Here is a 56,545-nt window from a genome sequence, read left to right as displayed (position 1 = left end):
TTAGCTGGCCTCCTGCCGGACGTCCGGACCCGTCTCCACCCGCGGGCGGAGGCGTTTCACGTGTCCATGAACGGTCTCACCGCCCCGGCCGTTCGGAGCCGGCACGGCAAGGGCAACCACGAAGCTGGCACCTTCCGGATCCACGGACCTGATGGTCAGGCTGCGTGTCCCTTCCGGAATGGAAGGCGCAAAGAACTGAAGCTGCCGGGAACCCACCGTGGCAACCTCGTCCAGCTTGTACTCCGTACCGAAATGGTCATGGACGACGATGTCCGGTGTTTTCGGCTTGGTCCCTTTCTTCGATGCAAGATGCAGATGCAGGTTTACCACGATGCCCGTGTTCCAGATTTCCACGGCCAGTACCGTGAATGCCGTTCCCTGGCTCTGATGCTTTCCAAAGGTCAGGGGCAGCAGGACCCGTTCAAGGTGGCCGCCAGACAGATGCTCGACCATCAGTGGTTCCTCCCTACTCGACCCGATAAGTGGTAACCGGGATTCAATTTTAGTAAGCCAACTGATGGTTGTCACGGGAAATCGTGCAACAAATTAAGCATCATTATCGGACTGCTCCGGCGTGGTGGCGCCCAGGGGTCGCAGCCGGTACCTAGCCTAGAAACACGCGAGGCCTGGAAGCGCGGCGGGACGGTTCCGGCAAGTGCCGGGACACCCTCCGGCAACCAGTGACCGCGCAGGCAAGCAACCACTCGATGGGGACGACGAGCAGTGCAAACACCGCCAGGCAAGAAGCAGCCAAGCAAGCAGCAACCGGGCAAAAAGCCAGCCGGCAACGTCAAGCCAAGCGGCGCCAGGCCCGGCGCGGCGCGCAAGCCGAGCGCCGCAGTCTATCGCCGCCGTCGGCTGTTCGCCGGCGGGGCACTCCTGCTCGTCGTGGCGCTTACGGCAGGCGGTGTTGCCACGGTCTCGGGTGCGATGAACGCGAAGAGCGAGCAAGCCTCCTCAACCCCGCCAGAAGGCGCCGGAGCGACCGGGGGCCAGGCGGCTCCCTCGGCTACTCCCGCCGCAACGCCGTCGGTATCACCAAGCTGCGACCAGAAGCTCGTGACCGTCACCGCTGCTACCAACAAGACCGCTTATGGCGCGGGCGAGAAGCCTCTGCTCACCTTGAAGGTGGCCAACGGCGGGAAGCTGCCGTGCAAGGTGAACCTCGGGACGTCGCAGATGGAGTTCCTCGTCACCAGCGGGTCTGACCGCGTTTTCTCGTCCAAGGACTGCCAGGCCGAGAGCGAGGACCTCATCAAAACCATCGCGCCGGGCAAAAGCGAGACTGCGAATTTCCCCTGGCCCCGCAACCGCTCAGTGCAGGGCTGCGAGGAGATTGCGGATGATGTTGGTGCCGGCTACTACGTCTTCATTGCCAAGCTCGGTCCCAAAGTGAGCCCGCCGGCGGTTTTCCAGCTGGGCTGACGCCCATGAGTCACGACGGGATTTAGAGGAAGCGGTCCAGGAGGCTGGCCTCGGCCATCCGGCTGAGCCCTTCGCGGACGGTCCGGGCGCGCTGATCGCCGATGCCGTCTACGGTCATGAGGTCATCGATAGTAGCTGCCATCAGGTGCTGCAGGCCGCCGAAGTGGTCCACGAGCCGGTCGGCCACAGCCTTGGGAACGGCCTTAAGTCCGGACAGCAGGCGGTAGCCCCTGGGCTGCACCACGGCGTCGAGGGTTTCCACGCCGCCGGCGAAGCCGATGATGCCCGCAATCTTGCTCAGGTCGATCAGCTCGGTGGGCCCGAGGCTCAGGAGGGCGTTCACGGCGCCCTCGATGTCCTCCGGCGAGGCGTTGGGGCCCGCGTAGTCGCGGATGATGATGTCGCTGCCCGGACCGCGGCCCACGGTGAGTTCGTCCAGCTGGAGGGACAGCAGGCGGCCGTCCTCGCCGAGCTCGAGCACATACTGGGAAATCTCCTCGGAGATACGCCGTACCATCTCCTGGCGCTGCAGCGTTACGGCAACGTCCCGGACCGTGACCATGGCCTCGATCTCGAGCGCGGACAGGGAGCTGGTCACCTGGTCCAGCCGTGACCGGTAGCGTTCCAGCGTTGCGAGAGCCTGGTTGGCGCGTGCAAGGACCTTTTCGGAGCCCTCCAGCACGTGGCGCAGCCCATTCACGTAGAGGGCGATGATCTGCATGGACTGGCTCACCGAGATGACGGGAACGCCGGTCTGGATGGCTACGCGCTCGGCGGTCCGGTGGCGCGTGCCGGATTCCTGAGTTTCGATGCTGGGGTCAGGAACCAACTGCACAGCGGCGCGGAGGATGTTGCCGGCATCTTTGTCGCAGATAATGGCACCGTCCATCTTGGCCAGTTCGCGCAGCCTTGTGGGGGAGAAATCGATGCCGATGTCAAAGCCGCCGGAGCAGATCGAGTCGATGGTCCGGTCCGAACCCAGGACGATCAGTGCGCCGGTGCGGCCTCGGAGAATGCGTTCCAGCCCGTCCCGCAGCGGTGTTCCCGGGGCCACCCTCCCCAGAGTCGCCTTCAGCGATTCTTCCGGGCTCCGAGCCATGGACTTTCCCTTCAAAGTGCAGGCGGGGCCCGCAGGTATGCCGGTTTCCATCGTCCGCCGGCAGGATTAAAAAGTGCAGGGTTTCCCGCACGCTCCATCCTAGACGTAGATTACCCCAACAACCGCACGGGCAAGCCTCAAAGTGCCCCATCAGGAGCCTCCGGAAAGGCCCTCCTGAGTACGTCTGACGGCGGTCCTTGCGGAGGCGTTTTGGCCCCGCTTTCCGCGGGGCTTCCGGCCCTGCGATAAACTTAAACCCTTGGCTTGCGCGCCCTGCAGCCGTCCGCAGTCCCGATTCCAGAACTGTTTCCAGGAATGCGGTTCACGAAAAATTCCTTTTCCACCTTCAGGATCCTCCGCAGATCCGAGCGAAAGTAGCACCGTGTCCCAAGAAGTCCTCAGCCCCGCCCGGGTCCAAGAGATCCACAAGCAGGCGTCCCGGCGCCGGACCTTCGCTGTCATCTCGCACCCCGATGCCGGCAAGTCCACGCTGACCGAGGCCCTGGCCCTGCACGCCAAGGTCATCGGCACGGCCGGTGCCTCCAGTGGCAAGTCCAACCGCAAAGAGACGGTGTCGGACTGGATGCAGATGGAAAAGGACCGCGGCATTTCCATCAGCTCCGCGGCGCTGCAGTTTTCCTACCGCGACACCGTCATCAACCTGCTGGATACCCCCGGCCACGCGGACTTCTCCGAGGACACCTACCGTGTGCTCGCCGCCGTCGACTGCGCCGTCATGCTCGTGGACGCCGCCAAGGGCCTTGAAACGCAGACCATGAAACTGTTCGAGGTCTGCAAGCAGCGCAACCTGCCCATCATCACGGTCATCAACAAGTGGGACCGGCCGGGCCTGGACGCGCTGGCCCTCATGGACGAAATTACCGAGCGCACCGGGCTGCTGCCCATGCCCCTGACCTGGGCCGTGGGCATCTCCGGCGACTTCCGCGGAGTTTGGGACCTGCGCAACGACAGGTTCGCGCGTTTCCAGCGGAACAACGCCGGCGCCAGCATCGCCCTTACCGAGTACTTCACGCCCGAAGAGGCCGCCGAAAGCCAGGGCGACAACTGGACGGACGCCGTCGACGAAGCCGGTCTGGTCATCGAATCCAACCTTGCCTTCGACGTGGAGAGCTTCCACGCCGGTAAAGCCACTCCCATCCTGTTCAGCTCCGCTGCACTGAACTTCGGCGTGAAGGAACTCCTTGACGCCCTCGTGGACTTCGCCCCGCCCGCCGCGCCCCGGCCCGACATCGCTGGCAGCCCGAGGCCCGTCGAGTCGCCCTTTTCCGGTTTCGTCTTCAAGGTCCAGGCGGGAATGAACAAGGCGCATCGGGACCACGTCGCCTTTATCAGGGTCTGCTCCGGTGTGTTTGAGCGCGGCATGGTGGTCACCCAGACGCGCACCGGCAAATCCTTCGCCACCAAATACGCCCAGCAGGTGTTTGGCCGTGAGCGGGAAGTGATTGACGAGGCCTTCCCGGGCGACGTCGTGGGCCTCGTGAACGCCTCATCACTGCGGGTGGGGGACAGCCTCTTCCTCGATGAACCGGTGGAATTCCCGGCCATCCCGCTGTTCGCGCCCGAGCATTTCCAAGTGGCCCGTTCGAAGGACCCCAGCCGGTTCAAGCAGTTCCGCCGCGGCATCGAGCAGCTCGAACACGAGGGCGTCATCCAGGTGCTGCGCTCCGACCTGCGCGGAGACCAGGCGCCGGTGCTTGCCGCCGTCGGCCCCATGCAGTTCGAAGTGGTCGAGGACCGCATGGCGCATGACTTCAGCGCACCTATGCGGCTGGAACGACTGCCGTACTCCATGGCACGGATTACGACGGCGGACGCCATGCCGGCACTGGCAAACGTGGTTGGCGCTGAAGTGCTGCTGCGGTCGGACGGCGAGTACCTTGCCCTGTTCAACGACGTCTGGGCGCTGCGCCGCATCGAGAAGAACCACCCTGATCTCACCCTGGTGCCGATCGGAACGCACAACCCCGCCAAATAGCGGCGCAATCCAGGTGCCGTCCTGTTTCGAATAACCGCTGACCGAAATTCCCTCACCCCAGTGTCACTGGGGCTTGAGTCCACTTCCAGGAAACAAAGGTGTGCCATGTCTGCTGTATCCCGCCGCGCGGTCGTAACCGGAGCGGGCACACTGAACCCGCTCGGGTCCACTGTTGCCGAGACGTGGGCGGCCATGCTCGCCGGCACCTCAGGCATCGCCGCGCTCGAAGAAGACTGGGCGCAACTGCTTCCGGTACGGATCGCAGGGCGGGTCACGGCCGACCTGTCGAAACTGCTCACCACCCGTGAGTTCAAGCGGATGGACCGCTGCGGGCAGCTGGCCCTCGTCGCCGCGCGGGAAGCCTGGACCCAGGCCGGAACCCCCGGCGTCGACCCCGAACGGCTCGCCGTCGTCATCGGCTCCGGTTACGGCGGCGTGGACACCATGCTCGCCCAGACCCGGGAACTGGACACAGGCGGCCCGCGGAAGGTCTCGCCGCATACTCTCACCCGGCTCATGGTCAATGGACCGTCCGCCTGGGTCTCGATCGACCTGGGTGCCCGCGGCGGGGCACGCACCCCAGTCAGCGCCTGCGCGTCAGGCGCAGAAGCGATTGCCCAGGGCGCCGAAATGATCCGCTCCGGTGCGGCCGACGTCGTGATTGCCGGAGGCGTTGACGCCTGTGTCAATGACCTGTTCATCAGCGGCTTCGCCCAGATCCGCGCCCTTTCCACACGCAATGACGATCCGCAGGGCGCGTCGCGTCCCTTCGACCGGGAGCGCGACGGCTTCGTCCTCGCCGAAGGCGCCGCCATTGTGGTGCTGGAGAGCGAGGAGCACGCGCGCTCCCGCGGTGCGGAAATCCTCGGCGCGGTGGCAGGCGCGGCCGTCACCTCGGACGCGAACGACATCGTGGCCGCTGATCCGGACATGCAGCGCCGCGTTATGGAAAAAGCCCTTGCCTCGGCCGGCCTCAGCGGCGCCGACATCGGATTCGTGCACGCGCACGCCACCTCCACGCCCGTGGGTGACCGGCTCGAGGCGCAGGCCATCAAAGCTGTGGCCGCGGAAGGCGTGCCGGTGACCTCGACCAAGTCCCTGACCGGCCACCTGCTCGGCGGCGCAGGCGCCCTCGGCGCCATCGCTACCCTGCAGGCCCTGCAGACCGGCGATCTGCCCGGCACCTGCAACACCAGTGACGTCGACCCCGAGGTGGACCTCAATGTTCTTACCGGGACGCAGCACGGCAGCACGGCGACGGCCGGACTCGTCAATGCGTTCGGCTTCGGCGGCCACAGCGCGGCGCTGGTGATCACCCGCGACTGAGGCTGCCCGCCGCTGCCGGGGAGCTCCCGCGGGCTGCCTGGAGGCTCCCGCCGGATTGTTTCGTGCTCCGGCGGGTACGGCTAGTTGATCAGCAGGCTAAGCGCCTCGGCCAGGTGGCCGACCTCCCGCACTGAGAACCCGGGGGGAACGGGGCCCGGGCCGTTGTGGCTGGACGGCACGACGGCATGGGTAAAGCCCAGCCGGTGGGCTTCCTGAATGCGCTGGTTGATGCCGGGCACCGGGCGCACCTCGCCGGCCAGGCCCACCTCGCCAAACGCTATGAGGCGCTGCGGCAGGGGCTTCTTGGCCTTCGCTGAGGCAACAGCGAGGGCAACAGCGAGGTCCGTGGCCGGCTCGCTGAGCTTCACGCCGCCGACCGTGGCCACGTAGGAATCGTCCTTGTGCAGCAGGCAGCCGGCCCGCTGTTGGAGAACGGCCAGCAGCATGGCAACGCGGGAGCTGTCCAGGCCGCTCGTGGCCCGCCGGGGCTGTGAGTTGGGGCTTTCGGCCAGCAGCGACTGGACCTCGGCCAGCAGCGGGCGCCGGCCTTCCATGGTCACGGTGATGCACGTGCCTGAGACCGGATCCTTGGTCCGGGTAACGAACAGCCCGCTGGGATCGGCGAGTCCGACGATGCCGTCTTCGTTCAGGTCGAAGCAGCCGACGTCGTCCGTGGGCCCGTAGCGGTTCTTCACCGCCCGCAGCAGCCGCAGCCGCGAGTGGCGTTCGCCCTCGAACTGGCAGACGACGTCGACGAGGTGTTCGAGCAGCCGGGGGCCGGCGATGGAGCCGTCCTTGGTTACGTGCCCCACCAGCAGGGTTGTCATGTTGCGGCGCTTAGCGGCGGCGATGATGGAAGCCGCAACTTCCCGCACCTGGGAGACGCCGCCGGAGCTGCCTTCGACGTCTGCACTGCTCAGGGTCTGGACCGAGTCCACGATGAGGAGTTTGGGCTCCACCTTTTCCACCTGGCCCAGGGCCTGGCCAAGGTCGGTCTCGGCGGACAGGTAAAGGGTGTCCGCGATCGCGTCAATGCGCTCTGCCCGCAGCTTCACCTGGGCGGCAGATTCCTCTCCGCTGACGTACAGGACGCTCTGGCCCGTGCGGGCAAATTTGGCGGCTACGTCCAGTAGCAGGGTGGACTTGCCTACGCCCGGCTCCCCGGCCAGCAGGATGACGGCGCCGGGCACCACACCGCCGCCAAGGACGCGGTCCAGCTCGGCCACGCCGGTGGGCAGGAAGGCGGCCGTGGTGGCGTCCACCTCAGCGATGGGGCGGGCAGCCTCCAAGACTGTGGTTGCCGCCGTCGTGCGTGCCACTGCCGTGCCCGTTTCCTCAACAGTGCCCCACGCCTGGCACTCCCCGCAACGGCCCACCCATTTGACTGTGGTCCAGCCGCATTCCGCGCACTTATAGCCCGGAGCTTTGGCGGTCCGGGATGTCTTTGTAGCCATTGCTCCACACTATCCGGCGGGTACGACATTCCTGCCGCGCGTGTCAGCCGGCCGACGCTACAGCGGGGGCAGGATGTCACGTGCCTCGCGGGAATCGACGCCGGTGGCCTCGAGCAGGTCCACCATCAGCGGCCGGAACAGCATGACCACGGTCTCGCCCTCCAACCGCTCCACTTTCAGCATCCGCGGATGCAGCCGGCCCGCAATGGCGCTCAGCTCAACCCTTGCGGTGCGCAGATGCGTGCGCCGGACGCCGTCGTGCACTTCGGCCAGCCCGAGCGAGAGCTCATCGATGGCGGCAGCGGTCTCCTGCAGCACCTCAGCAATGTTCTCTACTGCTTCATCCGAGAGGGCGGCGTGATTGATGGCGCTGGTCAGCCGGCGCGCAAAGACCCGGCTGTTGCGAAGCGCCAGGTCGATGAAGTCCAGCGATTGCTCCAGCCGGTCGAGCTCGTCGCGGTGCCTGCGGTACGCCGGCGCAAGCGTGGCCACTTCCCCCGATGCCCTCAGCGACTGCCGCATCCTGTCCACGAGCGACTGGCAGTTCCGGCCGCGGACCAGGGCGTGCCAGGCCTCGGTGGAATCACTGTTTGTCAGGGCAGAGGAGCATTCACGCAGCACCTCCGCCAGTTCGTGAAGCAGCTTCCTGACGTCCTTGCGCGGCTCCTGCCGCGGATCCTTGGGCATCAGGATGGTCACGAGCAGGGCAAACAGGCCGCCCACAACCGCATCGATGCTGCGCGTGAATGGCCCGCCGGGCGGCGCCGGCAGCAGCACCACGAGCAGGGACTGCAGGCCCAGCTGCGTGGTGAAGATGGTGCCGCTGTCCAGGAACCGTGCCAGCAGGATGGAAAAGAAAAGAACGACGGCGGCCTGCCAGATCCCGGCCCCCAGCCAATGCAGCAGGAGGTCACCCACCGCGATCCCGATGGTGCAGCCCAGGCCTACCTCCATGACCCTGCGCAGCCGCGGGTCCCGGGAAAACCCGAGGGCGATCAGGGACGACGTGGCCGCGAACAGCGGCCCCGAATGTCCCAGGACGTACTCCGCGAACGCGTAGGCCCCCACGGCGCAGACCGTCATTTGAATGGCAGGCACAAGCGAGTTGCGGCTGCGGACTATTCCCGATCGGATCCGTCCCCGCAGGAAGCGCTTGCTTGCGGAAAGTCCAGTCTGGGCCATGGCTTCAGTCTATTGCCGGTGCTCCGGCCCATGCGCGAACGGACACTTGGGGCCCTACCTAAAGCGCGAGCGGACACTTGGGGCCCAACCTCCGAGGGCCCCAAGTGTCCGTTCGCGCAGTCTTGCTGTGATGTAGTGCCGGGCGCTGCCTACTTGTAAACGCGCACCCAGTCGACGTCCATATGAGAGGGTGTTGTGGCGCCGCCGTTGGGGAACCAGTCCAGCTGGATCGTCTGGTGCATGGAGACGTTGGCGATGTTCGCCGGGGTCGTGTCCTCGTACCACTTCACGCCGTCGATATAGCCGGTGATCTTCGTCGGAGACCACTCCACGGCGTAGTTGTGCCACTGCCGGGTGTCGATCGCCTTCTTGGCGTAGGTTTGGACCTTGCCGTTGCCAGGGCAGGCGATGTGGTTGAAGAAACTCATCCGGCCCGGGCCGTTGTTGCCCTCGGCGTAGTCAATTTCCCAGCATTTGCCGTTGTAGGCGTCAGCGGAGTTGTCCGGCCAAAGGATAAGCACCGGATGGTACTGCGGGTCGTTGTGGGCGACCCTCATGCGGGTCTCCCACTTGCCGTACTTCTGCCGCGCGAACTTGGCCGACATGCCGCCGGTCTTGCCCGCCGCGTCGCCCTTGATGGTCAGCGCGCCGCCGCCAACGGTGACGGCATCGCGGGAACGCAGGCCCTTGCCGGCATGGCCTTTGCCGTTGTAGACACTCCACTTGGCGCGGTCCGGCACACCCGTGTTGGAGAACTCGTCACCCGCAACGACGGGGCCCCATCCCAGCATGGTCGCGGCCTGGTTTCCGCTGCCGCTCGCAGCTGCGGGGGCAACATTGGCAGCAGGAACGGCCTTGGCCTGTTGTGCGACTGAGGTCTTCGCCGCGGCGGGTTTGGGTGCTGGGGCCGGCTTCGGTGCGGTTACGGGCAGAACGGCCGGGGCAGGCGCCGGGGCCGCAGCCGGCGCGGCCGGCTTCGCCACAGGTGCGGCAGCGGCCTTGTCAGTGGCCTTAACCGCGGACTTTGTTGCGGCTGCTTTCGGTGCCGGCGCGGCAGCCTTCGGGGCTGCTGCCGCCTTAGTGGGCGCCGCAGGGGCGGTTGCGGCCGAAAGTCCCGCTGCCGCCGCCTCCGGGCCGGCTCCGCCGCCCGTCGGGGCGAGGCTGCATCCCGTGAGGGAGAGCGCGCCGAGGGTAAGTACTGTGGCGAGTTTCTTATTGAGCAAAGGACCCCTCCGGGCATAGACAGGCGCATGCGTCACCACACGGGTGGTGCTGCATGCCTGAAGCTTTCAGTCCCTTCCGAGGGACCCGAGCAGCCTTGTGCCGCTCGTTGCATCCGGACCCAGTGACAGGCATCCGGGGCCCGGTTTCGGGCCTGACCCTCAGGGCCAGGCAGCAACGTTACTAATTCGTAATATGGGCTGCAAGCCGGAAGGGCTCTCGGAGATGGAGCTGAAGAGGGGCGGATATCCGCGCTTTTTCGCTGTCCCACCTGCGTAAACGTTCCTGCCGGCAGCGTGCGGAAAAGCTGCGCCGATGTGATCAAGGTCTCACTGGCGGGAAGGGCTGCAGGCCGGGTGGCCGGCCGGGTGCAGAAACCTGCCCGTACGGGAAGAGCCGCCGTCGCGTAATGCGACGGCGGCTCTTGAGTTCGGGTGGCAGCTCAGCCGTTGATGACCTGCGGGACGCCCAGGGCCTTCAGGCCTTCAACGCCGAATTCCAGGCCGTAGCCGGACTGCTTGGCTCCACCGAAGGGGATGCGGGGGTCCACGGCGCCGTGTCTGTTGATCCAGACCGTGCCGGCTTCGATCCTGGCGGCGACCTCGCGTGCGGTAGAGAGGTTGGAGGACCAGACCGACGCGCCGAGCCCTACCTCGAGGGCGTTGGCCATTTCCACTGCCTCGTCGATGGTGCTGTAGCGGATGATCGGCAGCGCCGGGCCGAACTGCTCCTCGGCCACCAGCGGGTTGTCGTTGTCGATGTCCGCGACGAGCGTGGTGGGGTAGAAGAAGCCGGGCTGGTCGGCGTCGGGGTTGCCGCCGAGCAGGATGCGTGCGCCGCCGGCGCGGGCGGCGTCCACGAGGTTGGCCACGACGTCGAACTGGGCTTTGTTCTGCAGCGGGCCGAGGACGTTGTTTTCGTCGAGCCCGTTGCCCATCGGCATCGCCGCGGCAACGGCCGTGAGTTCTTCGCAGACTGCGTCGTAGATGTCGTCGTGGACGTAGAGGCGTTTCAGGGCCGCGCAGGTCTGGCCGGTGTTGAGGAATGCGCCCCAGAAGATGTCTTGGGCGATGGCCTTGGGGTCGGCGTCGGGCAGGACGATGCCGGCATCGTTGCCGCCCAGCTCCAGAGTGAGGCGCTTGACAGTGTCCGCGGAGGACTTGATGATGGCCCGGCCCGCGGCGGTGGAGCCGGTGAACATGATCTTGCCGATCGCGGGGTGCTCGGTCAGCCGGGAACCGACCTCTCGGCCGCAGGACACAGCGGCGAGGATGCCTTCGGGCAGCTCCTCGTTCAGGACCTTGACCAGGGCAAGGACGGACAGCGGGGTGTTTCCGGAGGGCTTGACCACGACGGCGTTGCCCATTCGCAGTGCCGGGGCGATCTGCCAGACGGCGATCATCATGGGCCAGTTCCATGGACCGATGGCGCCCACAACACCGATGGGCCTGTAGTGCAGCTCGGCGCGGGTCTCGCCGTCGTCCACCAGGGTCTCCGGTTCCAAGGGTAGTGTGGCGGTCGCACGGAGCCACGCAACACACGCGCCGACCTCAAAGCGGGCGTTGGGACCGTTCAACGGCTTGCCCTGCTCGCGGGAGAGCAGCTGGGCGAGCTCTTTCGCAGAGCGTTCGACGGCGTCGGCCGCCTTGAGCAGCGCAGCGGACCGGGCGCCGTGGCCCAGGGCTGCCCACGCCGGCTGGGCAGCTACGGCAGCGGCGACGGCCTCCTCCAGGTATTCAAGATTGTGGACGGGCGCTTCTCCCACCGCTTGCCCGGTTGCCGGATCAAGGATGGTCCGGGTGGGGCCGGACGCGGGGGTGATGGACGCAAGCAGCGCATCGTAGGTTTCCAAGAGTTACTCCACTTCGAGTAGGCAAGGGCGCCAGCCGGATGGCTGAGCGGGTTGCTTCCCAGTGTGGAGTACTGACGCCGCCGTCTCTTGTCATTTTGCGCAGGGCCCTTGACGCTGGGAGAACAGCACTTGGAAGGGTGGGGTCAACCTGCATCAAGGCGGAGGGCACTCCGGGCACCCAGGGCACTCCGGGCACTCCGGGGATGGTGATGCGATGTCATGGCGGCTCTTCGTCTTGGTACGGGAAGATGCCGCTGAGGAACCAGTAACCGGATGCAACCATCAGGAGGAAGCCGATGACTCCGATGAGGGTGAGCTTTGTGATGATGCCGGCGACGACTACCGCAAACCCGGCTAAAGCGCCCATGACGCCGTAGATGATGCGGGCTCTGGACCTGCTGCTGGTGAATCCTGACTGCAGTTTCCGGGCCAGATCAGGGTGTTCTGCCGCCAGTTCTTTTTCCAGCCTTTCAAGGCGGCGGCGTTCTTCATCGGACAGCGCCATGGGAACCTTCATGCGCGGGGAAATGCATCGGGGGGTGAGCGCCCGGAACGCTCCAAACCTGCCACGATGGCGAACGCACCCTGTCTCCTGCACCATGTTCTGGCTGTCGATACCGAACATCATCTGATACGGAACATTATCGATCTTCGGGTCGCTGAGGTGGTAGAAGCGGATTGCCTTCATGGCCCGTAGCTTGGTGGCCTGCTCAGCACCGGGATGTATCACCGGTCCATGGGTGGCGTGTGCGGGCGTTCAGCGTTAAATTCAATCTAGTAGTCCCTGTGCCAGTCCCCGTGCGCCAGCTCAATGCACCAAGGGACGGCGGCACCAAGGGACCGCGGGATTTTGGCGACAGCCGGGAGGGCACCATGGCGTTCAAAAGTAGCTGACGTCGTGGGAATTATCCGCTGGGAACCCTGAAGGGCTGTCGGGCACCTGTAGCTCAGCTGGCAGAGCAGTGGACTTTTAATCCTCGGGTCGTGGGTTCGAATCCCACCGGGTGCACAGTATGTGGACAACGTCATGTCCTCAAAATATAGGGATGGACAGGACTGGGCGACCGCCCTAAGTCCTGAAAGGGGGTGTGCAGTGAATGATGAGGCCCGGCCCGTTGCCTACACGGCCGTGGAGAGGGGGACGCCGGTTACCTCCCAGTCCGGACAAACGTTTGGAACCCTGGAACGCGTCCTGGATGACGGCAAAGGGAATATTCTGCACGGCATCGTTGTCAAGACCCGCCGGGGCCTGAGGTTCGTGGCCAGGGACTCCATCGAGCTGATGACAACCAGGCAAATCCGATGCCTGCTGACCGACGAACAGGCCGGTGAACTGCCGCCGGCCTCAGCCGCCCGCCGGATGAGGACCAGGCAGTGGTTACGGCGGCGGGCGTAGCACCGCCGTCCCTGTTTTGTGCAGATGGAGCTACACGCCGGGGGACTGCGTTCTGTTGGCCTGAATCCATGGGCTGATGGTTTCTTGGAGCCAGCCGGGTGACTGGCCGAGCCTGTAGTCAGGAGTGGGCAGCTTCCCTCTGTTCAGCCAGACGCGGATAAGGCCGACGTCATGGCCGGTCTCCCGGGCCAGATCGGCGTAGCCCAGGAGCGGGATTGTTGGTTTTTCTTCTGTCATTACCGTGCTCCTTCCCGCGCCGGCGGACGCCCGGGGTTTAGTTAATCGGAAGTGACAGTATCGGAAAACGACATCTCCGGGGCAGCCTCATCATCGGCCTGTACCCAGGCAGTGAAATCCGAATACGACATGAACGAGTAGAAGTCACAGAACCTCAAACGCAGTTTCTCGTGCTTGCACACGCCCTGAACAGCTCCTCCTTATCTTTCCTCATAAGTTGACACCTCCATTGTAATGCCGCGTTACAGGCTCTGCAATGGCGCATAACAGGGGGGAGCGCGGATTCCCTTAGTGCCTTCCTTGGCCTGGCTTCTTCCCGGCTAGGTGGTGCCCGGAAGGCATGGGGGTGTTGCGCCGTTCATCGTTGATCGGCGCGAACCTCTTGTCATTCGATGGTCCAGGTGCTAATAGACCTGTATCAACCGATACAGATCTGACCACTTGATGATCAAGGAGGGTATGAACTGATTGCTGCGGAACGACCGCGCGGCGTGTTTAGCCGCCAGCTGATCCGAGCTGATCCTGGGCGACACGCTCGATACGGACAACGTCAGAGCCGTTTACGAGGCCGGCGTCCTGACGCTGCGCATCCCGGTCGCGGAGAAAGCGCGGCCGCGAAAGATCGAGATCAGCTCCGGGGCTGGCGCGCAGCAACAGATCAACGCCTAGCAGACAGGGGCGGATGCCAAACCAGGTCCTGCCTTCGCACAGGCGGGACCTGGGCAGAGGCAGCCTTCCTCCGGGATAGGAGAGAAAGGAGATACGGTCCATGACGATCCAATACATGGACGAAGTCTTCGCCTCCCATGTGGACCGTGGACTCGAAGCTGCAAGGATGCGCCTCGAACCCAGCAGCCTGGGTCGGGACCAGGGCGAGACAGAGAAGCATTCCCGAGCCATGGTGGAACATATTCTCTCTGGAGCCAGAACGTGTCACTGCCGTTACGGCCGAACTGTTCGCCGAGGCGCTTGCCGTCGCGAATGCCGTCCGGCGAGCCCAAGGGCGGGGACCGGTTACCTCCATTCGAGCCCGGGACTTCCGGGAAATCCTGAAGGACATGGTCGACTGCGTCGTGGAGCAGTGATAACCGCCAGCGTGCTTGTTGTGACGGGCAGTTGGAGGATGCGCTGCACAACGTTTGGCTGCCTGAACCGGGAAGTGTAAAGGTGGTGTGTGATGGGCCGTGACCTGGGTCCGTTGTTTGTTGGTGTCGGGGTGCTGGTAGTCCTGGTGGGAGTGCTGGCATGGAACGGCTGGCTGTCGTGGTTCGGCCATCTGCCAGGAGATGTCCGAATCGATCGCGGAAACCTCCGGGTTTACTTCCCTTGGGTGTCCATGATCGTGGTTTCGGTGGTCGTCAGCATCGTCATTTCCCTGTTCCGCCGTTGACGTTGCGTAGCGGGTACGGGCTAAGAGGCGGGATCGTCGTTTCGTTTCGTCGGGCGGTAGCCGGCGACTGCGGCGCGGAGGTCGCCCTCCTCGTGCCCGCTCTTCCCCTTGCCGAACGGCAACACTTTGAGCAGCGGATGTACGACAGCCATGACGCCGATGCCCCACGCGAGTCCGATGACGGCCGAGCACAAGGTGTTGACGAGCCAGGCCAGGAAGCCGCCCACGGCCGGGAGCCCGATGAATGGCTTCTCAAGGACATGGACCAGGTCATACGGGGCATGCCAGCCGAGGTCATATGCTCCCTGGAGCATGATGTGACCACCAACCCAAAGCATGGCGATCGTCCCGATGAAGGTTATCGCGGCCAGCACGGCGGGCATTCCCTTGACAAGCAACTCGCCGACGCGCTTGGAACCCGCGGAGTTCTTAGCGGCCAGATGCAGGCCGATGTCGTCCATTTTGACGATCAGTGCGACGGCGCCGTACACGAGCACCGTGATCGCGAGCGCCACGACGACCAGGATAACGGCTCTGGACAACAAGGAACCTTCGGCCACCTCGTTCATCGAGATGACCATAATCTCGCAGGACAAAATGAAGTCAGTGGTGATGGCGCCTTTAATGACCTTGGCCTCCGCCTTCGGGCCACGCTCGACCGCCGGCGTTTTTTTCGGCCTCGTGATGGCCGCGGAGCTTGTGCCATACCTTCTCTGCACCCTCGTAGCAGAGGTAGGTGCCCCCCAGCATGAGGATGAAGGGGATGGCTCCTGGGATGAAGGCGCTGACGAGCAGCAGTGCCGGCAGGATGATCAACAGCTTATTCCGGAGTGAGCCCCAGAAGATCTTCTTGATCATTGGCAGCTCGCGGGACGGGTCGGCCCCGGATACGTACTGCGGGGTAACGGCGGCGTCGTCAATCACCACGCCGGCGGCCTTGGCCCCCGCTTTGGCGGCCCCGGCGGCGACATCGTCTACCGAGGCGGCCGCTATCCGGGCCAAGGCTGCGACGTCGTCCAGCAGGGCGACGAGACCGCCGCTCACAGATCGCTCCCGTACTGCTCCGAGGCGGACGGCTGGGCGAGGGTGCTTCGGTCGAGGCGCGTAATTGGCATATTCGGAGTATATGGTGCCCGGCAGCCGGTAGGGGGAAATGGCGAGCTAGCCGGCGTAGGGGTCGGCGATGCCGATGTATTGGGTGGTGGTGTATTCGGCGATGCCTTCGGTGCCGCCTTCGCGGCCGAGTCCTGATTGTTTGACGCCGCCGAAGGGTGCGGCGGCGTTGGAGATGACGCCGGCGTTGAAACCGACCATGCCGAATTCGATCTGTTCGGCGACGCGCAGCAGGCGGTTGAAGTCGCGGCTGTAGAGGTAGGAGGCCAAGCCGTATTCGGTGGCGTTGGCTAGGCGGACCGCATCTGCTTCGGTGCTGAAGGTGGTGACCGGGGCGACGGGGCCGAAGATTTCCTGGCGGAGGATTTCTGCGTCGTTGCGGACGCCGGCCAGGACGGTGGGCTGGTAGAAGTACCCGGCGCCCTCCACCGGTGCCCCGCCGGTGAGGGCCACTGCTCCGGCGTCGACGGCGGCCGTGACGAGGGCGTGGACGTCGTCGCGGGCGCCGGCGTCGATCAGGGGGCCGACCTGGGTGGCGGGGTCGGTGCCGCGGCCGGTGTTCAGGGCGCCCATGGCGGCGGCGAACTTGGCGGTGAACTCCTGGGCGACGGACTCGTGGACGAGGAAGCGGTTAGCGGCGGTGCAGGCCTCACCCATGTTCCGCATCTTCGCGGCCATGGCACCTTCGACGGCGGCATCGAGGTCTGCGTCTTCGAAGACAATGAAGGGTGCGTTGCCGCCGAGCTCCATCGAGGTGCGCAGGACGTTCTGAGCGGCGTCGGCGATGAGGTGCTTGCCGACGGGGGTGGAGCCGGTGAAGGAGACCTTCCGCAGCCGGGAATCCTTCAGCAGGGGACCGGAGATCCCGGACGCTGAGGAGGAGGGCACCACGTTCAGGACCCCGGCGGGCAGGCCGGCGTCGAGCATGGTCTGCGCGAAGTACTGGGCGGTGAGCGGGGTGAGTTTGGCGGGTTTCAGGACCATGGTGCATCCGGCGGCGACGGCGGGGGCGACTTTGCGGGTGGCCATGGCCAGCGGGAAGTTCCAAGGGGTGATGAGCAGGCACGGGCCGACGGGTTTGTGTTGGACGAGGATCTTGTTTTTGCCCTCGGGGGTGGTGAGGTAGCGGCCGTAGTCGCGGACGGTTTCTTCGGAGAACCAGCGCAGGAACTCCGCGCCGTACGTGACTTCGCCGCGGGCTTCGGCCAGGGGCTTGCCCATTTCCAGGGTCATCAGCAGCGCGAAGTCCTCGGCGCGTTCGGTGACCAGGTCGAAGGCGCGGCGCAGGATCTCGGCCCGCACCCTTGGGGCGGTGCGGGCCCAGGAGGCTTGAGCGGCGTCGGCCGCATCCAAAGCGGCTAGGGCGTCTTTGCTGGTGGCCGAGGCCAGGGTGGCGAGTACGTCCCCGGTGGCGGGGTCGTGGACGTCGAACGTGCCGCCGTCGGAAGCGTCCCGCCACTGCCCGCCAATCAGCAGGCCCGTAGGCACGGACGCGAGAAGCTCAGCCTCGCGGGCGGGGGAAATGGCAGGGGAGATTACGGGCGAAGCAGTCATGCGGGAGTCTCCTTGGGAGTAAAAGGTCTGAGGGGACTAGTAAGAGGTTGGCGTGCCGCCGTCGGGTGGCTGGACGTACTGGGCGGCGAGTGCCTCCGAGCCGCGGGCGAGGAGGGCGACGTCGGCGCCCACCAGGATGAAGGCGGCACCGGTGTCGAGATAGGCACGTGCCGTGGCGGGGGCGAAGGCGTTGACGCCGGCAGGCTTGCCGGCTGCTTTGGCGGCGGCGAGGCAGTGTTCGACGGCGGCGCGCACCTCTGGGTGTTCCTGCTGGCCCAGCAGCCCCATCGAGGCGGCGAGGTCGGAGGGGCCCACGAAGATGGCGTCCACGCCATCGACCTTAAGGATGTCCTCCACCGCTTCAACGGCCGCGGTCGATTCGATCTGGACGGTGACGCTGATAGTCTCCGCGGCACGGACGAGGTAGTCGGGGACCCGATTCCAGCGGGCTGCGCGGGCCAATGCGGAACCGACCCCCCGCACCCCCTGGGGCGGGTAGCGGGTGGCGGCCACCGCGGCTTCTGCTTCAGCGACGGAGTTGACCATGGGGATGAGGAGGTTCTGCACGCCCAGGTCCAGGTACTGCTTGATCACCACCACGTCGTTCACGGGCGGCCGGACCAGGGTGTGGACCGGGTAGCCGTGGATGGCCTGGAGCTGGGCAAGGATGGATTCGAGCCCGTTGGGGCTGTGTTCGGCGTCGACCAGGAGCCAGTCCAGGCCGGACCCGGCGCAGAGTTCGGCGATGAGCGGGCTGCCGGAGCACACCCACATCCCGGCCAGCGGCCGGTTCGAGGCGGCCAGGGCGTCCTGGAAGGTGTCGCCCGGTTCTAGACGAAGCGGCATGTCACAGCCCCCAGCGGTCCGTAGTCGGCGTGGACTGTGTCGCCCTTGTAGACCCAGAGGGGACGGGTGAAGGACCCGGCGAGGATGATGTCGCCGGCCTTCATGCTGTCCCCGTGCGCCGCGATCTTGTTGGCGAGCCAGTGCACGCCGTTGGCCGGGTGGTCCAGGACGCCCGCGGCGACGCCGGTCTCCTCCACGGTCTGGTTCTTGTACAGGATGGCAGAAACCCAGCGGAGGTCGACGGCGTCCGGCTTCACCGGGCGTCCGCCCACAACCATGGCGCCCATCGCGGCGTTGTCGGAGATGGTGTCCACGATGGTCCGGCCCTCCATCTCGATCCGCGAATCGAGGATTTCCAGGGCCGGAACCACGTAGTCCGTGGCGTTCAGGACGTCGAAGATGGTGCAGCCCGGGCCCTTGAGGCTGTCCTTCAAGACGAAGGCAAGCTCCACCTCCACCCGCGGGTGGGTGTACTTGTCCCACTCCACCGAGCATCCGGTTTCCAGCACCATGTCATCGAAGATGGCACCGTAATCGGGTTCGGTGATGCCGGTGGCGGCCTGCATGGCCTTGGACGTGAGGCCGATCTTCCGCCCCACCAGAGTCCGGCCTGCGTCCTCGTTGCGGCGCCGCCACAGCTGCTGCACCGCGTAGGAGTCCTCCACCGTCATCTCCGGATAACGGGCCGTCAGGCGCGGCACAGGCGTACGGGTCCGGCCGGCCTCCACCAGCTCATCCGCAATGGCCTCAATCGTCTTCGCGTCCAGCATCGTTTAGACCTGGGCTCCGAGCTTGAAGCCCTCCACTGCCGCAGACGTCTCGTCCTTGCGGGTGTAGGAGAACCCGTCGGCGCCGACGGTGACAGCCATCTCGCTCTTTTCCTCGCGTTCGATGACCGGCTGCGGGTTGCCGTCCAGGTCCAGGACCAGGGAGGCCTCGGTGTACCAGGACGGAACGACGGGGTTGCCCCACCAGTCGCGGCGCTGGTTGTCGTGGACGTCCCAGGTGATGGTGGGGTTGTCCGGGTCGCCGGTGTAGTAGTCCTGGGTGTAGATCTCGATGCGGTGGCCGTCCGGGTCCAGGATGTAGAGGTAGAACGCGTTGGACACGCCGTGCCGTCCGGGGCCGCGCTCGATCCGGTCGCTGATGCGCAGGGCGCCCATCTTGTCGCAGATCTGGATGATGTTGTGCTTCTCGTGCGTGGCGAACGCGACGTGGTGCATGCGCGGGCCGTTGCCGCCGGTCAGGGCGGTGTCGTGGACCGTCTGCTTGCGGTGCATCCACGCGGCGTACGTGACGCCGTCGGAGTCCTTGATGTCTTCGGAGACGCGGAAGCCCAGGTCCTCGAGGTACGCCCGGCCGCGGGGAACGTCCGGGGTGACCTGGTTGAAGTGGTCCAGGCGCACCAGCTCACCGGCGGAGTAGAGGTCGTAGCGCTGGGTGAGGCGCTCCACGTGCTCGGTCTCGTAGAAGAACTCGTAGGGGAAGCCCAGCGGGTCCTCGACGCGGACGGAGTCCCCGATGCCCTTGGTGAAGCCTTCCTTGCGGCGCTCGGTCCGGCACCCCAGTTCCTTGTAATAGGCCTCGGCGGCGTCCACCTCGGCGGGAGACTTCACCCGGTAGGCGAACGCTGCCACGGCGGCGATGGGCCCCTGGCGGAGTACCAGGTTGTGGTGGATGAACTCCTCCAGGGAACGCAGGTAGATGGTGTTCTCGTCCTCTTCGGTGACGTGCAGGCCGAGCACGTCGACGTAGAACTCGCGCGACTTGGCGAGGTCCGTGACCACAATCTCCATGTAGGCGCAGCGGACGATATCCGGGGCAGGAACGGTGGGGGTGGGAACGAAGTTGGTCATGATGGTCTCTCTTCCTTGAAAGCAGGTACTTGAGTACGTAAGGGGTAGAAGTCTTAGCCCTCGTTGGCGGCGGAGGCTTGGATGCTGCCGAATTTCGGGGTGTGGACGGAACCGAGCGTGATGTGCACGGCCTGCTGGTCCGTGTAGAAGTCGATGGAGCGGTAGCCGCCCTCGTGGCCCAGGCCGGAGGCCTTGACGCCGCCGAAGGGAGTGCGCAAGTCGCGGACGTTGTGGCTGTTCAGCCACACCATGCCGGCCTCGACATTCTGCGAGAAGTTGTGTGCACGGGTCAGGTTCTGGGTCCAGATGTAGGCCGCCAGGCCGTACTTGGTGTTGTTCGCCAGGGCGAGGGCCTCGTCGTCGTTCTCGAACGGTGTGATGGCGACGACGGGACCGAAGATCTCCTCCTGGAAGATCCGGGCGTCGGGGGAGACGTCGGCGAACACGGTGGGAGCGATGTAGTTGCCCTCCGGAAGGCCTTCCGGCCGTCCGCCGCCGGCGAGCAGCCGGCCTTCGGACTTGCCGATCTCCACGTAGGTGGCAACCTTTTCGTAGTGCTCCGGGTGGACCAGGGCGCCCACCTGGGTCTTCGGATCGTGGGGGTCCCCGACCACGATGTTCTTGGCGCGGGCGGCGTACTTCTCGCAGAACTCGTCGTAAATGGCGCGTTCCACCAGAATGCGGGAGCCGGCGGTGCAGCGTTCGCCGTTGAGGGAGAACACACCGAACAGGGCGGAGTCGATCGCGGCGTCCAGGTCTGCATCCGCGAAGATGACGCAGGGGGACTTGCCCCCGAGTTCCATGGACAGGCCCTTGAGGTTGGCCGCGGCGTTGCGGAAGATGGTCTGGCCCGTGGTGGTCTCGCCGGTGAAGGAGATCAGCGGGACATTCGGGTGCTTGACCAGCGCGTCGCCGGCTTCCTCGCCCAGGCCGTTGATCAGGTTGAAGACGCCGTCCGGCAGGCCGGCTTCCTTGAAGATGGTGGCCCAGAGCGAGGCGGACAGCGGAGTGAACTCGGCGGGCTTGAGGACAACCGTGTTGCCGGTGGCCAGTGCCGGGGCGAGCTTCCAGGATTCCAGCATGAACGGCGTGTTCCACGGCGTGATGAGCCCGGCGACGCCGATCGGCTTGCGGTTCACGTAGTTGATCTGCGAGCCCGGGACCTTCATGGCATCGTCGAACTGGGCCACGATCAGGTCCGCGAAGAACCGGAAGTTCTCGGCGGCGCGGAGGGCCTGGCCCTTGGCCTGCGTGATGGGCAGTCCGGTGTCGAAGGTTTCGAGTTCGGCGAGGCGGGCTTCCTGGGCCTCGACAGCGTCAGCGATCCTGTTCAAGACGCGGGCGCGTTCGCGGGGCTTCATCTTCGGCCACGGTCCGTTGATGAACGCTTCGCGGGCGGCGGCCACAGCCAGGTCGATGTCTTCCTTCTGGCCGGCTGCGGCGGTGGCGTAGTTCTGGTTGGACACAGGATCCAGCACGTCGAAGGTCTTGCCGCCCACGGAATCAACGAACTCGCCGTTGATGTAGTGCTGGATGTGCGTGGGCAGATTCTCAGGGATGTAGTGCTTTGCTGCTGTTTCTACAGGAGTCGTCATCGTCGAGGTCCTAACTGTTGTCTTAAAAGTTGGGGTCTTGAGGGCTGGTTTGGGAGAGGTAAGCGTCCAGGGTGGCGGAGCGGTGGAGCCGTGCTGCTTTTTCAATGGTGTCGGCGTCGGCGCCGGTCTCGATGAGCCGGAGCAGCGCCTCGTGTTCGTCCACGGAGCGGTGGGCCCGGCCGGGGACAAAGCGGAACGTGGAGGACCGCAATGACGCCAGCCGGTTCCAGCCGCGGTGAACCAGGTCCAGGATGTGCGGGTTGGGGCAGTGTTCAAAGAGGACGCTGTGGAAATCCTGGTTGAGCCGGGTGAAGCGGACGGGATCAAAGTGCTTCAGGCACTCCCGCATCTCCGTGTTCACAGCGCGGGCCCGGGCAATATCCGCCGCCCCGATCAGGGGTGCGGACAGCGCGGTCGCCGCACCTTCCACGATGCTCAGCGTCTGCATGGTGTAGAGGTATTCCGTGGGGTCAATCCCGGCGACGGTCGCCCCGACATTGCGTTCAAACTTCACCAGGCCTTCGGCCTCGAGACGGCGGATCGCTTCACGGACCGGCACCACGCTGAAACCGAGATCCTTGGCAATCGAAGCCAGGACCAGACGGTAGCCGGGGGTGTAGGTACCCTCCACAATCCGCGCCTTGACGGCCCGGTAAGCCTGCTCGGCCTTGCTGCCCGCTGTGTCGGCAGTGCCGGCGGATGCGGCGACTGTTTCAGTCATCCTTCCCGGCCTCCCATTGCTTGTACTTAGCGCGCCACTCAGCGTTCATCGGGTAGAGCCCGTCCACGTTGTGGCCCTGCTCCACCATCTCGGCGATGAAGACCTCTTCGCGCTCCTGGACGATGGAGTCGTCGGCGACTTCCTCGGCCAGTGCCGGCGGGATCACGAGAATGCCGTCGGAATCGGCCACGATGATGTCGCCGGGCTGCACGGTGGTGCCGCCGCAGGCGATCGTGATGTCGGTGTCCCACGGGATGTGGCGGCGGCCCAGCACGGCAGGGTGGGGGTTGGAGTAGTAGGTGGGCAGTTCCATGGCGGCCACGGCGGCGAAGTCGCGGACCCCGCCGTCGGTGATGATGGCCGCGGCGCCACGGACCTGGGCGCGCAGGGCCAGGATGTCACCGATGGTGCCGGTGCCCTTCTCCCCGCGGGCTTCCATGACCAGGATCTCGCCCTCGTTGACGGAGTCGATGGCGCGTTTCTGGGCGTTGAAGCCGCCGCCGTGGGTCTTAAAGAGGTCCTCGCGGTTGGGCACGTAGCGCAAGGTGCGGGCCAGGCCCACCACGCGGCGGTCCGGGCGGGTGGCCTGCAGGCCGTCGATGCTGACATTGTTCAGGCCGCGCTTGCGCAGCTGGGAGGACAGCGTGGCGGTGCAGACGCTCTCCAGCTTTGCCTTCAGTTCCGGGGTCAAAACGGCCGCCGCGGCTGCCTCTGAAGATTCGGCCGGAAGGCCTGCCGCCTCGCGGGAACCGTACGCCTCTTCCCGCTGCAGGTCATCAACCTTGGGCCCGGCACCAAAGCCAGCGAATGCCGTCGTGCCTTCCTCCACCCTGGTAACCAGGCGACCGGTGCTTAGCCCGCCGTCCCCTGAGCCTGCGGTGCTGACCTCGACCTCCAGCACGTCGCCGGGTTTGGCCACGGACGCGCCGGCGGGAGTGCCGGTCAGGATGATGTCACCCTCTTCAAGGGTGAGCAGCTGGGACAGGTCCGCCACCAGCCGGGCGAACGGGAAGAGCAGGTCTTCGGTGCTGTCATCCTGGACGAGCTCGCCGTTGTGCCAGGTGCGGATGCGCAGCTTGGCGGGGTCGACGGCGTCTGCCGGAATAAGTGCCGGACCAACCGGGGTGAAGCCGTCGCCGCCCTTGGACCGGAGGTTCGAGCCCTTGTCTGCGTAGCGGAGGTCGTAAACACCAAGGTCATTGCTGGCCGTGACGGCGGCGACGTGGCTCCAGGCGTCGTCGATCCCGACGCGCCGGGCTGCCTTGCCAATGACCAGCGCGATCTCGCCTTCGTAGCCGAGCAGTTCGCAGCCCGCCGGGCGCTCGACGACGCTGCCGCTCAGGGACAGGGAGGACGAGGGCTTGAGGAAGTAGGAGGGCTGGGCCGGCGTCCGGCCGCGCTGTGTTGCGCGGCTGGGGTAGTTGATGTGCACAGCGATCACCTTGCGTGCTGCTGCCAGGGTGTCGTCGTTGACCTGCTCCAAAGCGTTCTCCTCATCAGGTACGAAATCGTATACGAAACATACTGGACTGCTTTTGGGGCGGCGTCAACCCCGTCTTAGCCCGGGATTGCCAGGCGGTGCCGAAAGCCGGGCGCGGGAGCAGGCGTCGGGAAAACAGCTACTTGTAGCCCAGGTCATATGTGACGTACAGTACTGAATCACAGCCCGCTTTTCTATAATCGAACCCATTGTTCTGATATAGAACACAACTCTGGCAGCAAAGAGCCACACAGCGAAGTGAGGAAAGCCCGTGCAGTTCCACCACCACGGTTACGTATCCGGTGACCCGCGAGTACAGCCCGCCGCCGGCGTCGGTATTGACAGGCCTGCAGAGCTCCCGGACGAGGTCGATGTTCTCATCGTCGGTTCCGGACCAGCCGGCATGCTCGCCGCCGCGCAGCTGTCCCAGTTTCCCGGGGTCAACACACGCATCATCGAGCGCCGCCCCGGGCGTCTTGCGATCGGCCAGGCAGACGGCATCCAGGCACGCAGCGTCGAGACGTTCCAGGCCTTCGGATTTGCGGAACGCATCATCGCCGAGGCGTACCGGATCACCGAAATGGCGTTTTGGAAGCCGAGCCCTGAGGACCCCTCGAGGATCTACCGCGCGGCGCGCGCCCTCGACGACGCCGCCGGCATCAGTGAGTTCCCGCACCTCATCGTCAACCAGGCCCGTGTGCTGGACTACTTCGCCGAGGTCGCAGCCATGTCGCCAACCCGCCTGACGCCGGACTATGGCTACGAGTTCCGCAGCCTCAAGGTCACCGGCGAGGGCGAGTACCCCGTCACCGTCACGCTCCTCCACACCGCCGGGCCGAACGAGGGCCAGGAACGCATTGTTAAAGCCAAATACGTTGTCGGCTCCGATGGCGCCCGCAGCAAGGTCCGCGAATCGATCGGCTGCACCCTTGCCGGTGACCAGGCCAACCATGCGTGGGGCGTCATGGACGTCCTGGCCGAGACGGACTTCCCGGACATCCGCACCAAGTGCGCCATCCAGTCGCATGACGGTGGCTCCATCCTGCTGATCCCCCGCGAGGGCGGCTACCTTTTCCGCATGTACGTGGACCTCGGTGTCGTCCCTGAGGGGGACAAGGGTGCGGTGCGAAAGACCACCATCGAGCAGATCATCGCCAAGGCGAACGATATTCTCCACCCCTACACCCTGGATGTACGCAACGTCGCGTGGCACAGCGTCTATGAGGTGGGCCACCGTCTCACGGACCGGTTCGACGACGTCCTGCCGCAGGACCGCGGCACACGCAGCCCCCGCGTGTTCATCACAGGCGACGCCTGCCATACCCACAGCGCCAAGGCTGGCCAGGGCATGAACGTATCCATGCAGGACGGCTTCAACATCGCGTGGAAACTCGGGCACGTGCTCGAGGGCCGGAGCCCAGAGTCCCTGCTGGACACCTACTCGGCCGAGCGCCAGGTTGTCGCGAAGAACCTCATCGACTTCGACAAGGAGTGGTCCACACTCATGGCGAAGAAGCCCGAGGAGTTCGAGGACCCCACGGAGCTGGAGAACTTCTACGTGTCCACAGCTGAATTCCCCGCCGGATTCATGACGCAGTACACGCCGTCGATGCTCATCGCTGAGCCCGCCCACCAAAACCTGGCCGCCGGCTTCCCCATCGGCAAACGTTTCAAGTCCGCACCCGTTCTGCGTGTTGCCGACACCAACCCGCTGCATCTGGGCCATCAGGCTAAGGCGGACGGCCGCTGGCGCATCTACGTGTTCGCAGATCCTGCGCAGGCAGGGGCGCCGTCGCCAACCGCGGACCTGGCGGAATGGCTCGCGAACTCTGCGGACTCGCCGCTGGCCGCCACGCCGGAAGGCGCCGACCGCAATGCGTGGTTCGATGTGAAGGTCATCTACCAGCAGGACCACACGGGCATCGACATGGGCGCGGTCCCGGCAGCGTTCAAGCCCCAGGTCGGTCCGTTCAGGCTCACGGACTACGAGAACGTGTTCGGCGCCGACCCGCAGGCCGATATCTTCGAGCAGCGCGGCCTGGACCGCGACGGTGCCATTGTCGTGGTGCGCCCCGACCAGTACGTGGCCAACGTCCTGCCGCTGACCGCGACGGCGGAGCTCGCCGCATTCTTTGCGAAGCTCCAGCCGGGCGGGCACGCGGAGGCAGGACGTCCCGCGGCCCAGCCGTCAGCCACGATCGCCGGCACAATCATCCCGACCCTCGTCAGCAACGGAGCATAAGAGAATGGCATCGCCCCGAACTACAGGCGCGCCTGCGGCCCGCCAGCGCATGAGCCAGGCGGACCGCCGCGTGGTTGCCGGCACCATGATCGGCACCACCATCGAATGGTACGACTTCTTCATCTTCGCCCAGGCCGCCGGCGTCGTCTTTGCCAGCCTCTACTTCAAACCCCTGGACACGGACAGCCCCGGACTCGCACAGCTGGTCTCGTGGGCAACGATCGGCGTGAGCTTCTTCTTCCGGCCCCTCGGTGCTGTGATCGCCGGGCGGCTCGGTGACCGGGTGGGGCGCAAGGCCATGCTCGTCTTCACCCTGGTCATGATGGGAGCGGCCACCGCCCTGATCGGGCTCCTCCCGACATACGCCCAGATCGGTGTCTGGGCCCCCATCCTGCTGATGGTCCTGCGCATTCTGCAGGGCTTCTCTGCAGGCGGGGAGTGGGGCGGGGCCGCACTGATGGCAGTGGAGCACGCGCCCCGCGACAGGCGGGGATTCTGGGGGGCCTACCCCCAGATCGGCGTGCCCGTCGGCATGATCATCGCAACCCTGGTGCTGTTCCTGCTCCGGCTCTCCATGTCCGAGGAACAGTTCCTCGAATGGGGCTGGCGTGTTCCCTTCCTGCTATCAGTAGCCCTGATCGTCGTGGGTTACTTCATCCGTGCTGCCGTTTCAGAGAGCCCCGTGTTCAAGGAAATGGTGGAGCGCAAACGGGAGTCGGCCACGCCGCTGAAGCAGCTGCTGGAGACGAACAAAAAGCAGGTCCTGCTGGCCGCTGTCATCTTCATCGGCAACAACGCCGCCGGCTACCTCGTGATCGCGTTCCTGTCCTCGTACGCCCAAAAGACACTGAAGATGGACGCCTCCCCGGTGCTGCTGGCCACCCTCCTCGCCTCGTTCGGCTGGCTCATCTTCACCCTCTTCGGGGGAGCCCTTTCGGACAGGATCGGCCGGGTGCGCACCTTCCAGCTTGGCTACGTCCTCATCTTCGCGTGGGTGATTCCGATGTTCCTGCTGGTCGACACCCGCAATATCTGGGCCTACGGCGTGGGCATCTTCGTCTTGACGATAGGACTGGGGCTCTCCTACGGGCCCATGTCCGCTATGTACGCAGAGATGTTCCCGGCGAGCGTCCGCTACTCGGGAATCGGCATCGGGTACGCCCTGGGTTCCATCCTTGGCGGAGCCTTCGCACCGCTCATAGCCGAAGCGCTGCTGAAGGACACCGGCTGGTCCGTCTCCATCGGGATCTACATCATGGCCCTGTGCGTCATCTCCATCATCGGCGTCAGCCTGGTGAAGGAAACGAAGGGAGTTCCGTTGGGAGCAGCGGACTCCGATGCCGCTGATGCTGCTGACGCACAGCCCGTCCCGTCCCTCAAAGCAGGGCCGTCGGCCTAACACTGGTCGCCTAAGCAAACCACTATCCAGCTGGACGGTCAGCCTGCCCGGACCTGTATTCCGCGGCAGGGTACACACCCAGGATCCGCACCTCCGTGGTGAAGAAGTCCAGCTCCTCCAGCGCGAGCTTCAGGGGCAGGTCTTCAGGGTGGCCCTCGACGTCGGCCATAAACATGGTGGCGGCAAACTCGTTGCCCACCATGTAGCTTTCCAGCCGTGTCATGTTCACGCCATTCGTGGCAAAGCCGCCCAGCGCCTTGTACAGCGCGGACGGGACGTTCCGGACGCGGAACACAAAGCTGGTGACTGCCGGTCCGGGAAGTTCATCCCGGGCCGGCAGTGGCTTTTCCCGGGCCAGGACCACAAATCGGGTGGTGTTGGAGGGATCGTCCTCGACCCGTGAGGCCAGCACCTCCAGTCCGTAAATCCGGGCGGCCAGCGGGGGAGCGAGGGACAGTTTGCGGGGATCGTTCCACTCGCTGACCTCGCGGGCAGACCCTGCCGTATCCCCTGCAATGACAGGCCGCAATCCGGCCTCGCGGATCAGTCGGCGGCACTGGCCCAGGGCATGGATATGGCTGTGGACCTCGGTTGCGGCTTCGAGGGTGCTGCCGGGGATGCCCAACAGATCAAAGTGGATGGGCAGGAAGTATTCGCCTACGATCTGAAGCTTGGACTGCGGCAGGAGGATGTGGATATCTGCCACCCGCCCGGCAATCGAGTTCTCGATGGGAATCATGGCCAGGTCGGCCTCGCCGCCCGACACCAGTTCGAAGGCGTCCTCGAAGCTGGCGCACGGCACGCTTTCCAGCTCGGGGAACATCTGCTTGCACGCGATATTGGAGTTGGCGCCAGGCTCACCCTGGTACGCAATCTTCTGGGCCATGATCCGTATGTTTTCACGCCCAGCCCCTGACCGCCCAAGTAAGTCCCAGCAGATGTCGTCCTCAGGGCCGGGAAGGGACCGTGCTGCTACCCGGTTGGGTGGGACCCGGCGCCGGTGAGCCGAGCGGGACCCGGCGCCGGTGAGCCGGGCGGGGTTAGCGGGCGGATGAGCCGAGAGCCAGCCGCATGGACACCTGGTACCGGTCCGAGCGGTAGGTCGAGATGGAGTACTCGATGGGCGTGCCCGGATCCTCCTGGCCTGTAAACGAGCGGCGCCTAAAGAGGAGGACCGGCGTGCCCGCTTCGATTTCCAGCAGGGCGGCAGTTTCCTCCGATGCGGCCGCGGCCTCGACGGTCTGTTCGACGTGCTCCACCGGATGCCCGGAGACGGAGAGAATCCGGTAGAGGGACCCGGTCAGGTCCTCCGAGAGCAGATCGGGAAGCGGCCCGGGCGGCAGCCAGGATTCGTCCACGCTGACGGGTGCCCCGTTCGCCAGCCGCAACCGCCGCACCTGGTACGCCTCCTGTCCCCCAAGCAGCCCCAAGTGCTCGGCGGCAGCCACCGGCGGCTCCGCGATGGCGGCTTTTATAACCCGAGTGCTGGGTTCAAAACCGGCGGCCCGCATGTCCTCGTTGAAGGAGGCCAGGTGCAGGGTTGAACGCACCAGCCCGTGTGAGACGAAGGTCCCCTTGCCCTTGATCCGCACCAGGGCGCCGTCCTGCACGAGGTCGGAAATCGCCCTGCGCACGGTAATCCGGGAGACTCCGAACTGCTCCTCCAGCTGGCGTTCCCCGAGCAGGGCGTCCCCGGGGCGCAGGGTCCTGGCCACCAGGTCCTGGAGCTGCTTGCGCACCCAGACGTGTTTCAGTTCCCCTGCTTTGTCCATGGCTCTATTGTCCGGGCAGATTAAACAGGTGCCCGCCGGCTTCGACGCGTGCTCCGCTCTCCAGAGTACCGACGGCGTCCGCTGGGGTATCGAGGATCACCACCGGGCTGCACATGCTGAGGTTTTTCGAGCGGACCACCGTGACGTCAACGGTGATCATGGGGTCACCGGCGCTGACTTGGTCGCCCTTCTGCGCGAGCACACTGAAGCCCTCCCCTTTCAGGTTCACCGTGTCAATGCCCACGTGGACCAGCACAGCCGGTCCGGAGGCATGCTGGACGATGTACGCGTGCGGCATCACCTTGATGACGCGTCCATCCAGGGGAGCGACGGCGGTCAACACCCCTGCGTCATCATCGGGAACGACGGCGGCTCCGCCGCCAACCAGCCCTTTGGCGAACACGGGGTCCGGGACTTCGCTCAGCGGGATGAGCCTGCCGGGCAGGGGAGAGGCCACGCTGATGGCTGCGGCGGGTACTGCTGCACCCATATCAGGCGTGGTCGCGTCAGGCCTGCTCACATGAGGTCCTGAATGTCTTCTGCCAGGCTCTCAGCTTCGGGGCCCACAACCACCTGGACTACGCTGCCGGCGACCATGACGCCGTGGGCACCGGCCGCCTTGAGTGCAACCTGGTCCACGCGGCCGGCATCCACCACTTCGGTGCGGAGGCGGGTGATGCAGCCTTCGATCTCTTCGACGTTATCGGCCCCGCCCAAGGCGGCGAGGATTGTTTCTGCTTTGGACATGTCCACTCCTGTTGCTCGTTTCCTGATCGTATCCATGGAGGCCGGGACTGCACGTTTTTCCTGCCTGAGGTTGACAACAACGCCCGATGCGCTTCACAGTGATGATTGTCACTGGTTATAACCAGTTACCAAGACTCTACTGAATCCCGTATCGCCGCACAAGCACCCTTTCGAAACGAGGAACACATGTCCACGGAAAACCCGTCCGCCTCCTCCGGAGGCGCGTCGCCGACGCCAGCCCCGGACAATGCCGCAGGCAACGTCCCTGGCGAGCTCCCTGGCAAGACCGCAGGAAATGCCACGGGAAAACCCGCAGGGAACGCAACAGGCACGGCCGAAAAGGCCCCTGACAAGGCTCCTGGCAAGGACAAGGGGAGCGGTAAAGCGCTGCAGAACATGCAGCGGTTCGGACGCAGTCTCATGCTCCCCATCGCAGCGCTTCCAGCGGCGGCACTCCTTCTGCGCCTCGGCCAGGACGATCTGCTGGGCCGGTTCGAATCCCTGGCCACCGTTGCCCAGGTGATCGGAGCCGCCGGCGGGGCCCTGTTTGAAAACCTTCCGCTGCTTTTCGCCGTCGGCATCTCTTTCGGGTTCGCCAAGAAGGGTGACGGATCAACGGCACTGGCCGCCGTTGTCGGCTATCTCGTCCTGATCAACGTCTTCAAAGTCATGGCACCGCTGGTCCTGGGTCCCGCCCCGGAGGGCGGCGAGGATCCGGTCATTAACTACGGGGTGCTGGCCGGCATCGTGATGGGCCTGACCACGGCCTGGCTGTGGCAGAAGTTCCACCGGACAACCCTCCCGGACTGGCTCGGATTCTTTGCCGGCCGCCGGCTGGTGCCTATCCTGACGTCTTTCGCCGCGATCGTGATCGGCGTGGTCATGGCCCTCCTGTACCCCTTCTTCAACACCGGCCTGACGGCAGTGGGGAACGCCGTCGCGGACAACACCGTGGTGGGCGGCGGCATCTACGGCACCCTCAACCGGCTGCTCATCCCGCTGGGCCTGCACCACATCCTGAACTCCATCGTCTGGTTCATCATCGGTGACTACAACGGCACGCACGGCGACTTGAACCGCTTCTTCGCCGGTGACCCCTCAGCGGGCGTCTTCATGGCCGGTTTCTTCCCCATCATGATGTTCGCCCTCCCCGCAGCGGCGCTGGCCATCTGGCATGAGGCCAAGCCCTCCCAGAAGAAGGTCGTCGGCGGCGTCATGCTCTCCACAGGCCTCACCGCCTTCCTCACCGGCATCACCGAACCGCTGGAGTTCTCCTTCATGTTCGTTGCCTGGCCGCTTTACCTCGTCCACGCCCTCCTGACCGGAACGTCCATGATGCTGGTCAACTTTCTGGGCATCCACCACGGGTTCGGTTTTTCCGCCGGAGCCATCGACTACCTGCTCAACTTCGGCATCGCCCAGAACCCGCTCCTGCTGGTGCCCATCGGCCTGGGCTACGCAGCGATCTACTACGTGGTGTTCCGCTTCGTGATCCGGCGCTGGAACCTGCGCACCATGGGCCGCGAAGATGAAACCGACGAGAACGGTTCCATGGCCAAGGCCGATGCGAGCTGACCTGACCTCGCCGGAATCCGCCGGCACCGTGCGGGGGCTGCGCGGGCGCCTCATTACGGGCCGGCCCGGCGAAAAGGTGATCGATGACGGCACCGTGGTGATCGCCGGGGAGCGCATCCTCTGGTGCGGTCCGACGGCGGAGCTGCCCGCCGGGGTCGGCGTCGAGACGGAGCCGGTGCCGGTCATCCTGCCCGGACTCGTGGACGTCCACTGCCACGGCGCCGTGGGACACACCTTCGGCGCGGATGCGGACGGTGCGCGGCGTGCGGCGGCCTTTCACGCCGCCCAGGGAACGACGTCGGTACTCGCCTCGCTCGTCTCGGTCCCTTCCAGCGTGCTGCTGGAGCAGATCTCGGTGCTGCGGGAGCTGGTGCAGGACGGCACACTGGCCGGCCTGCACCTGGAGGGACCGTTCATCACCAAGAGCATGTGCGGGGCGCAGGACCCCGACGCCATCATCGACGGGGACCCGGTGCTCCTGCGGCAGTGGCTTGAGGCAGGCCAGGGCGCGGTGCGTTCCCTCACGCTCGCCCCGGAAACGGCGCACTTTGCCGAGCTCATTGAGCTGTGCCGGAACTACGGCGTGGTTCCGTCGCTCGGCCACACCGACGCCTCAGCCGCGCTGACGCGGAAGGCGCTGGCGGGCGCCTTTACCGGCGTTTCCGGTGAGGACGCGGGCGGCGGTCGGGGTGGCAACCGTGACGCTCGCCCTTGGTCCGCCACGCACTTGTTCAACCGGATGCCTCCGCTGGGCCACCGCGCACCGGGACCCATCCCGGTCCTGCTGCAGGCCGCGCAGCAGGCGCCCGAACGGATGGTCCTGGAACTCGTGGCCGACGGCGTGCACCTGGACCCCGAAATTGTCCGCATGGTCTTCGGGCTTGTGGGATCTCGCGCGGTTGCCTTGGTCACCGATGCCATGGCCGCGACCGGGATGTCCGACGGCCACTACACGCTCGGCCGGCTCGACGTGCTCGTCCAGGACGGGGTGGCCCGCCTGGTTCCGGCAGGGGACCAGGAGCACCTCGGGGCGATCGCCGGGGCCACCAGCCTGCTGCTGGACAACGTCCGCCACTGCATGGAGTGGGGAGTGCCGCTGGCCGATGCCGTTGCAGCGGCTTCGGCGACCCCGGCGCGGCTCATGGGACTGGACCGCCCCGGCCCCGCACAGCTTGGCGCGACTCCGGTCGGTTCCATTGCCGAGGGATACCGTGCCGACGTGCTGGTCGCCAGCGAAAAATGTGAACTTCTGCAGGCTTATCGGGCCGGCAGGCAGATAAGCCAGGAAAGGAATGCCCGTGCAGATTATTCTGTGTGAGTCCGCAGAGCACGTCGGGAACAGGGCCGCCGACATCATCGAAGCCCGCGTCCGTCGGGGCCCGGCCGTGCTGGGCCTGGCCACGGGCGGTTCCCCGAAATCAACGTATGAGGAGCTCATCCGGCGGCATCGCGAAGAACAGCTCAGCTTCGGCCAGGTCCGTGCATTCACCTTGGACGAGTATGCCGGGCTGCCGCCGGAGCACGAACAGAGCTACCACTCCACCATCCGGCGCGAATTCACGGACCATGTAGACCTGCCGCTGGAGCAGCTCATCACACCGCAGGGGAATGCCCCGGACCTTGTCGCCGAGGCTGACCGCTACGACGCCGCTATCGCAGCGGCCGGCGGAGTGGACATCCAGATCCTCGGTATCGGAGCGAACGGCCACATCGGGTTCAACGAGCCAACGTCGTCGCTGGTGTCCCGCACCCGGGTGAAGACGCTGGCCGGAGCCACGCGGGCGGATAACGCCCGGTTCTTTCCTGACGGCGACGTTCCCCGGCTCTGCCTGACCCAGGGGCTCGGGACCATCCGTGAAGCCAGGCTCGCCGTGCTCGTGGCGATGGGGGAGAACAAGGCCAGCGCCGTCCAGGCGATGGTGGAAGGGCCGGTCAGCGCACACTGCCCCGCGTCTGTTCTGCAATTGCACCGCCGCGCCGTCGTCATTCTTGACCCCGCGGCCGCGTCCCGCCTGAGCCTGCTGGACTACTATCGGGACGCCCAGGAATTCAACGACCAGCTGGGGCAAACACCGACGCGTCCCTGGATGGAGCAAGGACAGACGGGGCAAGCGGCGGTCCGGCAGACGCACATACAGCATACGGGCAGCGGCGCCTAGCGCTGCCCCGCCCGGGTCAGCCCGGAGGAGCAGCAGGCGGTGGTGCAGCTGCAAAAGTTCGAAATCCGGGGCTGTCCGCGATTTCGCATCCTGGAGGTGCGGAGCGGCGGACAGGCCCGGATTTTTTTGCGTTCCCCGGAGAAAACGGCCAGTCCCACATGCGACTGCGCTTAGGAACAACAACTGGTCGCTGCACGACAAGGCCCGGGCGGGACCCCGATGTCATTCTGGAATTCATGGCGCACCTCACTCGTGCAGCCCGAAGCCGCAACGCCCGGGCGGGCAGTCGACAGATCAGCAGGTCCCGCCCCGGAGCATTCACCAGCACACTCATGACCGTTAAGAGGGATCCAATGAGTATTTCGAATTCCGAGTCCCGGACCACCGATGCAGCCCCGGCGACGGAGCATTCCACCGCTCTCCGCGCCGGGAGCATCGGTGTGCTGGGCATTCTCTTCTTTGTCCTGTCCGCCCAGGCGCCCCTGACAGGCATCGTAGGTGCTTCACCCCTTGCAGCAGCGCTCGGCAACGGTGCCGGCGCTCCGGGCGCGTACCTCATCGTGGGCATCGTCATCGTGATTTTCGCGGTGGGGTTTGTGGCCATGAGCCGGAAGGTACAGGGCAACGGCGCCTTCTATGCCTACGTGACAGCAGCATTCGGCAGGAAGACCGGCGCCGGTGCCGCCTGGCTGGCGCTCCTGGCCTACAACACGGTCCAGGCTGCAATGTACGGGCTGTACGGCGCCGTATTCGCGGGCCTTCTGGCCTCTTCCTTAGGCCTGGACGTGCCCTGGTGGCTGCTGGCCCTGGTCACCATGGCCGGAGTGCAGGTGCTGGGCTCAATGAACATCGAACTGGGAGCCAGGGTCCTCGCGTTCCTGGTTGGACTCGAAGTTGCGATACTTCTGTTGTTTGGCTTCACAGTGCTGCTCCGCGGCGGCGGGCCGGAAGGCCTCAGCCTCGCGGCCTCCTTCTCGCCCGGAGCCATCGCCGCCGGCGCACCAGGCGTGGCCATCATGTTCGCCGTTGCCTCCATGTTCGGCTTCGAATCCACCGCAATCTATTCGGCCGAAGCCAAAGACGCGCACCGCACCGTGGCGCGGGCAACCTACCTCTCTGTGGGCGTCATTGCCGTCTTCTTCTCCTTCATCTCCTGGATGCTGGTCAGCTACTACGGCCCTACCCAGGTCATGGATGCAGCCGGCGCCGCCCTTGAATCGGGGGACGCCACCACGTTTGTCCTGGGCCCCATGGTGGAGCTTTTTGGGCCTTGGGCGGGCACCGTCACCGGCGTCCTGCTGGTCACATCACTGCTGGCCGGCATCATCGCCTTCCACAACGGGATCAACCGCTACCTTCACTCGCTGGCGCTGCGCGGCTCCATGCCCGCCGTGGTGGCCCGGACCAACCGGCACCGTGCCCCGGCTGTAGCGGCCTGGATCCAGACAGTTACCGCCGTCGTACTGGTTGCCCCGTTCGCCGTCCTGGGCGCGGATCCGGTCCTGAGCCTGTTCTCCTGGTTCAGCGGCCTGGCTGTGGCAGCCCTGCTGGTGCTGTATATCCTCTGCTCCATCGCCGTCGTCGGCTACTTCCGCCGTCGGGGCAACGACGGCCAGCTGTGGCAGACCCTGGTAGCGCCGGCGCTCGCGGCCCTGCTGCTGGCATGGATCCTCTTCCTCGTGGTCAGCAACTTCACCTCGCTGATCGGCGGCAGTGCCGAGACCGCTGGCGTCCTGCTGGTGGCCGTCCCCGCGGTCTTCATCGTCGGTGTGGTTGTGGAAGTGCTGATCGCCCGGCGGGCCGCCGGCATGGTGCGCATCTACTAACGCGCAGCCTCCCTGGGTGGGGAAGCGAGGGGCGCGGAAGGGAGTGCCCCATTGTTGGCCCGGTGCGGGTCGGATGATCCGCGCCGGGCCAACACGCCTGCCGCCAGGAAAAGAATGGCCAGAACAGCCGCTGCCAGCGCCGCGGCATCCGCCCGGTAGGGCCAGAGCCCGGTGATTCCTAGAAATGCCGGGACGGTGGCCGTTGCCTGGCTCGTGAGCACAAGCGCCCAGCCTGTGAAGGGCTTGATGCGGTGCGCCCCCAGGGCCAGGGACGTGAAGAGCAGGGCCCACAGTACGGACCAGCACAGCCAGAGGACCGCCAGCAGCGGATCATCACGAAGCCAGGCCGCGGCGAGCAGCGGCCCGAACGCGGCCACCATGCCGCAGAACCAGCCGAGGCCCTTGGAGCCCAGTCCGAGCAGGAAATCCAGGCCCACATAGAGGTAGGTCATCCCGAAGAGGAACATCCCGGCCCCGCTGAGCAGGACCTGCGTTCCGGTGTCGCCGGCGCCGTCAGTTCCAGCCACATAGGTCACGCCAAGGACCAGCTGTGCGCTGCCGATCGCGAGGCTGAACACGGCGGCATCCCGGCTGGGGACCACATTCAGGGCTGCGAGACCGTTGATCAAGAGCGCTGCACCGGAAAGGAGCAGGCAGACGAGCGTCACGGGAGAGCCTCCTTGCGCCGCACAGGCATATGCAGTAGTTCCATATCTTGATATGCCAGTATCACATTACGGAATACTATCGAGCGCCCGCCCCCTGCGCGGCCGACAGTCACAATTGGTTGGATGGGCTGCGACGTGGTTCGCGGGTCCGGCTTCCGCGGTCCGCGACAGTGCCCTCGAGCCGCTGCTCAAGCGGCGCGGCCTGCTTCCCGAGGCCACCGCTGCGGAACAGTGATCTTCACCCAGGAGATACTGAAGAGCCGCCGGAGCCTATTCGTCGGCCAGAGCGTGGTGGTTGCCTGTTCGGGAAACGTGGCCAAAAACGCCGTGCGTGCTGCCGCCCCCTCGTACGCAACGGCCTTCTCGCCGTCAGAGAAGGCGCGAACGTGCCCTCCACCCGTGAGGCCGTGTCCATTTCCAAGAGGCCGGCGTGCTGTTCGGCCCGGGCAAGGCAGCCAATGCCGGCGGTAATGCAACGCCAGCCCTCGAGATGCAGCAGAACACGAGCCGGGACTCCAGCAGCTGCTGTCACGCCCCGCGGCGCCAGTCGCTGGGTGAAAGGCCGAAGGCATCGCGGAACGTTCGGCTGAAGTGCGCGGCGTCGAGGAAACCCCAGCGTGCAGCCACGGCGCTCACCGACTTGCCGGCATGCAGGGGATCCCGCAGTTCGCGGCGTGCGCCCTCAAGGCGCTGGCTCCTGATCCAGCTGGCGACGGTTGTGCCGGACTCGTGGAAGACATTGTGCAGGTGGCGTGTGGAAATGAAATGGGCTGCGGCAATGCTGGCCGGTGACAGCAGGGGGTCGGCCAGGTTGGCCTCAATATATTCACGAACGGCAACCGCCAGGAGGGCCTGCGGCTTCATGCGGTCCGGGGTGATGTCCATTTCCGCGTGCAGCATCGTGGACACCAGGTCCAGGGCGTTGACGGCCAGCCGTGACCCGCTGGCGCCGCCCAGAACCTCGAGGTTTTCGGAGAGCTGCCGGATGAACTGCCCCACCAGGCCACTGAGGCCTGCGGTTCCCATACGGACGGCCGCGAGCTGGCCGACGTAGTCGGCGGGCAGTGACAGGGCATCACACGGGAACATCATCACTATCATCCGCGCTGCTCCCTCGAAGGCCAGGGTGTAAGGGCGGCTGGTGTCGTAGATGGCCAGATCGCCGGGACGGAGCAGTGCCTCGCGGTTGTCCTGGACCAGGAGGCCCGTCCCCTCCAGTTGGAGGTTGAGCTTGAAGTAACGCTCGCCGGCCTGGGCAATCAATGTAGGGGTCCGGTGAACCTCGTGGGAGGTCGCGGAAACTTCAACAATGCACATTCGGTCCAGCACGCGCGAGCGCATCTGCCCGCGGAAACCATCCGCGTCAACTGTTCGGGCAGCGAGCGGAACGAAGGATTCTGCAACCAGATGCTTCCAGTGGTCGAACGAAGTGGCAATGCTGGCCGTCAGTTCCTGACTGGCGGGCCGGGCTGTGGCTGTTCGCATAGGTGTTCCTGACGACGGCGGCCATCTGATGGGTGTTTCTCCACGACGACTGTGTCCTGAAGCACAGTTATTTCAGGGTAGCGCCGGATGCAGCCTTTTTTCAACAGGTGGCGAAAAAAGAAAAATCCCGGGCGGGCTACTTGGCCAGCAGGCCCAGGAACGACTCGAGTTGGTCCCCCAGCCTGAGGTCGTCCTGGCTCCCGGGGGCGAGTGCTGCCGTTATCTGGGCCCCGAGCAGCATGTTAAGCAGGTGCCCGGCGACGACCCCGTCGTCTGTCGCGGCGCTCACGTCGCCGCTCTTCCTTGCCTCGCCGAGGTGGCGGACGATGGCTGCCTGCCACTGCTCCATGGATTCCTGGTGAATGGCGGCCTTTTCGGGATCGTTGATGGCCTTTTGCCAGAAGGGGATGACAATCCGCGCTTCGCTGACCCGCTCCTCATCCAGCGGCAGTACCTCCAGGCAGAAAGCCCGCAGGGCGGCTATGCCGGACTTTCCGGCGGTGACCTCTGCGATGCGTTCATTCGTCCTGTTGAAGACGTGGCTGAAGGCGAAAGTCAGCAGGGTGTCCTTGGTGGGGAAGTAGGGCTTGAGGGCCCCGTTGGCGAAGCCGGCTTCCGTGGCGATCTCACGCATGGTTGCACTCTCGATTCCCAGCCGCGCAATGATCCGCCAGGTCGCTCCGACCAGTTCCAGCCGACGCTCATCGTGATCGACAATCTTTGGCACCCGGCTGCTCCCCGTAAATTTTTTTTGCGTAAAACTCTTGTGACTTATCTTACGGAGGCTTATTCTCTACAACTATAGAAAATAAAAATCCGACCCGTCAGGGTCCCGGACCGAAGGACGCCATGACGCCCTCACTCACAGATGTAGCCACCCCTTTCAGGCTGGCCGCGGCCGCAGAAATCACCGAAGTGCAGGGCATTCTTCGCTCCGAAGGGCTCCTCGGCGCGGAGAAGCGCATCGCATACCTGGGCCTGCTCGATCCTGCCCGAGGAGGCGGCAGAGATGCGGAGGACCGCCGCTTCCGGGTCTTCATTCACGACATTTCCGGTGCCCGGCCGCACGACGTCACAGTTTCCGTCACCAGCGGCTCTGTTGTCTCCGCCGTCGAGCTCGACACTGCAGTTGCCGGCGAACTGCCGGTCCTCGAGGAGGAATTCGAGGTCGTGGAGGAGCTTTTGGCCGCGGATGAGCGGTGGCTGAAGGCCTTGGCGGTTCGCGACCTGGACGTCGCCAAGGTGCGTGTTGCTCCGTTGTCTGCTGGTGTCTTCGAATACCCGGAGGAACGGGGCCGCAGGATTCTTCGTGGCCTGGCTTTCGTGCAGGATTTTCCTGAAGACAGCGCCTGGGCCCACCCGGTGGACGGGCTGGTGGCCTACGTGGACGTGGTCAACAAGGAAGTCACCCAGGTGATCGACACGGGGATCTTCCCGGTTCCGGCCGAACACGGCAACTACACCGACCCCGAACTCACCGGCCCGCTGCGCACCACCCAGAAGCCCATCTCGATCACCCAGCCCGAAGGCCCCAGCTTCACCGTCACCGGCGGCAACCACGTGGAATGGGAGAAGTGGAGCCTGGACGTTGGCTTCGACGTCCGCGAGGGCGTGGTGCTGCACAACATCGGATTCCGGGACGGGGACCGGCTGCGGCCCATCATCAACAGGGCCTCCATCGCCGAGATGGTGGTCCCGTACGGCGACCCTTCCCCCATCCGGTCCTGGCAGAACTACTTCGACACTGGCGAATACCTCGTCGGCCAGTACGCCAACTCCCTTGAACTGGGCTGCGACTGCCTGGGCGACATCACCTACCTCAGCCCGGTCATTTCCGATGCCTTCGGCAACCCCCGGGAGATCCGCAACGGCATCTGCATGCACGAGGAGGACTGGGGCATCCTGGCCAAACACTCCGACCTCTGGTCCGGCATCAACTACACCCGCCGCAACCGCCGCCTGGTGATCTCCTTCTTCACCACCATCGGCAACTACGACTACGGCTTCTACTGGTACCTCTACCTCGACGGCACCATCGAATTCGAGGCCAAGGCCACCGGCGTCGTGTTCACCTCCGCCTTCCCTGAAGGCGGCTCGGACAACATCTCCCAGCTCGCCCCCGGACTCGGGGCACCGTTCCACCAGCACATCTTCAGCGCCCGTCTGGACATGGCAGTTGACGGCTTCACGAACAGGGTGGAGGAAGAGGACGTGGTCCGCCAGCCCATGGGGGAGGGCAACCCCCGCGGCAACGCCTTCTCCCGCCGGCGCACTGTGCTGGCACGGGAGTCCGCGGCGGCCCGCGAGGGCAATCCCCGCAGCGGCCGGACCTGGATCATCTCCAACCCCGAATCCCGCAACCGGCTGGGCGAGCCGGTGGGCTACAAGCTCCATTCCGAGGGCCAGCCCACGCTGCTGGCCGACCCCGAATCGTCGATCGCGCGCCGGGCCGCGTTCGCGACCAAGGACCTCTGGGTCACCCGGTATGCCGAAGACGAGCGCTACCCCACCGGCGACTTCGTAAACCAGCACGCCGGCGGTGCAGGCCTGCCCGCCTACATGGCACAGGACCGGGACATCGACGGCCAGGACATCGTCGTGTGGCACACCTTCGGGCTCACCCACTTCCCCCGCGTCGAGGACTGGCCCATCATGCCCGTGGACACCGTGGGCTTCAAGCTCCGCCCCGAAGGGTTCTTCGACCGCAGCCCTGTCCTCGACGTCCCCGCGTCCGCTCAGGCCTCCAGCCACTGCCAACCGTCCGCCGACCACTGCCATGGCTGAGCGGCTTCCGCTGCTGGGGTTCCCGGCATGACTCCGCCGACCGTGGCCACGGCAGCAGTTGCTCCAGCAGCCGTTACCACAGCAGGAGTTGCCAGGGCAGCAGCTGCGAGTGCAGCGCCGGCCGGCCGCGTTGCTTGGGGACGCGCCGGGGGAGCGGGCAGCCGGACGACCGGCACTCCGCTCCACTCCCGGGCCTGTGCTGCGGTGACCGCCGCGTCCTGCCTGGCCCACGTGTGGCTCGCCGCCGGCAGCGAGCATGGCCCGTGGCTCAGCGCGCTGATGCTGGCGATGGCGGCGGTCTGCCTGCCGTGTGCAGTCCACGTTTGGCGCCACAGCAGTGTCTCCGCCCTGCGCCGGATCATGGCTTCGGGGGTCGCGATGGCGGTGCTCCACGCTTTCCTGCTGCTCGCCCCGGCCGGCTCAGCCCATCACCATGCAGGGTCAGGTCCGGCGGCCGCGACGGCTATGGCGGGAGAACCGGAGGGGTCCGCTGCTGCCGCATTGCTTGCGGTCATTGCTTTGGAAATTACGACGGCGCTCCTCGCCTCAACGCTTGTGGCCCGCCTCCGCCCGCGCCCCCGCCGCTAGCGCGAACGGACACTTGAGGCCCCTCCAGCCAGCGCGAACGGGCAGATAAGGCCCTCACACTGGGAAATCTGAGGGCCTTAACTGCCCGTTCGCGCTTCAAACCTCCGGTGAGCGGGGGCTTAAGTGTCTGTTCGCGCTCAGATGCCGAACAGTCCGATGACCAGTGCCATCACCAGGTAGGTCACGAGTTCGTGGGCACAGTTCAGCGCCGTGAGTCCAGCGGGGCGGGCCTCAAAAGCATCGTGGGTGATGAAGCGCGCCGCCGTGAAGCCTGCCCAGAGGATGACGGCCGTAATCACGGAATTAGCGAGGAAGCTGCCGCCGTAAAAGTCCTGGGCGATGGCCACGGATCCGGCCAGGACCAAGGCGCTGACGAAGCTGACTGCGAGCGTGATCAGGATGGGCTTGACTGCATCCTTCGCCTCGCCGCTTGGCGAGACCTTGGCCACGCGCTTCCAGTAGTTGCCGAAGACCTTGGGCGTGTACCAGACCGACCCCACGATCATCGTGGACAACGTCGCAACCAGAACTGCCCAGATGTTGATCTCAGGAACCATGATGCACTCCTCGTTTCGTATTCATTGTCTGCGGTGATGCCGTTACGGCGCCAGATGGTGATAGCGGGAACCGAAATGGATCAGAGGGTCTGGCGCCTCGCCCGGCGGAGCATCGCTGCCCATGGAAAGAACTTCACCGACGATGAGCAGGTGGGTGGCGGCCTGATGAACCGACACGGTGCGCAGCTCGAAATAGGCGAGGGCGCCGTCGAGGATGGCCGAGCCGGTGACTGGGCCCCTCCTGAACGGGACCTGTGCCAGCAGTCCCTGCAGTGGCGTCCCCGGGCTGGCCAGCCAGTTGGCCGAACCCTGATGCCTGCCCGAGAGCAGGCTCAGCGCCCAGACGCCTGCCTCCTCCACAGCCTCGCCGATCCGTGATTCAGCGTAGAGACTAACCAGCATCGTGGGTGGATCGTAGGAAACGGACAGGAACCCGGTGACGGTCGCTGCGTAGTCGCGGTTGCGCAGGGAAGTGGACACCACCGCTACCCCGGCCGCGATGTCGGCACTCAGCCTGCGGTACAGATCGACGTCGGCATCCGACGGCGGTCTGCCCGCCAGACGGTGGGCGGCCAGGTTCCCAGGGCTCTCCATACGGCACATCGTGCCATAAGTATGCTGCACTACGACTGCGGCGCGTCCGGCGCAATGGGGACCGGGCATCTGTAAGCCAATATCCCGCCGTCGTTAATCCTCCGTTTACCTTGAACCCCAATACTCGTTACCTGAGATCCTTAAGTTCGATGAAGGTACAGAACGTACGCACTCCAGTCCGAACGTCTCCGGTTCGGAACGCATCAGAAAACCCTGGAAGGGGTAACACCTAGTGAAGGCACTCCGCTTCGGCCGCCATGCGGCTATCGCTGTCATCGCCGCTGGCTCTCTCGCGCTCACCGCTTGTGGTTCCGACAATGCCACCAACACTCCCGGAGGGACCGGAGGTGCCGCCACCGGTGCCCAGGTCACCGGGACCCTCACGGGCATCGGTTCCTCCGCGCAGGGCGCAGCCATGGATGTGTGGAAGACCAATTTCGCGTCCGCAAACCAGGGCGTCACCGTGCAGTACTCCCCGGACGGTTCCGGTGCCGGGCGCAAGGCGCTCCTCGACGGTTCGGCACAGTTCGCCGGCTCGGATGCCTACCTGAAGGACGAGGAACTGGCTTCGTCCAAGAAGGTCTGCGGCCCTGAAGGCGCCATTGATGTCCCCGTCTACATTTCGCCGATCGCCATAGCGTTCAACCTTCCTGATGTCAAGGAATTGAACCTTGACGCCCCGACCGCTGCCAAGATCTTCCGCGGGGAGATCGCCAAGTGGAATGACCCGGCCATTGCTGCCCTGAACCCGGACGCCACGCTCCCGGATCTGAAGGTCACCCCGGTCAGCCGTTCCGATGACTCCGGCACCACCGACAACTTCACCGAGTACCTCGCGGCCGCCGCCCCCGAGGTCTGGAAAGACAAGGCCGACGGCGTTTGGCCCGCCTCCCTGAAGGGCGAGAACGCCAAGGGAACGTCCGGCGTCGTCAAGACCGTTACGGACACCCCGGGTGCCGTGACGTACGCTGACGATTCCGCCGTCGGAGGCACTCTTGGCAAGGCCAAGATCAAGGTCGGCTCCGAGTTCGTCGCGATTTCCCCTGAGGCTGCCGCCAAGGCCGTCGACGCCGGAAAGCCTGTCGAAGGCCGCGCGGAGAACGACACCGCTATCGACCTGGACCGCACCACCACGGAGTCCGGTGCCTACCCTGTCGTCCTGGTGTCCTACCACGTCGTCTGCTCCGCTTACGACAAGCAGGAGACCGCTGACCTCGTCAAGGCTTTCGAGAAGTACGTCGTCTCTGAAGAAGGCCAGAAGGCCGCTGCCGAGTCCGCAAAGTCGGCTCCGCTGTCTGCCGCGCTGACCGAAAAGGCCACCAAGGCCATCGAATCCATCAAGGTCAAGTCGTAACGTAGAACTGAACGCTGAAGTTCCCCGCCCAGCCATCAAGCCGGGCGGGGAATTTAGCTGTGTAAACGCACTTCTCCTGATTCCGTACGCCGCAACACCAACACCGAAGGGCCGGTATGACCGCCACCTCCCTGACCAGCTCCCAAAGCGCAGGCCGCGCCGGGGACAAAGTCTTCTCCGGAGCCGCCCTGGCAGCAGGGTGCCTGATCCTTGCCGTGCTGTTTGGCGTGGCGCTCTTCCTCGTCATCCAGGCACTCCCGGCATTCTCCGCCCCGGCCGAGGACATTCAGGGCGGCGAGGGATTCTTCGCCTACATCTGGCCGATCGTCATCGGTACCCTGATCGCCGCAGTTATCGCACTCGCGATCGCCACGCCCGTAGCCATCGGAGTTGCGCTCTTCATCTCCCACTACGCCCCCCGCGGCCTCGCATCCGGCCTCGGTTACGTGATCGACCTGCTGGCAGCCATCCCCTCGGTTATATACGGCGCCTGGGGTGCCGCTTTTCTCGCCCCGCAGATTTCGCCCGCCTACGGCTGGCTCGCAGCCAACATGGGCTGGCTGCCCATCTTCCAGGGACCGGCGTCAGCCACCGGCAAAACCATCCTGACCGCCGGAATCGTCCTGTCCGTCATGGTGCTGCCGATCATCACCTCCCTGTCCCGCGAGATCTTCCTGCAGACCCCCAAACTGCACGAAGAGGCGGCCCTTGCCCTGGGCGCCACACGCTGGGAAATGATCAAGATGTCGGTCCTGCCCTTCGCCCGGCCGGGCATCATCAGCGCCGTCATGCTCGGTCTCGGCCGGGCCCTCGGCGAAACCATGGCCGTTGCGCTGGTGCTCTCCTCGGGAGCCCTGACCGCCAGCCTGATCCAGTCCGGCAACCAGACCATCGCTGCTGAAATCGCCCTTAACTTCCCTGAAGCAAGCGGTCTGAAGGTCAGCACCCTCATCGCAGCCGGCCTCATCCTGTTCGTGATCACGCTCGCCGTCAACATGGTTGCACGGTGGATCATCAGCCGGCACAAAGAATTCTCGGGAGCCAACTAAATGACCTCCACCCTCACCCCGGTCCGCAAGCGGTCCGCCCTGACCAAAGGCCAGTTGCCTAAGTACGCCCCGTATGTCGTGCTGGGCGTCGCGCTCGTCCTCGGCGCCGCTCTGCTGGCCCTGATCGGCTTCAATGCGTTTGGCTGGGGAATCGTCTCCGCGATCCTCTTCGCCGCCGGCCTGGTCGGCTGGAGCGCCGCCGTCGAAGGCTCCCGCAAGGCCAAGGACAAACTGGCCACCTGCCTTGTGGTGGGATCTTTCCTCGTGGCGCTGCTGCCGCTCATCTCCGTGATCTGGACGGTCATGGCCAACGGCATTCCGGGCCTCCTCACGCCGGGATTCCTGAGCACCTCCATGAATGGTGTCACCGGCGTCTTTGACAACAGGGCAGCCGAAGGGGAGGGGCCGGTTGTGGGCGGCATCTACCACGCGCTCCTCGGCACGGTACAGATCACCCTGCTGGCCACCCTGATCTCCGTACCGGTTGGCCTGCTTACCGCCATCTACCTGGTGGAGTACGGAAATGACCGTCCCCTGGCCCGAGCCATCACCTTCTTCGTGGACGTCATGACCGGCATCCCGTCCATCGTGGCCGGCCTCTTCGCCGCCGCCTTCTTCTTCGCCATTGTGGGTCCGGGCACCAAAACCGGTGCCGTCGCCGCCGTTGCGCTGTCCGTACTGATGATCCCGGTGGTCGTGCGCTCCAGCGAGGAAATGCTAAAGATCGTGCCCAACGAGCTGCGCGAAGCGGCCTACGCCTTGGGCGTCCGCAAGTGGCGCACCATCCTCAAGGTGGTTATTCCGACGGCGATCTCCGGCATCGCGTCCGGCGTTACACTCGCAATCGCCCGCGTCATCGGCGAGACGGCGCCCATCCTGGTCACCGCCGGCTTTGCCACAAGCATCAACAGCAATGTGTTCAGCGGCTGGATGGCCTCGCTGCCTACGTTCATCTACACGCAGATCCTGAACCCCACGTCGCCGTCCAGCCCCGATGCATCCTCGCAGCGGGCCTGGGGCGCGGCATTGGTGCTCATCATCCTCGTGATGCTGCTCAACCTCGGAGCCCGCCTGATCGCCAGGGTCTTTGCTCCGAGGGCCGGCCGCTAACCGGCATTCTCTTCAAGGCCGCAAAGGGCCATCATCACTTCCCGGCCGTTCCGCATCGGACACCCGGGATCTAGACTTCAACTTATACGAGCAAGTTAGGGAACCTCATGTCCAAGCGCATCGACGTCAAAGACCTGAACGTGTACTACGGCAATTTCCTGGCCGTCGAGGACGTCAGCATCAACATCGAGGCCAAGTCCGTCACGGCGTTCATTGGCCCCTCCGGCTGCGGCAAGTCGACCTTCCTCCGCACCCTGAACCGAATGCATGAGGTTCTGCCGGGCGCCCGCGTCGAGGGCGAGGTGCTGCTTGACGGTGACAACCTCTACGGCCCCGGCGTGGACCCCGTGACCGTGCGCTCCCAGATCGGCATGGTGTTCCAGCGGCCCAACCCGTTCCCCACGATGTCCATCCGCGACAACGTGCTGGCGGGCGTGAAGCTGAACAACCAGAAGATATCCAAGGGCGAAGCCGATGCCCTAGTGGAACGCTCCCTGCAGGGCGCCAATCTGTGGAACGAAGTCAAGGACCGGCTGGACAAGCCCGGTTCCGGCCTGTCCGGCGGCCAGCAGCAGCGCCTGTGCATCGCGCGCGCGATTGCCGTGGAACCCCAGGTGATCCTTATGGACGAGCCCTGCTCCGCGCTGGACCCGATCTCCACCCTGGCTGTTGAGGACCTTATCAACGAGCTCAAGGACCAGTACACCGTGGTGATCGTGACCCACAACATGCAGCAGGCCGCCCGCGTTTCGGACAAGACGGCGTTCTTCAACATCGCCGGCACCGGCAAGCCGGGCAAGCTCATTGAGTACGCCGAGACCAGCACCATCTTCAACAACCCGGGGCAGAAGGCCACGGAAGACTACGTCTCCGGCCGCTTCGGATAGTCCCCACCGGCGGCTCTCAGCCTTCGCAAGCTCAGGCCGGGGCCCCAGTCAACCATCGGCTGCTCCGCAGTGCCCTCATAGAACGCTCAAAAGGGCGGCTGTGTAGCAGCCGATGCCTGTTTAACCGGGCTTATGTTCCGGCCAGGGGGGAGAGGGCCAAGGCCAGCACGAAGGCGCCCGCGGCGGTAATCACAGGGGTCAGGAGCCACAGCGACAGGATCCGCGCCACGACCCTGCGGTGCGTCCCGGGGACCGGCTGGTTTTCCCCGGCGCCCAGCACCCCGGAGGTCACTGTGTGGGTGGTGGACATGGGCCAGTGGAGGCCGATGGCACCAATGAAGAGCAGGGCCGCGCTGACGGACTGGGCCACCACACCGCGGAGCGGGTCAATCCGGATGAGCCTGTGCCCCATCGTGTGGGAGATGCGCCAGCCCCCGAACAGGGTTCCCACTGTGATCATGACGGCGGAGAGCATCGCGACCCACAGGGGGACAGAGCCGCCGTCGCTGTATCCCGCAGCCAGGACCGCCAAAAGCAGAACTGCACCGATGCGCTGGCCGTCCTGCAGCCCATGGCCGAAGGCGACGGCCCCCGCCGTGATGGACTGTGCTGCCCGGAATCGCCGGTTGATGACGTTTGGCTGCGCGTAGCGGGCAGCCCAGGTCACGGGATACACGAGAAGGTAGGCCCCGGCAAAGGCTATGACCGGGGACAGGGCCAGGGGCAGCACCACCTGGAACAGGAGTGACTGGTCCACACCTCCCACCGCATTGCCGCTCACCAGAACACTGGCCGTTCCGGCCCCGGCCAGGCCGCCCACCAGAGCGTGCGTGGACGAGGACGGAACGCCGCGCCACCACAGGAGCAGCCCCCAGATGCAGGCGCTGGCCAGACCGGCAACGAGGATATTCAGCCCGCTGTCGCCTTGGGGGAGGGTGACCCAGTTTTGGCTGACGGCGACAGCGAAACCGGAACTCAGGAGGGCGCCGATGAAGTTGAAGACCGCCGCCAGCAGTACCGCAATGGTGGGAGTCAGTGCCCGGGTCCGGACGGCCAGTGCAACGGAGTTGGAGACGTCCCGGAAACCGTTGATGAAGGCAAACGCGGCGGCGAGTGCCACCACCAGCGGGAAGATGAACGGCGTCACCTCATGATTCCTTGACGATGATGCTGCCCACCTGGGTGGCAACACGCCGCATGTCCTTCGTGACATCCACCAGCTGGTTGGCGACGTCCCTGTTCCGGGCGTACTGCGTGGCCTTCATGTCCTTGAGCATGTCTGCGACCCAGACCCGGTGCGTCCGTTCAGCCCGCTTGGCCAGGCGGAGGATCTCAATCCAGTAGTCCTCAAGGTCATCCAGGTTGTTCAGCCGGCGCATGGCATCCGCCGTGAGCTCGGCCTGGCGGGTGATGATCTCCAGCTGGTCGGCTGCGCGCTTCGGCAGCCGATCCAGCTTGTAGAGGGCAACAAGCTCGGCGGCGCCGTCCAGTTTCTCCATGGCCGCGTTGAGGCAGAGGGACATCCCGTACATGTCCTCGCGGGGAAGAGGGTTCACAAAACTGGTCCGCATGTGCGTCAGCAGGGCGAACTGCAGTTCGCCCGACCTGGCTTCGTGGTTGTGCATGTCCTCCACGAGCCGGTCATGTTCGGAGGACGGGGCGCCCAGGAGCTCCGCCAGGGTACCGCTCGCCAGGACGATCTGATGGGCCTGCTGCGACAGGAGGTTCAGCCCCGCGGGCTCCTGGGGAAAAAGGCGCAGCTTCATGAGTACCGGTCTCCGGAGGATCGTCAGGACGGGGAACAGCGGACCACGTGACGTGACGCTCCGCCCGCTGCTAGTCAGTACATTACCGGGAGCAGTATCCGGGCATGAAAATGGTGCCGAACCGGATACGCCTCTCGGCGGTAGGCCGCTCTAGGCGGCTAAATGTTGAAGCCCGGGGGTTTCGCGGCTCGGCACCAGTTTTAGTGTTCTACGTCGGCCGGACCAAGTCAACATTGACAGATCCGCCCCGATGGGTCAGTCGAGTTCGCCCAACCGCCATGCGTTGGCGGCATGTTCGAGGTCTTCGGCGGTCTTCACCAGCAGGTGAGAGTTGCGTGTCAGCTTGCGCGCGTGGCCTTCATTGCTGTGGTCTGCGCCGTCGGCTATGGTTGCCTGCCCGAGGGCCACAACCCTGCAGAATGCCGCGGACCGTTCCAGCGCGACGTCGAAATCTCCGTCGAACGCGCCGGACAAGATAGCGTCCGCCATGGTCTTCATTTCGTCCGCCCCAGGCGGTTCGGCCGCTCCGGCCACAACGTTGGAAACCTGTGCGGTGTCCTTACCCGCCTTGAAATAGACGGAGATGCGCTCGGGGTCCTGGACTGTCGCCGCACGCAGGGCATACAGCCGCCACAGGGCACCCGGCAGGGAGCGCGCGGGGCTCTCGGCCCACATCTCGGCGATAGCCTCCAGTCCCTGTTCGTCGGCAAGCTTGACCAGCCGCCTGGTAACGACAGGATCGTCGCTGTCGCGGCCGTGGCGCACCAGGGCCTGCGCGGCCAGATGGGCTGCCTCGGAAACCCGGGCCGGGTCCGCCCCGCCGGCAAAGGGCTCAAAATCGATGGGCGCAAAAGGCTTGGGCTTGTGGTGCCGTTCCGCCCCGCCCGGACCGCCGGTTCCTGCTTCGTCGCTCATGGTCCCCACGCTACTCCTGTGACGTACGGTAATCGAGCATCCAGTTCCAGGCCTCCGGGCCTCACTATTGGGTGCAGATGGGAATCGCACGACGGCGGTCAGCGCTTCCGTCAATGACGCGCCCCGGACTGCGGTACAGTATTAGGGTCCAGAAATGGACTGGAACTGACGCGCGTCGTGCACGGTGACATCGCATGTTGCCTACGCCCGCTGCATAGTCGGTTTGGGCCTTTAGCTCAGTTGGTAGAGCATCGGACTTTTAATCCGTGGGTCGTGGGTTCGAGCCCCACAGGGCCCACTCTTTTAGCGAAGAGTGGACAGTCCCCGGCTTCCTGGCAACAGGGATCCGGGGACTTTTTGCTGGGCGGACGGGTGCCTGACCCGCCGCGTCATTCGTGCTGGCGCGCCGGGTCAAGCAGAATAACCCCATGACAAAGAGCAACGCGCGGATGCCGCGGCTTGAGGATGTGGCCGGCCGCGCCGGAGTCTCCCACCAGACTGTGTCCCGCGTGATCAACAACCATCCCAACGTGAGCAAGTCCACCCGGGAGAGGGTGGAGGCGGCCATCGCCGAGCTGGGGTACCGCCGCAATACTGCCGCCCGCAGCCTTGTCACCCGGCGGTCCCAGACCATTGGCGTTCTCGGCAGTGAGCTTGCCCAGTACGGCCCGGCAAACACCCTGCTCGGAGTCGAGCAGGCCGCCAGGGATGCGGGGTATTTCGTCAGCATTGCGGCATTGAGGACCGTGAGCCGTGAGGCTATATCCGATGCGGTCCGGCATTTCATGGACCAGTCCGTCGACGGCATCGTGGTGATCGTGCCGCACTCCGAAACCCTGCTTGCCCTGGCTGAACTGAAACCCGGCGTTCCCGTGGTGGCCGTGGGTTCCCTGGGCAGCGAGGCGGTAAGCGGCGCGATGGTGGACCAGAAGCGCGGGGCCGAGATCGCCGTCGGGCATCTCATTGAGCAGGGCCACCGCATGATCGGACACATTGCCGGTCCGCAGGACTGGATTGATGCAGTGGCGCGTGCCGAGGGCTGGAGCGAGGCCCTGCGCGCGGCGGGACTGGACGACAGCCTCGTGGTCGAGGGGGACTGGAGTGCGGGCAGCGGCTACGAGATTGGCCGCAGGTTCGCCAGGGACAGGAACGCTACTGCGCTGTTCGTGGGCAATGACCAGATGTCCCTAGGTTTGCTGCGGGCCTTCAGCGAGGCGGGTGTCCGCGTGCCTGAGGATGTTTCCGTCGTGGGTTTCGATGACCAGCCGGAGTCGGGCTACTTTACGCCGCCGCTCACCACGGTACGCCAGGACTTCGAGGAGCTGGGACGGCGCTGCATGGATCTCATGCTCAGGGCCATCGGGAACGCCGAGAGCGTAAGCACCACTGTGGTCGAGCCGGAACTCGTGGTGCGGCGAAGCACTGCACCACCCGCCTGAGCGCGCAGGCGATCCCGCAACCCGGTCCGTTTCTCCCGGCTGCTTGTGCAGGGCACTTGACGGCTCGTCTTGTTAGCGCTCACAATAGTCTCAGCCCGCAAAGTGGTCGGGCGGTTACTTGGAGGATTCATGGACGTCACAGCAGGCGGCAGCGAAAACTATGTCATCGGGGTGGACTATGGCACCCTCTCCGGCCGGGCCGTGGTTGTGCGGGTCCGCGACGGCAAGGAACTCGGCAGCGGTGTGTTCGACTACCCGCATGCGGTGGTCACTGAAGCGCTCCCGGAGGATGTGGCCGGCGTGGCAGACGGAACAGCTGCCCGCCTTCCCGGCGAATGGGCGCTGCAGGTGCCGAATGACTACCGCGACGTGCTCCGGCACGCTGTTCCCGCCGCCGTGGCCGACGCAGGCATCGACCCGGCAGCCGTCGTCGGTATAGCCACAGACTTCACCGCCTGCACCATGGTGCCGGCCAAAGCTGACGGCACCCCGCTGAACGAGGTGCCGGGCTTCGCAAACCGCCCGCACGCCTACGTGAAGCTGTGGCGCCACCACGCTGCGCAGGGTCAGGCAGACCGCATCAACGCCCTCGCCGCCGAACTCGGCGAATCCTGGCTGCCGCGCTACGGCGGGCTGATCTCGTCCGAGTGGGAGTTTGCCAAGGGGCTGCAGCTGCTGGAAGAGGATCCGGAGGCGTATGCGGAAATGGACCACTGGGTGGAGGCCGCCGACTGGATCGTCTGGCAGCTCTGCGGCAACTACGTCCGCAACGCCTGCACTGCCGGCTACAAGGGCATCTATCAGGATGGGCGTTACCCGTCCGATGACTTCCTTGCTGCCCTCAACCCGGAGTTCAGAAACTTTGTTAGCGCTAAACTGGCGCACGCCATCGGACGCCTTGGCGACGCGGCCGGCTATCTGACGGCCGAGGCAGCAGCCTGGACCGGGCTGCCGGAGGGAATCGCCGTGGCCGTGGGCAACGTGGACGCGCATGTCACGGCCCCCGCGGCCAAGGCTGTGGAGCCCGGCCAGCTGGTGGCGATCATGGGCACCTCCACCTGCCACGTCATGAACGGCGACGCACTGCGTGAAGTTCCGGGCATGTGCGGTGTGGTGGATGGTGGCATTGTCGAGGGGCTCTGGGGCTATGAGGCCGGGCAGTCCGGGGTGGGCGACATCTTTGGCTGGTTCACTAAGTACGGGGTTCCGCCGGAATACCACCAGGCCGCCGCCGCGGCGGGGCAGGGCATCCACGAATACCTCACCGATTTGGCCTCGGGGCAGGCGATCGGCCAGCACGGCCTGATCGCCCTCGACTGGCACTCCGGCAACCGCTCCGTGCTCGTGGACCACGAGCTTTCCGGTGTGGTTGTCGGCCAAACCCTCGCGACCCGCCCGGAGGACATCTACCGCGCACTGCTCGAGGCCACGGCATTTGGCACCCGGACCATCGTCGATGCCTTCCGGAATTCAGGTGTTCCGGTCAAGGAGTTCATCGTCGCTGGCGGCCTGCTTAAGAACAGGCTCCTCATGCAGATCTATGCCGACGTGACCGGCCTCCAGCTCTCCACGATCGGCTCGGCCCAGGGCCCGGCCCTGGGGTCCGCTATCCACGCGGCTGTGGCCGCCGGACGATATACGGACGTGCGTACCGCGTCGGAGGCGATGGGGGCGGCACCCGGCGCCATCTACACGCCCATCCCTGAGAACGTCGAAGCCTACGAGGAACTGTTCCGCGAATACCGCACCCTGCACGACTACTTCGGCCGGGGAACCAACGACGTCATGCACCGGCTCAAGGCCATCCAGCGCAACGCCGCCAAGCAGTTGGAGGCCCAGTCGCTGCAGGCCCAGTCGATGAAGTCCAAGGTGATGCCGGGCCAGGCGCTGCAGGCCGAGTCCACACTCGCCGGGGCGGTGTCAGCATGAGCGGGTTGCTGGAAATCATTGCCCGTGTCCGCCGCGAAGTCTGTGAGCTCCACGCGGAGCTGACCCGGTACGAACTGGTGGTCTGGACGGCCGGGAACGTGTCCGGCCGGATCCCCGGCTACGACCTCATGGTCATCAAGCCTTCCGGCGTCTCCTATGACGACCTGGTTCCCGAGCTCATGGTGGTCACCGACCTCTACGGCACCCCGGTCAGCAGCCTGAGCGCCGACACCGATGGAGTCCCGGCCGCCTGGGACAATCCGGACCTCTCGCCGTCCTCGGATACTGCTGCCCACGCCTACGTTTACCGAAACATGCCCGACGTCGGCGGCGTGGTCCACACCCACTCCACCTATGCCACCGCCTGGGCCGCGCGCGGCGAAGAAATACCGTGCGTTCTGACCATGATGGGCGATGAATTCGGCGGACCCATCCCGGTGGGCCCGTTCGCGCTGATCGGCGACGACTCGATCGGCCGGGGCATCGTGGAGACCCTGCGGGGATCAAATTCCCCCGCGGTCCTGATGCAGAATCACGGGCCGTTCACCATCGGCAAGGATGCCCGCTCCGCCGTCAAGGCCGCCGTGATGTGCGAGGAAGTTGCCCGCACCGTCCACGTCTCCCGGCAGCTCGGCGAACCGCTGCCCATCGACCCCGGCCAGATCGAATCGCTCTACGACCGCTACCAGAACGTCTACGGGCGCTAATCCGGCCCCCTGCCTGTAGCAACACCTTCCCAGCAACACCGCCGCTGTGCCCGGTAACCAGCCCACGCTGCCGTGCACACCCACGAGACTTTCAAAGGAGCCCCAATGTCCAGCGCCAACAACACCTCCCTCGAGCACTACGAGGTCTGGTTCCTCACCGGCAGCCAGCACCTATACGGCGAGGACGTGCTGAAGCAGGTTGCCGCCCAGTCCCAGGAGATCGCCGCGGCCCTGAACGAGTCTTCGGACGTCCCGGTCCGGTTGGTCTGGAAGCCCGTGCTGACGGACTCGGAGGCGATCCGCCGCACGGCGCTGGAGGCGAACTCGGATGACGCGGTGATCGGCGTGACGGCGTGGATGCACACGTTCTCCCCGGCCAAGATGTGGATCCAGGGCCTGGACCTGCTCCGCAAGCCCCTGCTGCATCTGCACACCCAGGCCAACGTGGAACTGCCCTGGGCGGACATCGACTTCGACTTCATGAACCTGAACCAGGCCGCGCACGGCGACCGCGAGTTCGGCTACATCCAGTCCCGGCTCGGGGTGCCGCGCAAAACCGTCGTCGGGCACGTCTCCAACCCCGAGGTTGCCCGCCAAGTCGGGGTCTGGCAGCGCGCCTCCGCCGGGTGGGCCGCCGTCCGGACCCTGAAGCTGACCCGCTTCGGGGACAACATGCGCAACGTTGCCGTTACTGAAGGTGACAAGACCGAGGCGGAGCTGCGCTTCGGCGTCTCGGTCAACACCTGGTCCGTGAACGAGCTCGCCGACGCCGTGCACGGCGCCGCGGAGTCCGGTGTCGACGCCCTCATTTCCGAGTACGAGCGGCTTTACGACGTGGCGCCGGAGCTGCGCTCCGGCGGAGCCCGCCACGAATCCCTCCGCTACAGCGCCCGCATTGAGCTCGGACTGCGCAGCTTCCTTGAAGCCAATGGCTCCGCCGCCTTCACCACCTCGTTCGAGGACCTTGGTGAACTGCGTCAGCTGCCGGGCATGGCCGTCCAGCGGCTCATGGCCGACGGCTACGGCTTCGGCGCGGAGGGCGACTGGAAAACCGCCATCCTGGTCCGTGCTGCCAAGGTCATGGGCGCGGGGCTTCCCGGCGGCGCTTCCCTGATGGAGGACTACACATACCACCTGGCACCCGGCCAGGAGAAGATCCTCGGCGCACACATGCTCGAGGTCTGCCCCTCCCTGACGGCAGCCAAACCGCGCGTTGAAATCCACCCGCTGGGCATCGGCGGCAAGGAAGACCCGGTCCGCATGGTCTTCGACACCGACGCCGGGCCCGGCGTCGTCGTCGCCCTGTCCGACATGCGCGACCGCTTCCGCCTCGTCGCGAACGCCGTGGACGTCGTCGACCTTGACGAGCCGCTGCCAAACCTTCCGGTGGCCCGGGCGCTGTGGTCCCCGAAGCCCGACTTCGCCACCTCCGCTGCGGCCTGGCTCACGGCGGGCGCGGCGCACCACACCGTCCTGTCCACCCAGGTGGGTATGGACGTGTTCGAAGACTTCGCCGAGATCGCCCGGACGGAGCTTCTGAGCATCGATGAAGGCACCACGATCAGGCAGTTCAAGAAGGAACTGGCCTGGAACGCCGCCTACTACAAGCTGGCCGGCGGGCTGTGACTGAATACAGCATCCGCTCGGGGGAATACGCCGCCGTTGTAACGGCGCAGGCAGGCGCACTGCGGGAGCTGCGCCACCGGGATCGGGACCTCATTGTTCCGTTCCCGGAAGGCGGGCCAATCCCTGATTTCAGGGGCATCATCGCCGCGCCCTGGCCAAACCGGATCGCGGACGGCAGCTACATGTTCGACGGGACAGAGTATGTCGTTCCCATTAACGAGCCTGAACGCGGCTGCGCCCTCCACGGACTGGTGTTTCCCCTCGACTGGACCCTGGAGTCGCACGACGGGTCCTCGGTACGGCTCTCCTGCACGCCGGACCCTACGGCGGGCTACCCTCACGCACTGCGCATCGACGTCGACTACCGGCTGTCGGACGACGGCCTGCACAGCAGGGTCACGGCGGCGAACCTCGGCCGCAGCGCGGCGCCCTACGGAGTCTGCCCCCACCCCTACCTCGTAGCGGGTCCATCACCCCTCGATGACTGGACCCTGGAAATCCCCGCGGATTCCTTCCTGGAGGTTACTGCGGACAGGCTGCTGCCGAAGGACCCCCGACCCGTGGCAGGCCACGAGTTCGACTTCCGCGTGCCCCGCGCCATCGGCGCCAGCGAAATCGACCACGCGTTCACCGACATAGCGTTCGGCGGAGTCCCCTTCGGCGGGGCCGCGTCCGCCGGCGTTGGAGCCGACGGCGCCGGTAGCGACGGCTACGCCTCCGACCGCTCCGGGCAGGCACGTGTGCTGGTCCGGGACCCGGGCGGAACCGGCGTCGGAATGTCGTGGGACCGTACCTGCCAGTGGCTCCAGATCCACACAGCGGACAAGCTGCCCCCCGCACTCAACAGGCTGGGCCTCGCCGTGGAGCCCATGACCTGCCCGCCCGATGCCTTCAACAGCGGCGTGGACCTGATCCGGCTGGAGCCGGGCGCCACCCACGAGGCGTCCTGGAGCATTTTCGCCACGTGACCAGTTCGACCCGGTGACAGCCACTCCCACGCCGCGTCCTCCTGTCATGCCGCGTCCTCCTGTCATGGAGGACGTGGCTAGCCTCGCGGGCGTGTCCCACCAGGCGGTGTCCCGCGCGCTGAACGCGCACCTGAACGTTACTGTGCGGACCCGCGAGCGTCGCCGGTGCTGTCCTGGCCGTACAGCACCTGGTGGATCTTGACCACGCCTCCATCGCCCGCACAGCTCGCGTCATCAGACGCCGTCACAGCCGTGTTCGCGGCGAATGACCAGATGGCACTGGGGGCGCTGCGCGCCTACAGCGAGGCCGGCCTGCGTGTTCCGAGGAGATCAGCGTTGCTGGCTTTGACGACCAGCCGGAGGCCGCGTACTTCGTCCCGCCCCTGACCACTGCGAACCAGGGCTTCAGGGAACTCGATGAGCGCTGCATCCGCATGCTGCTGTCCCACATGGCCCACGGCCACTCGGCGGCAGCTTCGGTCCTCAATCCCAAGCTGGTGGTACGGGGCTCGACGGCGGCTCCAACCGGGTGCGGCCGGAGCCCCGGTAGTTCCTCGCTTACAGTACGACGACGGTCCCGCACCTTTACGCAAAGGTGCGGGACCGTCGTCGTACTTACTAGGCGTTGCTCGATTCGCGAGCGCCCGTACCGACCC

General features: G+C 65.5%; 51 protein-coding genes, 2 tRNA genes and 4 pseudogenes (2 of these 57 only partly in view). 28 read left to right on the top strand and 29 right to left on the bottom strand.

Annotated elements, in window-relative coordinates; genetic code table 11:
* Positions 1–453, bottom strand: a complete 453-nt coding sequence (locus tag M1E01_RS17980) for a hypothetical protein (RefSeq protein ID WP_457972875.1) — start codon at positions 451–453, stop codon at positions 1–3.
* 270 nt (positions 454–723) lie between these two features.
* Here M1E01_RS17980 and M1E01_RS17975 point away from each other — a divergent pair, with 270 nt between their 5' ends.
* Positions 724–1,425, top strand: coding sequence for a hypothetical protein (locus tag M1E01_RS17975; protein ID WP_457972874.1), 702 nt, complete (start codon positions 724–726; stop codon positions 1,423–1,425).
* Positions 1,426–1,447: 22 nt separating this feature from the next.
* Here M1E01_RS17975 and disA read toward each other — a convergent pair whose 3' ends face one another.
* A complete protein-coding gene (gene disA / locus M1E01_RS17970; RefSeq protein ID WP_457972873.1) occupies positions 1,448–2,524 on the bottom strand; it encodes a DNA integrity scanning diadenylate cyclase DisA in 1,077 nt (358 codons plus the stop codon).
* Between the two features lie 382 nt (positions 2,525–2,906).
* Here disA and M1E01_RS17965 point away from each other — a divergent pair, with 382 nt between their 5' ends.
* Positions 2,907–4,520, top strand: a complete 1,614-nt coding sequence (locus M1E01_RS17965; protein WP_457972872.1) for a peptide chain release factor 3 — start codon at positions 2,907–2,909, stop codon at positions 4,518–4,520.
* A gap of 105 nt (positions 4,521–4,625) precedes the next feature.
* On the top strand, positions 4,626–5,846 hold the full coding sequence (locus M1E01_RS17960) for a beta-ketoacyl-[acyl-carrier-protein] synthase family protein (RefSeq protein WP_457972871.1): 1,221 nt from the start codon (positions 4,626–4,628) through the stop codon (positions 5,844–5,846).
* An 80-nt stretch (positions 5,847–5,926) separates the two neighbouring features.
* On the opposite strand, the gene radA is transcribed toward M1E01_RS17960, so the two are convergent.
* The 5 genes from radA to M1E01_RS17935 all read right to left on the bottom strand — a co-directional run bounded on the left by radA (position 5,927) and on the right by M1E01_RS17935 (position 12,243).
* Positions 5,927–7,300 carry a DNA repair protein RadA gene (radA, locus tag M1E01_RS17955; protein ID WP_457972870.1) on the bottom strand — a complete coding sequence of 458 codons (1,374 nt, stop codon included), beginning with the start codon at positions 7,298–7,300 and terminating at the stop codon, positions 5,927–5,929.
* A 57-nt stretch (positions 7,301–7,357) separates the two neighbouring features.
* Entirely contained in the window at positions 7,358–8,482 is a 1,125-nt protein-coding gene (locus M1E01_RS17950) for an FUSC family protein (protein ID WP_457972869.1), read from the bottom strand.
* Positions 8,483–8,631: 149 nt separating this feature from the next.
* A complete protein-coding gene (locus M1E01_RS17945; RefSeq protein ID WP_457972868.1) occupies positions 8,632–9,705 on the bottom strand; it encodes a glycoside hydrolase family 16 protein in 1,074 nt (357 codons plus the stop codon).
* Positions 9,706–10,145: 440 nt separating this feature from the next.
* Positions 10,146–11,555, bottom strand: a complete 1,410-nt coding sequence (locus tag M1E01_RS17940) for an aldehyde dehydrogenase family protein (protein WP_457972867.1) — start codon at positions 11,553–11,555, stop codon at positions 10,146–10,148.
* Positions 11,556–11,772: 217 nt separating this feature from the next.
* The gene (locus M1E01_RS17935) at positions 11,773–12,243 is read right to left on the bottom strand and encodes a DUF3040 domain-containing protein (RefSeq protein ID WP_457972866.1); all 471 of its coding nucleotides are present in this window, start codon (positions 12,241–12,243) and stop codon (positions 11,773–11,775) included.
* A gap of 248 nt (positions 12,244–12,491) precedes the next feature.
* On the opposite strand from M1E01_RS17935, the gene M1E01_RS17930 reads away from it, so the two are divergent.
* Positions 12,492–12,564, top strand: a tRNA-Lys gene (locus M1E01_RS17930).
* Between the two features lie 84 nt (positions 12,565–12,648).
* Positions 12,649–12,951, top strand: coding sequence for a hypothetical protein (locus M1E01_RS17925; protein WP_457972865.1), 303 nt, complete (start codon positions 12,649–12,651; stop codon positions 12,949–12,951).
* A 30-nt stretch (positions 12,952–12,981) separates the two neighbouring features.
* Here M1E01_RS17925 and M1E01_RS17920 read toward each other — a convergent pair whose 3' ends face one another.
* Positions 12,982–13,188: a hypothetical protein gene (locus tag M1E01_RS17920; protein ID WP_457972864.1), complete on the bottom strand. Its 207-nt coding sequence runs from the start codon at positions 13,186–13,188 to the stop codon at positions 12,982–12,984.
* Positions 13,189–13,649: 461 nt separating this feature from the next.
* Between M1E01_RS17920 and M1E01_RS17915 the strand changes: the two are divergent.
* A pseudogene (locus M1E01_RS17915) lies at positions 13,650–13,857 on the top strand (Hsp20/alpha crystallin family protein); the annotation flags it as partial.
* A 508-nt stretch (positions 13,858–14,365) separates the two neighbouring features.
* Complete coding sequence (locus M1E01_RS17910) at positions 14,366–14,578, top strand: DUF2905 family protein (protein ID WP_457972863.1); 213 nt, start codon at positions 14,366–14,368, stop codon at positions 14,576–14,578.
* 20 nt (positions 14,579–14,598) lie between these two features.
* Here the strand turns inward: M1E01_RS17910 and M1E01_RS17905 are convergent.
* The 8 genes and pseudogenes from M1E01_RS17905 to M1E01_RS17870 all read right to left on the bottom strand — a co-directional run bounded on the left by M1E01_RS17905 (position 14,599) and on the right by M1E01_RS17870 (position 23,746).
* Positions 14,599–15,622 (bottom strand): annotated as a pseudogene (locus tag M1E01_RS17905) (DUF808 domain-containing protein).
* Positions 15,623–15,739: 117 nt separating this feature from the next.
* Positions 15,740–17,245: an NAD-dependent succinate-semialdehyde dehydrogenase gene (locus M1E01_RS17900; RefSeq protein WP_457972862.1), complete on the bottom strand. Its 1,506-nt coding sequence runs from the start codon at positions 17,243–17,245 to the stop codon at positions 15,740–15,742.
* A 36-nt stretch (positions 17,246–17,281) separates the two neighbouring features.
* Entirely contained in the window at positions 17,282–18,091 is an 810-nt protein-coding gene (locus M1E01_RS17895; protein WP_457972861.1) for an HpcH/HpaI aldolase family protein, read from the bottom strand.
* Entirely contained in the window at positions 18,076–18,861 is a 786-nt protein-coding gene (hpaH, locus tag M1E01_RS17890; RefSeq protein WP_457972860.1) for a 2-oxo-hept-4-ene-1,7-dioate hydratase, read from the bottom strand. Before hpaH ends, M1E01_RS17895 begins: the two co-directional genes overlap by 16 nt.
* 3 nt (positions 18,862–18,864) lie before the next feature.
* Positions 18,865–19,947: a 3,4-dihydroxyphenylacetate 2,3-dioxygenase gene (gene hpaD, locus M1E01_RS17885; RefSeq protein WP_457972859.1), complete on the bottom strand. Its 1,083-nt coding sequence runs from the start codon at positions 19,945–19,947 to the stop codon at positions 18,865–18,867.
* A 53-nt stretch (positions 19,948–20,000) separates the two neighbouring features.
* Positions 20,001–21,542: a 5-carboxymethyl-2-hydroxymuconate semialdehyde dehydrogenase gene (hpaE, locus tag M1E01_RS17880; RefSeq protein WP_457972858.1), complete on the bottom strand. Its 1,542-nt coding sequence runs from the start codon at positions 21,540–21,542 to the stop codon at positions 20,001–20,003.
* Positions 21,543–21,564: 22 nt separating this feature from the next.
* Positions 21,565–22,263, bottom strand: a complete 699-nt coding sequence (locus tag M1E01_RS17875) for a GntR family transcriptional regulator (RefSeq protein ID WP_457972857.1) — start codon at positions 22,261–22,263, stop codon at positions 21,565–21,567.
* Positions 22,256–23,746 carry a fumarylacetoacetate hydrolase family protein gene (locus tag M1E01_RS17870; protein ID WP_457972856.1) on the bottom strand — a complete coding sequence of 497 codons (1,491 nt, stop codon included), beginning with the start codon at positions 23,744–23,746 and terminating at the stop codon, positions 22,256–22,258. The genes M1E01_RS17875 and M1E01_RS17870 overlap by 8 nt, the downstream gene beginning before the upstream one ends.
* A gap of 268 nt (positions 23,747–24,014) precedes the next feature.
* Between M1E01_RS17870 and M1E01_RS17865 the strand changes: the two genes are divergently transcribed.
* A complete protein-coding gene (locus M1E01_RS17865; protein WP_457972855.1) occupies positions 24,015–25,985 on the top strand; it encodes an FAD-binding monooxygenase in 1,971 nt (656 codons plus the stop codon).
* A gap of 4 nt (positions 25,986–25,989) precedes the next feature.
* Complete coding sequence (locus M1E01_RS17860; RefSeq protein ID WP_457972854.1) at positions 25,990–27,384, top strand: MFS transporter; 1,395 nt, start codon at positions 25,990–25,992, stop codon at positions 27,382–27,384.
* A gap of 22 nt (positions 27,385–27,406) precedes the next feature.
* Here M1E01_RS17860 and M1E01_RS17855 read toward each other — a convergent pair whose 3' ends face one another.
* The 4 genes from M1E01_RS17855 to M1E01_RS17840 all read right to left on the bottom strand — a co-directional run bounded on the left by M1E01_RS17855 (position 27,407) and on the right by M1E01_RS17840 (position 29,903).
* Positions 27,407–28,270, bottom strand: a complete 864-nt coding sequence (locus tag M1E01_RS17855) for a prephenate dehydratase (RefSeq protein ID WP_457972853.1) — start codon at positions 28,268–28,270, stop codon at positions 27,407–27,409.
* 154 nt (positions 28,271–28,424) lie between these two features.
* Entirely contained in the window at positions 28,425–29,156 is a 732-nt protein-coding gene (locus M1E01_RS17850) for a GntR family transcriptional regulator (protein WP_457972852.1), read from the bottom strand.
* Between the two features lie 4 nt (positions 29,157–29,160).
* Positions 29,161–29,676 (bottom strand): PTS sugar transporter subunit IIA, encoded by a 516-nt coding sequence (locus M1E01_RS17845; protein ID WP_457972851.1) that lies wholly within the window; start codon positions 29,674–29,676, stop codon positions 29,161–29,163.
* A complete protein-coding gene (locus M1E01_RS17840; protein ID WP_457972850.1) occupies positions 29,673–29,903 on the bottom strand; it encodes a glucose PTS transporter subunit EIIB in 231 nt (76 codons plus the stop codon). The genes M1E01_RS17845 and M1E01_RS17840 overlap by 4 nt, the downstream gene beginning before the upstream one ends.
* 186 nt (positions 29,904–30,089) lie before the next feature.
* Between M1E01_RS17840 and M1E01_RS17835 the strand changes: the two genes are divergently transcribed.
* The 4 genes from M1E01_RS17835 to M1E01_RS17820 all read left to right on the top strand — a co-directional run bounded on the left by M1E01_RS17835 (position 30,090) and on the right by M1E01_RS17820 (position 35,463).
* On the top strand, positions 30,090–31,478 hold the full coding sequence (locus M1E01_RS17835; protein ID WP_457972849.1) for a PTS transporter subunit EIIC: 1,389 nt from the start codon (positions 30,090–30,092) through the stop codon (positions 31,476–31,478).
* On the top strand, positions 31,468–32,796 hold the full coding sequence (locus M1E01_RS17830; protein ID WP_457972848.1) for an N-acetylglucosamine-6-phosphate deacetylase: 1,329 nt from the start codon (positions 31,468–31,470) through the stop codon (positions 32,794–32,796). Before M1E01_RS17835 ends, M1E01_RS17830 begins: the two co-directional genes overlap by 11 nt.
* The gene (gene nagB, locus M1E01_RS17825) at positions 32,777–33,637 is read left to right on the top strand and encodes a glucosamine-6-phosphate deaminase (protein ID WP_457972847.1); all 861 of its coding nucleotides are present in this window, start codon (positions 32,777–32,779) and stop codon (positions 33,635–33,637) included. Before M1E01_RS17830 ends, nagB begins: the two co-directional genes overlap by 20 nt.
* 353 nt (positions 33,638–33,990) lie before the next feature.
* Positions 33,991–35,463 (top strand): APC family permease, encoded by a 1,473-nt coding sequence (locus M1E01_RS17820; RefSeq protein WP_457972846.1) that lies wholly within the window; start codon positions 33,991–33,993, stop codon positions 35,461–35,463.
* On the opposite strand, the gene M1E01_RS17815 is transcribed toward M1E01_RS17820, so the two are convergent.
* Positions 35,460–36,131: an AmiS/UreI family transporter gene (locus M1E01_RS17815; protein WP_457972845.1), complete on the bottom strand. Its 672-nt coding sequence runs from the start codon at positions 36,129–36,131 to the stop codon at positions 35,460–35,462. The two genes, M1E01_RS17820 and M1E01_RS17815, sit on opposite strands and share 4 nt — an antisense overlap.
* A 198-nt stretch (positions 36,132–36,329) precedes the next feature.
* Here M1E01_RS17815 and M1E01_RS17810 point away from each other — a divergent pair.
* A pseudogene (locus M1E01_RS17810) lies at positions 36,330–36,675 on the top strand (hypothetical protein); the annotation flags it as partial.
* Here M1E01_RS17810 and M1E01_RS17805 read toward each other — a convergent pair.
* Both M1E01_RS17805 and M1E01_RS17800 read right to left on the bottom strand, forming a co-directional pair.
* Positions 36,660–37,616, bottom strand: a complete 957-nt coding sequence (locus M1E01_RS17805) for an AraC-like ligand-binding domain-containing protein (protein WP_457972844.1) — start codon at positions 37,614–37,616, stop codon at positions 36,660–36,662. The pseudogene M1E01_RS17810 and the gene M1E01_RS17805 overlap by 16 nt on opposite strands.
* A gap of 136 nt (positions 37,617–37,752) precedes the next feature.
* Positions 37,753–38,343, bottom strand: a complete 591-nt coding sequence (locus M1E01_RS17800) for a TetR/AcrR family transcriptional regulator (protein ID WP_457972843.1) — start codon at positions 38,341–38,343, stop codon at positions 37,753–37,755.
* A 122-nt stretch (positions 38,344–38,465) separates the two neighbouring features.
* Here M1E01_RS17800 and M1E01_RS17795 point away from each other — a divergent pair, with 122 nt between their 5' ends.
* Both M1E01_RS17795 and M1E01_RS17790 read left to right on the top strand, forming a co-directional pair.
* Positions 38,466–40,400: a primary-amine oxidase gene (locus M1E01_RS17795; RefSeq protein ID WP_457972842.1), complete on the top strand. Its 1,935-nt coding sequence runs from the start codon at positions 38,466–38,468 to the stop codon at positions 40,398–40,400.
* Positions 40,401–40,427: 27 nt separating this feature from the next.
* Positions 40,428–40,988: a hypothetical protein gene (locus M1E01_RS17790; protein ID WP_457972841.1), complete on the top strand. Its 561-nt coding sequence runs from the start codon at positions 40,428–40,430 to the stop codon at positions 40,986–40,988.
* A gap of 137 nt (positions 40,989–41,125) precedes the next feature.
* Here M1E01_RS17790 and M1E01_RS17785 read toward each other — a convergent pair whose 3' ends face one another.
* Positions 41,126–41,545, bottom strand: a complete 420-nt coding sequence (locus tag M1E01_RS17785) for a DUF1761 domain-containing protein (RefSeq protein ID WP_309109135.1) — start codon at positions 41,543–41,545, stop codon at positions 41,126–41,128.
* A gap of 42 nt (positions 41,546–41,587) precedes the next feature.
* Positions 41,588–42,139 carry a flavin reductase family protein gene (locus tag M1E01_RS17780; protein WP_309109136.1) on the bottom strand — a complete coding sequence of 184 codons (552 nt, stop codon included), beginning with the start codon at positions 42,137–42,139 and terminating at the stop codon, positions 41,588–41,590.
* 232 nt (positions 42,140–42,371) lie between these two features.
* Here M1E01_RS17780 and pstS point away from each other — a divergent pair, with 232 nt between their 5' ends.
* The 4 genes from pstS (at position 42,372) to pstB (ending at position 46,539) form a co-directional block, all read left to right on the top strand.
* Complete coding sequence (gene pstS, locus M1E01_RS17775; RefSeq protein WP_309109137.1) at positions 42,372–43,493, top strand: phosphate ABC transporter substrate-binding protein PstS; 1,122 nt, start codon at positions 42,372–42,374, stop codon at positions 43,491–43,493.
* A gap of 116 nt (positions 43,494–43,609) precedes the next feature.
* The gene (gene pstC / locus M1E01_RS17770; RefSeq protein WP_457972840.1) at positions 43,610–44,542 is read left to right on the top strand and encodes a phosphate ABC transporter permease subunit PstC; all 933 of its coding nucleotides are present in this window, start codon (positions 43,610–43,612) and stop codon (positions 44,540–44,542) included.
* Positions 44,543–45,652, top strand: coding sequence for a phosphate ABC transporter permease PstA (pstA, locus tag M1E01_RS17765; RefSeq protein ID WP_457972839.1), 1,110 nt, complete (start codon positions 44,543–44,545; stop codon positions 45,650–45,652).
* Between the two features lie 107 nt (positions 45,653–45,759).
* On the top strand, positions 45,760–46,539 hold the full coding sequence (gene pstB, locus M1E01_RS17760) for a phosphate ABC transporter ATP-binding protein PstB (RefSeq protein ID WP_457972838.1): 780 nt from the start codon (positions 45,760–45,762) through the stop codon (positions 46,537–46,539).
* Positions 46,540–46,669: 130 nt separating this feature from the next.
* On the opposite strand, the gene M1E01_RS17755 is transcribed toward pstB, so the two are convergent.
* The 3 genes from M1E01_RS17755 to M1E01_RS17745 all read right to left on the bottom strand — a co-directional run bounded on the left by M1E01_RS17755 (position 46,670) and on the right by M1E01_RS17745 (position 49,220).
* Positions 46,670–47,686, bottom strand: a complete 1,017-nt coding sequence (locus M1E01_RS17755; protein ID WP_457972837.1) for an anion permease — start codon at positions 47,684–47,686, stop codon at positions 46,670–46,672.
* Between the two features lies 1 nt (position 47,687).
* Entirely contained in the window at positions 47,688–48,305 is a 618-nt protein-coding gene (locus M1E01_RS17750; protein WP_457972836.1) for a DUF47 domain-containing protein, read from the bottom strand.
* 255 nt (positions 48,306–48,560) lie between these two features.
* Positions 48,561–49,220 carry a hypothetical protein gene (locus tag M1E01_RS17745; RefSeq protein WP_457972835.1) on the bottom strand — a complete coding sequence of 220 codons (660 nt, stop codon included), beginning with the start codon at positions 49,218–49,220 and terminating at the stop codon, positions 48,561–48,563.
* A gap of 225 nt (positions 49,221–49,445) precedes the next feature.
* Between M1E01_RS17745 and M1E01_RS17740 the strand changes: the two genes are divergently transcribed.
* The 8 genes and pseudogenes from M1E01_RS17740 to M1E01_RS17705 all read left to right on the top strand — a co-directional run.
* Positions 49,446–49,518: transfer RNA gene (locus M1E01_RS17740), tRNA-Lys, on the top strand.
* 130 nt (positions 49,519–49,648) lie between these two features.
* A complete protein-coding gene (locus tag M1E01_RS17735; RefSeq protein WP_457972834.1) occupies positions 49,649–50,659 on the top strand; it encodes a LacI family DNA-binding transcriptional regulator in 1,011 nt (336 codons plus the stop codon).
* A gap of 129 nt (positions 50,660–50,788) precedes the next feature.
* Positions 50,789–52,588 (top strand): ribulokinase, encoded by a 1,800-nt coding sequence (araB, locus tag M1E01_RS17730; protein WP_457972833.1) that lies wholly within the window; start codon positions 50,789–50,791, stop codon positions 52,586–52,588.
* Positions 52,585–53,295: an L-ribulose-5-phosphate 4-epimerase gene (locus tag M1E01_RS17725; RefSeq protein WP_457972832.1), complete on the top strand. Its 711-nt coding sequence runs from the start codon at positions 52,585–52,587 to the stop codon at positions 53,293–53,295. The genes araB and M1E01_RS17725 overlap by 4 nt, the downstream gene beginning before the upstream one ends.
* A gap of 105 nt (positions 53,296–53,400) precedes the next feature.
* Entirely contained in the window at positions 53,401–54,921 is a 1,521-nt protein-coding gene (gene araA / locus M1E01_RS17720; RefSeq protein WP_457972831.1) for an L-arabinose isomerase, read from the top strand.
* Positions 54,918–55,889, top strand: a complete 972-nt coding sequence (locus tag M1E01_RS17715; protein ID WP_457972830.1) for an aldose 1-epimerase family protein — start codon at positions 54,918–54,920, stop codon at positions 55,887–55,889. The genes araA and M1E01_RS17715 overlap by 4 nt, the downstream gene beginning before the upstream one ends.
* Before the next feature lie 46 nt (positions 55,890–55,935).
* A complete protein-coding gene (locus M1E01_RS17710) occupies positions 55,936–56,091 on the top strand; it encodes a LacI family DNA-binding transcriptional regulator (protein ID WP_457972829.1) in 156 nt (51 codons plus the stop codon).
* Positions 56,092–56,162: 71 nt separating this feature from the next.
* Positions 56,163–56,545, top strand: a pseudogene (locus M1E01_RS17705) (substrate-binding domain-containing protein) (it continues 63 nt past the right edge of the window).
* Positions 56,508–56,545, bottom strand: partial view of a multiple monosaccharide ABC transporter permease gene (mmsB, locus tag M1E01_RS17700; protein ID WP_457972828.1) — the end only. 1,261 nt of this gene lie beyond the right edge of the window; the window shows 38 of its 1,299 coding nt (coding positions 1,262–1,299); its start codon lies off the right edge, out of view; its stop codon occupies positions 56,508–56,510. The pseudogene M1E01_RS17705 and the gene mmsB overlap by 101 nt on opposite strands.

This window comes from Arthrobacter sp. D1-17 (genome assembly GCF_054130535.1).
This window is presented reverse-complemented; position numbering and strand designations above follow the sequence as displayed.

Coding starts and splice junctions, on each gene's coding strand:
- M1E01_RS17980 (WP_457972875.1), bottom strand. CDS start 453: ATGGTCGAGCATCTGTCTGGCGGCCACCTTGAACGGGTCCTGCTGCCC.
- disA (WP_457972873.1), bottom strand. CDS start 2,524: ATGGCTCGGAGCCCGGAAGAATCGCTGAAGGCGACTCTGGGGAGGGTG.
- M1E01_RS17960 (WP_457972871.1), top strand. CDS start 4,626: ATGTCTGCTGTATCCCGCCGCGCGGTCGTAACCGGAGCGGGCACACTG.
- radA (WP_457972870.1), bottom strand. CDS start 7,300: ATGGCTACAAAGACATCCCGGACCGCCAAAGCTCCGGGCTATAAGTGC.
- M1E01_RS17950 (WP_457972869.1), bottom strand. CDS start 8,482: ATGGCCCAGACTGGACTTTCCGCAAGCAAGCGCTTCCTGCGGGGACGG.
- M1E01_RS17935 (WP_457972866.1), bottom strand. CDS start 12,243: ATGAAGGCAATCCGCTTCTACCACCTCAGCGACCCGAAGATCGATAAT.
- M1E01_RS17920 (WP_457972864.1), bottom strand. CDS start 13,188: ATGACAGAAGAAAAACCAACAATCCCGCTCCTGGGCTACGCCGATCTG.
- M1E01_RS17910 (WP_457972863.1), top strand. CDS start 14,366: ATGGGCCGTGACCTGGGTCCGTTGTTTGTTGGTGTCGGGGTGCTGGTA.
- M1E01_RS17900 (WP_457972862.1), bottom strand. CDS start 17,245: ATGACTGCTTCGCCCGTAATCTCCCCTGCCATTTCCCCCGCCCGCGAG.
- M1E01_RS17895 (WP_457972861.1), bottom strand. CDS start 18,091: ATGCCGCTTCGTCTAGAACCGGGCGACACCTTCCAGGACGCCCTGGCC.
- hpaH (WP_457972860.1), bottom strand. CDS start 18,861: ATGCTGGACGCGAAGACGATTGAGGCCATTGCGGATGAGCTGGTGGAG.
- hpaD (WP_457972859.1), bottom strand. CDS start 19,947: ATGACCAACTTCGTTCCCACCCCCACCGTTCCTGCCCCGGATATCGTC.
- hpaE (WP_457972858.1), bottom strand. CDS start 21,542: ATGACGACTCCTGTAGAAACAGCAGCAAAGCACTACATCCCTGAGAAT.
- M1E01_RS17875 (WP_457972857.1), bottom strand. CDS start 22,263: ATGACTGAAACAGTCGCCGCATCCGCCGGCACTGCCGACACAGCGGGC.
- M1E01_RS17860 (WP_457972854.1), top strand. CDS start 25,990: ATGGCATCGCCCCGAACTACAGGCGCGCCTGCGGCCCGCCAGCGCATG.
- M1E01_RS17855 (WP_457972853.1), bottom strand. CDS start 28,270: ATGGCCCAGAAGATTGCGTACCAGGGTGAGCCTGGCGCCAACTCCAAT.
- M1E01_RS17850 (WP_457972852.1), bottom strand. CDS start 29,156: ATGGACAAAGCAGGGGAACTGAAACACGTCTGGGTGCGCAAGCAGCTC.
- M1E01_RS17840 (WP_457972850.1), bottom strand. CDS start 29,903: ATGTCCAAAGCAGAAACAATCCTCGCCGCCTTGGGCGGGGCCGATAAC.
- M1E01_RS17835 (WP_457972849.1), top strand. CDS start 30,090: ATGTCCACGGAAAACCCGTCCGCCTCCTCCGGAGGCGCGTCGCCGACG.
- M1E01_RS17830 (WP_457972848.1), top strand. CDS start 31,468: ATGCGAGCTGACCTGACCTCGCCGGAATCCGCCGGCACCGTGCGGGGG.
- M1E01_RS17820 (WP_457972846.1), top strand. CDS start 33,991: ATGAGTATTTCGAATTCCGAGTCCCGGACCACCGATGCAGCCCCGGCG.
- M1E01_RS17805 (WP_457972844.1), bottom strand. CDS start 37,616: ATGCGAACAGCCACAGCCCGGCCCGCCAGTCAGGAACTGACGGCCAGC.
- M1E01_RS17795 (WP_457972842.1), top strand. CDS start 38,466: ATGACGCCCTCACTCACAGATGTAGCCACCCCTTTCAGGCTGGCCGCG.
- M1E01_RS17790 (WP_457972841.1), top strand. CDS start 40,428: ATGACTCCGCCGACCGTGGCCACGGCAGCAGTTGCTCCAGCAGCCGTT.
- M1E01_RS17785 (WP_309109135.1), bottom strand. CDS start 41,545: ATGGTTCCTGAGATCAACATCTGGGCAGTTCTGGTTGCGACGTTGTCC.
- M1E01_RS17780 (WP_309109136.1), bottom strand. CDS start 42,139: ATGGAGAGCCCTGGGAACCTGGCCGCCCACCGTCTGGCGGGCAGACCG.
- pstC (WP_457972840.1), top strand. CDS start 43,610: ATGACCGCCACCTCCCTGACCAGCTCCCAAAGCGCAGGCCGCGCCGGG.
- pstA (WP_457972839.1), top strand. CDS start 44,543: ATGACCTCCACCCTCACCCCGGTCCGCAAGCGGTCCGCCCTGACCAAA.
- pstB (WP_457972838.1), top strand. CDS start 45,760: ATGTCCAAGCGCATCGACGTCAAAGACCTGAACGTGTACTACGGCAAT.
- M1E01_RS17750 (WP_457972836.1), bottom strand. CDS start 48,305: ATGAAGCTGCGCCTTTTTCCCCAGGAGCCCGCGGGGCTGAACCTCCTG.
- M1E01_RS17745 (WP_457972835.1), bottom strand. CDS start 49,220: ATGAGCGACGAAGCAGGAACCGGCGGTCCGGGCGGGGCGGAACGGCAC.
- M1E01_RS17735 (WP_457972834.1), top strand. CDS start 49,649: ATGACAAAGAGCAACGCGCGGATGCCGCGGCTTGAGGATGTGGCCGGC.
- araB (WP_457972833.1), top strand. CDS start 50,789: ATGGACGTCACAGCAGGCGGCAGCGAAAACTATGTCATCGGGGTGGAC.
- M1E01_RS17725 (WP_457972832.1), top strand. CDS start 52,585: ATGAGCGGGTTGCTGGAAATCATTGCCCGTGTCCGCCGCGAAGTCTGT.
- araA (WP_457972831.1), top strand. CDS start 53,401: ATGTCCAGCGCCAACAACACCTCCCTCGAGCACTACGAGGTCTGGTTC.
- M1E01_RS17710 (WP_457972829.1), top strand. CDS start 55,936: ATGCCGCGTCCTCCTGTCATGGAGGACGTGGCTAGCCTCGCGGGCGTG.